General features: G+C 68.3%; 57 protein-coding genes, 3 tRNA genes and 1 pseudogene (2 of these 61 only partly in view). 28 read left to right on the top strand and 33 right to left on the bottom strand.

Features of this window, described 5'->3' with window-relative positions; all coding sequences use genetic code 11:
* The 3 genes in view from ABD255_RS35610 to ABD255_RS35600 are tightly spaced (each overlapping or abutting the next) and all read right to left on the bottom strand, a layout consistent with a single transcriptional unit that may run on beyond the window.
* Window positions 1-247, bottom strand: the beginning of a protein-coding gene (locus tag ABD255_RS35610; RefSeq protein ID WP_344221198.1) for a UDP-N-acetylmuramate dehydrogenase. Its footprint begins 803 nt before the window's first position; 247 of the gene's 1050 nt are visible here — the first part of the coding sequence; its start codon is at window positions 245-247; its stop codon lies beyond the left edge, outside the window.
* Window positions 244-651, bottom strand: coding sequence for a MaoC family dehydratase (locus ABD255_RS35605; RefSeq protein WP_344221197.1), 408 nt, complete (start codon window positions 649-651; stop codon window positions 244-246). Before ABD255_RS35605 ends, ABD255_RS35610 begins: the two co-directional genes overlap by 4 nt.
* A complete protein-coding gene (locus tag ABD255_RS35600) occupies window positions 648-1070 on the bottom strand; it encodes an FAS1-like dehydratase domain-containing protein (RefSeq protein WP_344221196.1) in 423 nt (140 codons plus the stop codon). The genes ABD255_RS35605 and ABD255_RS35600 overlap by 4 nt, the downstream gene beginning before the upstream one ends.
* Before the next feature lie 113 nt (window positions 1071-1183).
* Between ABD255_RS35600 and ABD255_RS35595 the strand changes: the two genes are divergently transcribed.
* Window positions 1184-1921 carry a hypothetical protein gene (locus ABD255_RS35595; RefSeq protein WP_344221195.1) on the top strand — a complete coding sequence of 246 codons (738 nt, stop codon included), beginning with the start codon at window positions 1184-1186 and terminating at the stop codon, window positions 1919-1921.
* A 5-nt stretch (window positions 1922-1926) separates the two neighbouring features.
* Here the strand turns inward: ABD255_RS35595 and ABD255_RS35590 are convergent, their stop codons facing one another.
* The 4 genes from ABD255_RS35590 to ABD255_RS35575 all read right to left on the bottom strand — a co-directional run bounded on the left by ABD255_RS35590 (window position 1927) and on the right by ABD255_RS35575 (window position 3380).
* Window positions 1927-2781 (bottom strand): phytanoyl-CoA dioxygenase family protein, encoded by an 855-nt coding sequence (locus ABD255_RS35590; RefSeq protein WP_344221194.1) that lies wholly within the window; start codon window positions 2779-2781, stop codon window positions 1927-1929.
* A 167-nt stretch (window positions 2782-2948) separates the two neighbouring features.
* Window positions 2949-3116 (bottom strand): 50S ribosomal protein L33, encoded by a 168-nt coding sequence (gene rpmG / locus ABD255_RS35585; RefSeq protein WP_344221193.1) that lies wholly within the window; start codon window positions 3114-3116, stop codon window positions 2949-2951.
* Window positions 3117-3183: 67 nt separating this feature from the next.
* A tRNA-Met gene (locus ABD255_RS35580) sits at window positions 3184-3257 on the bottom strand.
* Window positions 3258-3307: 50 nt separating this feature from the next.
* Window positions 3308-3380: transfer RNA gene (locus ABD255_RS35575), tRNA-Thr, on the bottom strand.
* Window positions 3381-3869: 489 nt separating this feature from the next.
* Between ABD255_RS35575 and ABD255_RS35570 the strand changes: the two genes are divergently transcribed.
* Window positions 3870-4727 (top strand): M23 family metallopeptidase, encoded by an 858-nt coding sequence (locus ABD255_RS35570; protein WP_344221192.1) that lies wholly within the window; start codon window positions 3870-3872, stop codon window positions 4725-4727.
* A 36-nt stretch (window positions 4728-4763) separates the two neighbouring features.
* Here ABD255_RS35570 and ABD255_RS35565 read toward each other — a convergent pair whose 3' ends face one another.
* The 3 genes from ABD255_RS35565 to ABD255_RS35555 are packed head-to-tail and all read right to left on the bottom strand — an operon-like array spanning window position 4764 to window position 7050.
* Window positions 4764-5258 (bottom strand): GNAT family N-acetyltransferase, encoded by a 495-nt coding sequence (locus ABD255_RS35565; protein WP_344221191.1) that lies wholly within the window; start codon window positions 5256-5258, stop codon window positions 4764-4766.
* Window positions 5255-6391: a sensor histidine kinase gene (locus ABD255_RS35560; RefSeq protein WP_344221190.1), complete on the bottom strand. Its 1137-nt coding sequence runs from the start codon at window positions 6389-6391 to the stop codon at window positions 5255-5257. Before ABD255_RS35560 ends, ABD255_RS35565 begins: the two co-directional genes overlap by 4 nt.
* The gene (locus tag ABD255_RS35555; RefSeq protein WP_344221189.1) at window positions 6388-7050 is read right to left on the bottom strand and encodes a response regulator transcription factor; all 663 of its coding nucleotides are present in this window, start codon (window positions 7048-7050) and stop codon (window positions 6388-6390) included. Before ABD255_RS35555 ends, ABD255_RS35560 begins: the two co-directional genes overlap by 4 nt.
* An 88-nt stretch (window positions 7051-7138) precedes the next feature.
* Here ABD255_RS35555 and ABD255_RS35550 point away from each other — a divergent pair, with 88 nt between their 5' ends.
* Window positions 7139-7762, top strand: a complete 624-nt coding sequence (locus ABD255_RS35550; RefSeq protein ID WP_344221187.1) for a M15 family metallopeptidase — start codon at window positions 7139-7141, stop codon at window positions 7760-7762.
* 39 nt (window positions 7763-7801) lie between these two features.
* On the opposite strand, the gene ABD255_RS35545 is transcribed toward ABD255_RS35550, so the two are convergent.
* Entirely contained in the window at window positions 7802-8323 is a 522-nt protein-coding gene (locus ABD255_RS35545; protein ID WP_344221185.1) for a GNAT family N-acetyltransferase, read from the bottom strand.
* A gap of 39 nt (window positions 8324-8362) precedes the next feature.
* Here ABD255_RS35545 and ABD255_RS35540 point away from each other — a divergent pair, with 39 nt between their 5' ends.
* Window positions 8363-8923 carry a helix-turn-helix domain-containing protein gene (locus ABD255_RS35540; RefSeq protein ID WP_344221184.1) on the top strand — a complete coding sequence of 187 codons (561 nt, stop codon included), beginning with the start codon at window positions 8363-8365 and terminating at the stop codon, window positions 8921-8923.
* 96 nt (window positions 8924-9019) lie between these two features.
* The gene (locus ABD255_RS35535; protein WP_344221183.1) at window positions 9020-10237 is read left to right on the top strand and encodes a TerC family protein; all 1218 of its coding nucleotides are present in this window, start codon (window positions 9020-9022) and stop codon (window positions 10235-10237) included.
* Here the strand turns inward: ABD255_RS35535 and ABD255_RS35530 are convergent.
* Genes ABD255_RS35530 through ABD255_RS35515 form a run of 4 tightly spaced genes read right to left on the bottom strand, consistent with a single transcriptional unit; the run spans window position 10217 to window position 15256 of the window.
* On the bottom strand, window positions 10217-11047 hold the full coding sequence (locus ABD255_RS35530; RefSeq protein WP_344221182.1) for a carbohydrate ABC transporter permease: 831 nt from the start codon (window positions 11045-11047) through the stop codon (window positions 10217-10219). The genes ABD255_RS35535 and ABD255_RS35530 overlap by 21 nt on opposite strands.
* A 2-nt stretch (window positions 11048-11049) precedes the next feature.
* Window positions 11050-12012 (bottom strand): carbohydrate ABC transporter permease, encoded by a 963-nt coding sequence (locus ABD255_RS35525; protein WP_344221181.1) that lies wholly within the window; start codon window positions 12010-12012, stop codon window positions 11050-11052.
* Window positions 12009-13352, bottom strand: coding sequence for an extracellular solute-binding protein (locus ABD255_RS35520; RefSeq protein WP_344221180.1), 1344 nt, complete (start codon window positions 13350-13352; stop codon window positions 12009-12011). The genes ABD255_RS35525 and ABD255_RS35520 overlap by 4 nt, the downstream gene beginning before the upstream one ends.
* A 2-nt stretch (window positions 13353-13354) precedes the next feature.
* On the bottom strand, window positions 13355-15256 hold the full coding sequence (locus ABD255_RS35515; protein WP_344221179.1) for a glycoside hydrolase family 127 protein: 1902 nt from the start codon (window positions 15254-15256) through the stop codon (window positions 13355-13357).
* 170 nt (window positions 15257-15426) lie between these two features.
* On the opposite strand from ABD255_RS35515, the gene ABD255_RS35510 reads away from it, so the two are divergent.
* Window positions 15427-16425, top strand: coding sequence for a LacI family DNA-binding transcriptional regulator (locus ABD255_RS35510; RefSeq protein WP_344221178.1), 999 nt, complete (start codon window positions 15427-15429; stop codon window positions 16423-16425).
* Here the strand turns inward: ABD255_RS35510 and ABD255_RS35505 are convergent.
* Window positions 16408-18687: a glycoside hydrolase family 3 C-terminal domain-containing protein gene (locus ABD255_RS35505; protein ID WP_344221177.1), complete on the bottom strand. Its 2280-nt coding sequence runs from the start codon at window positions 18685-18687 to the stop codon at window positions 16408-16410. The genes ABD255_RS35510 and ABD255_RS35505 overlap by 18 nt on opposite strands.
* A gap of 129 nt (window positions 18688-18816) precedes the next feature.
* On the opposite strand from ABD255_RS35505, the gene ABD255_RS35500 reads away from it, so the two are divergent.
* From ABD255_RS35500 to ABD255_RS35475, 6 genes are all read left to right on the top strand, one after another.
* Complete coding sequence (locus tag ABD255_RS35500) at window positions 18817-19932, top strand: LacI family DNA-binding transcriptional regulator (RefSeq protein WP_344221176.1); 1116 nt, start codon at window positions 18817-18819, stop codon at window positions 19930-19932.
* 80 nt (window positions 19933-20012) lie between these two features.
* On the top strand, window positions 20013-21392 hold the full coding sequence (locus ABD255_RS35495) for an ABC transporter substrate-binding protein (protein WP_344221175.1): 1380 nt from the start codon (window positions 20013-20015) through the stop codon (window positions 21390-21392).
* On the top strand, window positions 21389-22294 hold the full coding sequence (locus tag ABD255_RS35490) for a carbohydrate ABC transporter permease (RefSeq protein WP_344221174.1): 906 nt from the start codon (window positions 21389-21391) through the stop codon (window positions 22292-22294). The genes ABD255_RS35495 and ABD255_RS35490 overlap by 4 nt, the downstream gene beginning before the upstream one ends.
* Window positions 22291-23208: a carbohydrate ABC transporter permease gene (locus tag ABD255_RS35485; RefSeq protein ID WP_344221173.1), complete on the top strand. Its 918-nt coding sequence runs from the start codon at window positions 22291-22293 to the stop codon at window positions 23206-23208. Before ABD255_RS35490 ends, ABD255_RS35485 begins: the two co-directional genes overlap by 4 nt.
* Before the next feature lie 26 nt (window positions 23209-23234).
* Window positions 23235-25301: a beta-galactosidase gene (locus tag ABD255_RS35480; protein ID WP_344221172.1), complete on the top strand. Its 2067-nt coding sequence runs from the start codon at window positions 23235-23237 to the stop codon at window positions 25299-25301.
* 141 nt (window positions 25302-25442) lie between these two features.
* Window positions 25443-25784, top strand: coding sequence for a VOC family protein (locus ABD255_RS35475; protein WP_344221171.1), 342 nt, complete (start codon window positions 25443-25445; stop codon window positions 25782-25784).
* Window positions 25785-25816: 32 nt separating this feature from the next.
* Here the strand turns inward: ABD255_RS35475 and ABD255_RS35470 are convergent, their stop codons facing one another.
* Window positions 25817-27082 (bottom strand): vanadium-dependent haloperoxidase, encoded by a 1266-nt coding sequence (locus tag ABD255_RS35470; RefSeq protein ID WP_344221170.1) that lies wholly within the window; start codon window positions 27080-27082, stop codon window positions 25817-25819.
* Window positions 27083-27234: 152 nt separating this feature from the next.
* Here ABD255_RS35470 and ABD255_RS35465 point away from each other — a divergent pair, with 152 nt between their 5' ends.
* The 3 genes from ABD255_RS35465 (at window position 27235) to ABD255_RS35455 (ending at window position 29775) form a co-directional block, all read left to right on the top strand.
* Window positions 27235-28068 (top strand): helix-turn-helix transcriptional regulator, encoded by an 834-nt coding sequence (locus ABD255_RS35465; protein ID WP_344221169.1) that lies wholly within the window; start codon window positions 27235-27237, stop codon window positions 28066-28068.
* A 70-nt stretch (window positions 28069-28138) separates the two neighbouring features.
* A complete protein-coding gene (locus tag ABD255_RS35460; RefSeq protein ID WP_344221168.1) occupies window positions 28139-28597 on the top strand; it encodes a hypothetical protein in 459 nt (152 codons plus the stop codon).
* A 344-nt stretch (window positions 28598-28941) separates the two neighbouring features.
* Window positions 28942-29775 carry an RNA methyltransferase gene (locus ABD255_RS35455; RefSeq protein WP_344221167.1) on the top strand — a complete coding sequence of 278 codons (834 nt, stop codon included), beginning with the start codon at window positions 28942-28944 and terminating at the stop codon, window positions 29773-29775.
* Window position 29776: 1 nt separating this feature from the next.
* Here the strand turns inward: ABD255_RS35455 and ABD255_RS35450 are convergent, their stop codons facing one another.
* The gene (locus ABD255_RS35450) at window positions 29777-30571 is read right to left on the bottom strand and encodes a class I SAM-dependent methyltransferase (protein WP_344221166.1); all 795 of its coding nucleotides are present in this window, start codon (window positions 30569-30571) and stop codon (window positions 29777-29779) included.
* A 212-nt stretch (window positions 30572-30783) separates the two neighbouring features.
* On the opposite strand from ABD255_RS35450, the gene ABD255_RS35445 reads away from it, so the two are divergent.
* Window positions 30784-31329: a P-loop nucleotide/nucleoside kinase family protein gene (locus tag ABD255_RS35445; protein WP_344221165.1), complete on the top strand. Its 546-nt coding sequence runs from the start codon at window positions 30784-30786 to the stop codon at window positions 31327-31329.
* A gap of 41 nt (window positions 31330-31370) precedes the next feature.
* On the top strand, window positions 31371-32063 hold the full coding sequence (locus ABD255_RS35440; protein WP_344221164.1) for an RraA family protein: 693 nt from the start codon (window positions 31371-31373) through the stop codon (window positions 32061-32063).
* 67 nt (window positions 32064-32130) lie between these two features.
* On the opposite strand, the gene ABD255_RS35435 is transcribed toward ABD255_RS35440, so the two are convergent.
* Entirely contained in the window at window positions 32131-33015 is an 885-nt protein-coding gene (locus tag ABD255_RS35435) for an LLM class flavin-dependent oxidoreductase (protein ID WP_344221163.1), read from the bottom strand.
* A 96-nt stretch (window positions 33016-33111) separates the two neighbouring features.
* On the opposite strand from ABD255_RS35435, the gene ABD255_RS35430 reads away from it, so the two are divergent.
* Both ABD255_RS35430 and ABD255_RS35425 read left to right on the top strand, forming a co-directional pair.
* Complete coding sequence (locus ABD255_RS35430; protein WP_344221162.1) at window positions 33112-33534, top strand: MarR family winged helix-turn-helix transcriptional regulator; 423 nt, start codon at window positions 33112-33114, stop codon at window positions 33532-33534.
* A gap of 206 nt (window positions 33535-33740) precedes the next feature.
* A complete protein-coding gene (locus ABD255_RS35425) occupies window positions 33741-34634 on the top strand; it encodes a hypothetical protein (RefSeq protein ID WP_344221161.1) in 894 nt (297 codons plus the stop codon).
* Window positions 34635-34776: 142 nt separating this feature from the next.
* On the opposite strand, the gene ABD255_RS35420 is transcribed toward ABD255_RS35425, so the two are convergent.
* Window positions 34777-36426 (bottom strand): AfsR/SARP family transcriptional regulator, encoded by a 1650-nt coding sequence (locus tag ABD255_RS35420; RefSeq protein ID WP_344221160.1) that lies wholly within the window; start codon window positions 36424-36426, stop codon window positions 34777-34779.
* Between the two features lie 63 nt (window positions 36427-36489).
* Between ABD255_RS35420 and ABD255_RS35415 the strand changes: the two genes are divergently transcribed.
* Window positions 36490-37479: an NADP-dependent oxidoreductase gene (locus ABD255_RS35415; protein WP_344221159.1), complete on the top strand. Its 990-nt coding sequence runs from the start codon at window positions 36490-36492 to the stop codon at window positions 37477-37479.
* 10 nt (window positions 37480-37489) lie between these two features.
* On the opposite strand, the gene ABD255_RS35410 is transcribed toward ABD255_RS35415, so the two are convergent.
* The gene (locus ABD255_RS35410) at window positions 37490-38635 is read right to left on the bottom strand and encodes a hypothetical protein (protein ID WP_344221158.1); all 1146 of its coding nucleotides are present in this window, start codon (window positions 38633-38635) and stop codon (window positions 37490-37492) included.
* 277 nt (window positions 38636-38912) lie between these two features.
* Between ABD255_RS35410 and ABD255_RS35405 the strand changes: the two genes are divergently transcribed.
* Window positions 38913-39329: a tetratricopeptide repeat protein gene (locus tag ABD255_RS35405; protein WP_344221157.1), complete on the top strand. Its 417-nt coding sequence runs from the start codon at window positions 38913-38915 to the stop codon at window positions 39327-39329.
* A 14-nt stretch (window positions 39330-39343) separates the two neighbouring features.
* Window positions 39344-39469: a hypothetical protein gene (locus tag ABD255_RS35400; RefSeq protein ID WP_344221155.1), complete on the top strand. Its 126-nt coding sequence runs from the start codon at window positions 39344-39346 to the stop codon at window positions 39467-39469.
* Between the two features lie 78 nt (window positions 39470-39547).
* Here the strand turns inward: ABD255_RS35400 and ABD255_RS35395 are convergent.
* Window positions 39548-39630, bottom strand: a tRNA-Tyr gene (locus ABD255_RS35395).
* 82 nt (window positions 39631-39712) lie between these two features.
* Between ABD255_RS35395 and ABD255_RS35390 the strand changes: the two genes are divergently transcribed.
* Both ABD255_RS35390 and ABD255_RS35385 read left to right on the top strand, forming a co-directional pair.
* Window positions 39713-40204 (top strand): YajQ family cyclic di-GMP-binding protein, encoded by a 492-nt coding sequence (locus ABD255_RS35390; RefSeq protein WP_344221154.1) that lies wholly within the window; start codon window positions 39713-39715, stop codon window positions 40202-40204.
* An 80-nt stretch (window positions 40205-40284) separates the two neighbouring features.
* Entirely contained in the window at window positions 40285-41235 is a 951-nt protein-coding gene (locus ABD255_RS35385; RefSeq protein WP_344221153.1) for a phosphotransferase enzyme family protein, read from the top strand.
* 85 nt (window positions 41236-41320) lie between these two features.
* Here the strand turns inward: ABD255_RS35385 and ABD255_RS35380 are convergent, their stop codons facing one another.
* Window positions 41321-41704 carry a hypothetical protein gene (locus tag ABD255_RS35380; protein WP_344221152.1) on the bottom strand — a complete coding sequence of 128 codons (384 nt, stop codon included), beginning with the start codon at window positions 41702-41704 and terminating at the stop codon, window positions 41321-41323.
* A 220-nt stretch (window positions 41705-41924) separates the two neighbouring features.
* Window positions 41925-42719: an AraC family transcriptional regulator gene (locus ABD255_RS35375; protein ID WP_344221151.1), complete on the bottom strand. Its 795-nt coding sequence runs from the start codon at window positions 42717-42719 to the stop codon at window positions 41925-41927.
* 113 nt (window positions 42720-42832) lie between these two features.
* On the opposite strand from ABD255_RS35375, the gene ABD255_RS35370 reads away from it, so the two are divergent.
* Together ABD255_RS35370 and ABD255_RS35365 are read left to right on the top strand one after the other, a co-directional pair.
* Entirely contained in the window at window positions 42833-43696 is an 864-nt protein-coding gene (locus ABD255_RS35370; protein WP_344221150.1) for a phytanoyl-CoA dioxygenase family protein, read from the top strand.
* Complete coding sequence (locus ABD255_RS35365; protein ID WP_344221149.1) at window positions 43693-44001, top strand: hypothetical protein; 309 nt, start codon at window positions 43693-43695, stop codon at window positions 43999-44001. Before ABD255_RS35370 ends, ABD255_RS35365 begins: the two co-directional genes overlap by 4 nt.
* 4 nt (window positions 44002-44005) lie before the next feature.
* Here the strand turns inward: ABD255_RS35365 and ABD255_RS35360 are convergent, their stop codons facing one another.
* Complete coding sequence (locus ABD255_RS35360; protein ID WP_344221148.1) at window positions 44006-45529, bottom strand: HD domain-containing phosphohydrolase; 1524 nt, start codon at window positions 45527-45529, stop codon at window positions 44006-44008.
* 98 nt (window positions 45530-45627) lie between these two features.
* Between ABD255_RS35360 and ABD255_RS35355 the strand changes: the two genes are divergently transcribed.
* The gene (locus tag ABD255_RS35355; RefSeq protein ID WP_344221147.1) at window positions 45628-46791 is read left to right on the top strand and encodes an MFS transporter; all 1164 of its coding nucleotides are present in this window, start codon (window positions 45628-45630) and stop codon (window positions 46789-46791) included.
* On the opposite strand, the gene ABD255_RS35350 is transcribed toward ABD255_RS35355, so the two are convergent.
* Window positions 46788-47807 carry a lactonase family protein gene (locus ABD255_RS35350; RefSeq protein ID WP_344221146.1) on the bottom strand — a complete coding sequence of 340 codons (1020 nt, stop codon included), beginning with the start codon at window positions 47805-47807 and terminating at the stop codon, window positions 46788-46790. The two genes, ABD255_RS35355 and ABD255_RS35350, sit on opposite strands and share 4 nt — an antisense overlap.
* A 33-nt stretch (window positions 47808-47840) precedes the next feature.
* Here ABD255_RS35350 and ABD255_RS35345 point away from each other — a divergent pair, with 33 nt between their 5' ends.
* On the top strand, window positions 47841-48677 hold the full coding sequence (locus tag ABD255_RS35345) for an arylamine N-acetyltransferase family protein (RefSeq protein WP_344221145.1): 837 nt from the start codon (window positions 47841-47843) through the stop codon (window positions 48675-48677).
* On the opposite strand, the gene ABD255_RS35340 is transcribed toward ABD255_RS35345, so the two are convergent.
* From ABD255_RS35340 to ABD255_RS35310, 7 genes and pseudogenes are all read right to left on the bottom strand, one after another.
* The gene (locus ABD255_RS35340; protein WP_344221144.1) at window positions 48670-50124 is read right to left on the bottom strand and encodes an NADH-quinone oxidoreductase subunit N; all 1455 of its coding nucleotides are present in this window, start codon (window positions 50122-50124) and stop codon (window positions 48670-48672) included. The two genes, ABD255_RS35345 and ABD255_RS35340, sit on opposite strands and share 8 nt — an antisense overlap.
* 109 nt (window positions 50125-50233) lie before the next feature.
* Window positions 50234-51748 (bottom strand): complex I subunit 4 family protein, encoded by a 1515-nt coding sequence (locus tag ABD255_RS35335; protein ID WP_344221143.1) that lies wholly within the window; start codon window positions 51746-51748, stop codon window positions 50234-50236.
* Window positions 51745-53508: an NADH-quinone oxidoreductase subunit 5 family protein gene (locus tag ABD255_RS35330; RefSeq protein ID WP_344221142.1), complete on the bottom strand. Its 1764-nt coding sequence runs from the start codon at window positions 53506-53508 to the stop codon at window positions 51745-51747. The genes ABD255_RS35335 and ABD255_RS35330 overlap by 4 nt, the downstream gene beginning before the upstream one ends.
* Window positions 53505-53849, bottom strand: coding sequence for an NADH-quinone oxidoreductase subunit NuoK (gene nuoK / locus ABD255_RS35325; RefSeq protein ID WP_344221141.1), 345 nt, complete (start codon window positions 53847-53849; stop codon window positions 53505-53507). Before nuoK ends, ABD255_RS35330 begins: the two co-directional genes overlap by 4 nt.
* The gene (locus tag ABD255_RS35320; protein ID WP_344221140.1) at window positions 53849-54349 is read right to left on the bottom strand and encodes an NADH-quinone oxidoreductase subunit J family protein; all 501 of its coding nucleotides are present in this window, start codon (window positions 54347-54349) and stop codon (window positions 53849-53851) included. The genes nuoK and ABD255_RS35320 overlap by 1 nt, the downstream gene beginning before the upstream one ends.
* Window positions 54350-54486: 137 nt before the next feature.
* Window positions 54487-54702, bottom strand: a pseudogene (locus ABD255_RS35315) (4Fe-4S binding protein); the annotation flags it as partial.
* Between the two features lie 208 nt (window positions 54703-54910).
* Window positions 54911-54952, bottom strand: the final stretch of a protein-coding gene (locus tag ABD255_RS35310) for a methylenetetrahydrofolate reductase (RefSeq protein WP_344221139.1). 711 nt of this gene lie beyond the right edge of the window; 42 of the gene's 753 nt are visible here — the last part of the coding sequence; the start codon falls outside the window, past its right edge; it ends in the stop codon at window positions 54911-54913.

Here is a 54952-nt window from a genome sequence, read left to right as displayed (position 1 = left end):
CCCGGATCCCGCGGGTGGCGATCTTGATCACCGTGCCGCGGAAGCCCTCGTCGCCGATCACCACGTTGCTCCCGCCGGACAGCAGCAGCACCGGCTGACTGGCGGCGTCGGCCTCCCGGATCGCGTCGACCAGATCCGCCTCGGTGGTCACCTCGATCAGATGATCGGCCGGCCCACCGATCCGCAGCGTGGTCAACTCAGCCAGCCGAACGTCGGTGGTCTCGGTCGTCGTCTGCGGAGTACTCACGAGATGCGCACGACCGCCCGGGCTCGGCCGAGGACCTTTTCCTCGCCGGCGAGCGCGGTGATGTCGATCTCGGCGAGCCCGTCGGTGACCTTGTCCACCGTGGCCGAGAAGGTGACCGTCGCGCCCTTGTCGTCGTCCGGAACCACGACGGGCTTGGTGAACCGTACGCCGTACTCGACCAGGTCGGCCGGGTCGTCCAGCCAGTCGGTGACGACACGAGCCGCGCTGGCCATCGTGAGCATGCCGTGCGCGATCACACCGGGCAGCCCAAGCGCCGCGGCCATCCGGTCGCTCCAGTGGATCGGGTTGAAGTCGCCGCCGGCGCCGGCGTAGCGGACCAGGTCCTCACGGCGCACCGTGACAGTCAGCGGCGGCAGTTCGGTGCCGACCTCGACGGGTTTCATGCGTCCGCCCGGTTGTGCGTGACGGTGGCGGTCGAGGTGGCGAGTTGTTCGCCTTCGGCGGTCGTCAGCACGGTCTCGTACATGATCACCTCGACGTCCCCCGCTTTGCGGACTGTGGTGATGGTCGCCGTGGCGGCCACCTCGTCGCCGGCCTTGATCGGGCGGACGTAGTTGAACTTCTGGGCCCCGTGCACGATCCGGTCCAGCCGGAGGCCGAGGTCCGGGTCTGCCAGCAGCAGGTCGAGAGCGCCGGCGCTGAGCACGAACGCGAAAGTGGGCGGTGCGACGGCGTCATCACCCCGGTACGCCGGGTTGGGGTCGCCGATCGCTTCGGCGAACTCGCGGATCTTCTCCCGGCCGACCTGGTAGGACTCGGCGGCCGAGTAGCTCCGGCCGACCATCGTGGCGTCGATCGTCATATCCAGTAACCCTACTGGCAGACTGGTCACCGAGTGCCGCCACCCACTCCTCCGGACGACTGGTGGAAGGCAGACGCGTGACGGCAGGCTCTGTAAAGAGAGGACGGGCTGGAGTGGCTGCTCTGGCCCGCTACGCCCCTCGGTACGGTCTGGAGATCGGCGAACCAGTTGGCCCCGAGTGGCTGAGGGTGGACCGGATCCTCGAACCCGACGGTCCGGAGCTCACCGAACTGCTCAAGCGCGACCACGACGCGAGCGGGCACGTCAGCGCCCACGCGAACGCGCTCAGCTTGATGTCGTTCTACGCCGGCCGCGCGCCCGCCACCGCACTTCTGCTCTGGGCCCTCGAGGGCCGCGTCCTCGACATCCGCCCGCACAATATCTGGGTCCGCCCGCACGACGGCCACGGGATCGCCTCAGTCGCCATCCGCTCGGCCCGCTTCCTCCCCGGCGGCCTGCAGACCCTGTACGACGTAGTACTGGCGTCGCATCTTCTTCCCCTGGCCGCGGAACTCCACCGCCGTACGCGAGCAGGTCTGCGCCAACTCCACGGCGGAGTAGCCGCCGGCTGCGCCATGGCCTTCTGCGCCGCCACCCGCGAGGAGGAGACGATCGCACCTTCGCTCCTGCTGGAACGCTGGGAGACCTTCATCACCAAGGCCCCAGCCGGCCTGGCCCGCCTAGGCGAGGTCACCGAAGCCGCCGGCAAACTCGTCTACCTCCGCAACACCTGCTGTCTGTACTACACCAGCGACCAGGGCTGCGGCACCGTCTGCGGCTCCTGCTGCCTCACCCCCCGCCCCGACCGCCTCGCCGCCTACGAAGGCGGCCGCCCGATCCTGACCGTGTAGCAGCTTCACCCCTCGGCCTCGCCCATCACCAGACCCTCGATGGTGTGCTTCTGGTTGATCGGGGTGAGCTCGTCCACGATCGGACAGTGCAGATGGTCTCGGATCCCCTGCGGCAGACGGTCCCAGTAGCCGGTGGTGACGGCGAGGTCGTGCCGTTCGGCGTTGCCCGCGCCGGGAGCATCCAGTCCGAGGACGAGCACCGGCCGGGACGACTGTGACCGGTTCTCGGTGCCGCGATGGATCGTGAGCGCCGAACGGATCGAGATGTCACCCATCTGCGGATACTTGCGAACTGCCAGGTCGCGGTACCGGTCGTAGTGCTCCTTGGGCGGGAACATGCCGTGCTCGAACTCGTCGCTGTCGTCCCACTGGGTGCCCGGCGCGATCTCGAACGGCCCCATCTCGTCGGTGGTGTCCACCGTGGTGACGTTGATCGCCAGCGAGGTGAGCCGGCGCTCCGACCGGGTCTCCACCGGCATCGGGAAGTCCCGGTGCCATGGCTGGTACTCCGCGCCGGGCCCCGGCACATCGAACCCGACCTCGACGATCTCGTACTCCGGGCCGAGCACCGCCTCGGCGACCGCCGTGATCCACGGATGCCCGGCGAGATCGGCGAAACCGCGTAGCTGCTCGGGGTGGATCTCGACGTAGTACCGCTGCGGGCCTCGTCCCACCGCACCGCCTGGTCGTGCGCGAGCCTCGTCGAACGCGATGTCGACATCCTCGCCCAGGCGCCGCACCCAGTCCCGGCTGAACGCCCCCTTGAACCCGACGATGCCGTCGGCGTAGATCTGCTCCTTCGCCGCGATCAGTTCGTCATCCGTCAACGGCGCCACCGCCGTCTCACCCCTGCCGGCCATCGTGTGCCTCCCACAACGTTGCGCGAAGCCTCAGTCTGACCACCGCTTCTACAACGATGCAACGATTCGGGGCGAGCGGGCCGGTCTTCAGCGGGGTCGCCGGTTCCCGGACACAGCGAAAGGGCCGCTTCGGGATCGAAGCGGCCCTGACGTGAAGACTGCTGAGGTCAGCGGGTCTCGCGGTGGTCGGTGTGGTCGTTGCAACGCGCGCAGAACTTCTTCAGCTCAAGACGGTCCGGGTCGTTGCGCCGGTTCTTCTTGGTGATGTAGTTGCGCTCTTTGCACACCGTGCACGCCATCGTGATCTTCGGACGGACGTCGCTTGCCTTGGCCACTGGTGCCTCTTCTTGTCAGGAGCGCGCAACTGGAGTGATCGCGCTCTCGAAATACAGCGTTGGTGGGTAGCGGGGGCGGGAGTCGAACCCGCGACACCACGATTATGAGCCGTGTGCTCTAACCACCTGAGCTACCCCGCCAGAGAGTCCGTCGCCCCACCCGGCGGACCGGGTGGCGCAGCGTTTCTCAGAGCCCCTTTACGGAATCGAACCGTAGACCTTCTCCTTACCATGGAGACGCTCTGCCGACTGAGCTAAAGGGGCGGGCCGAGGAGAGAGATTACACGGTCTCCCGCCCCGATGTGAAATCGAGGAAGAATCGCCCTGCGGGACCCCTCGTCCGACCCGAGAAGTGTACCGGTTCCCAGAGGTCCCGCTGACCATTTTCCGAGCTCGCCGGACCTCGATCCGCAACGCGCCTGCCGGGCGATGGCCGACGCTTATAGCCGCACTTGGGGGCTTCTAATCAGCGTGACCCGCGTGATCCCCATCACGCTGACATTCAACTACTCTGCGGTCACTTTCACGCTCGCGAAAGCACCAGTCGCAGTACCGGCGTCACTGTACGTAGCAGAAATCCGCGATCTGATCGCAATCCGCGTTTGAGCGGTTCGTGATCTCGTCGTTATGGTCGATTGGCCGCTGGGGAGCACCCCGGCGGCATCTCGACTCTGGAAGGCTCTCGTGTCCCCTCACCATGACGTGCCGGAAGCAGGACGTGCGGCCCCCCGCCGTCCAGCCGGCGCCCGTCCGGTGGCGAAGCACCGCCAGGCCCGTCGCACCGTCCGTGGCGTGCAACTGGTCGGCCTGACCGCCGCCCTCGCCGCTGCCGCCGGTACCGGCTCTATCGTCCTCACCTCGTCCTCCCCCACTCCGGCCACCGCCGGAACCAGCGCCACCGCGCAGCAGATCGAAGCTCTGACGACCGCGCGGATCGAGCGTCGCCAGCTCGCCTCGCGGGACTTCACCCGTACCCAGCTGACGATCGAGGCCAACCGTGCCGCCCGGGCCAAGGCCGCCGCGGCCGCAGCCGCCAAGTCGGCCGCCAAGGCGCGTGCGACGAAGCTGGCCGCGGCCCAGGCGCTCACCAAGCGCCGCGCCCTCGCCCTGTCCGCCGCCAAGGCTCTGGCTGCCCGCAAGGCGGTGGCCGCCGCCAAGGCCGCTGCTGCCTCGAAGGCCGCCGCGATCGCCAAGGCCAAGGCCGACGCGGCCCCCAAGGTCGTCCTCCCGACCACCGGCTATCGCCTGACCGCTCACTTCGGTCAGGGCGGCAGCCGCTGGGCCAACAACCACACCGGCCTGGACTTCGCCGCACCCCTGGGTACGACGGTCCGCTCCGTGCTCGCCGGTGAGGTCATTCAGGCCTCCTACGCAGGCGCGTACGGCCGCCAGGTCAAGGTCCGCCACGCCAACGGCACGGTCACCTCGTACAGCCACATGTCCGAGTTCAGCGTGTCCGTCGGTGACGACGTCAGCGCCGGCACCAAGGTCGGCTCGATCGGCGTCACCGGCAACACCACCGGACCCCACCTCCACTTCGAGGTCCTCCCCGGTGGCGGCAGTGCGATCAACCCGGAGCCCTGGCTCCGCGATCGCGGCGTCAACCCGTAGCAGTACCGGCCCCGCCTGGCGAAGGCGTACGCAGTACTAGATGTACTTCGCCAGGTCGAGGCTGTCCACGTAGGCACCCTCGATGAGGAACTCTCGGGGGTGGGTGCCTTCGACGACGTAGCCGTGCCGTTCGTAGAGGCGGCGGGCTGCGGCGTTGGTGGCGTGGACGTGCAGGCTGATCTTGTGGGCGCCCCGGCGGCCGGCCTCGTCCGTGACGGCGGTGAGCAGGATCGAGCCAATACCTCGGCCGCGCGCCTTCTCGGCGACTGCCAGGCCGTTGACCGAGAGGACGCCCGAGCCCTCGGGGAAGGTGTACTTGTCCTGCAGGCGGATGTAGCCGAGTACGACGCCGTCCTCCTCAGCGACCAGATGCGCCTCGGGACCGCTGCGTTCGGTGAAGAAGCTGGTCCGATCCGCCGGCGTCAGCGACGGAAAGCCCGACGAGGCGTCCCACGCCGTCAGTTCGATCCCGAGCAGAGCCGCTTCGTCAGCCTCGACAGCCCGCCGTACCGTCACCTGATCCTCACTCACCCCGCGATCCTCTCCCGGGCCGAGGTCACCTCGCCATCGGATTCCGGCGGAAGGGTGACCGTGACGATCAGGCCGCCGGCCGGGTTCGCGGTGAGGTCGAGGGTGCCGTGGTGAGCCTCGACGATGGCGGAGACGAGGGCCAGTCCCAGGCCGTGGCCGGCGGCGCGCCCCGGTTGCCGGTTCGCCAGCCGCGCGGACCGGGTGAACGGTTCGGTGAAGGTGCTGAGCTTGGCGGGATCGAGGATCGGGCCCGGGTTCGAAACGGTCAGCACGCCGCGCGGCGTGAGTGCCACCGTCACCGAGCCACTGCCGTGGCGGATCGCGTTCTGCAGCAGGTTGGTGGCCAGTTGCCGCAGCAGGACCTCATTGCCCTGGACAACCGAGTCCGCGAGGGCTGCGCTGACAGTGACCCCGGTCTCGTCCGCCTCCGGCTGCACATCCTTGGCGGCCCAGCGGACGACGGCGGCGAGATCGACCGGCGTGAGCTCGACCGTCCGGTTGTTGAGCGCGGCCAGCGAGAGCAAGGCCTCGACGATGTCGATTCCCCGCTGGTTCGTCTCGTGCAGCCGCCGCGCCAACTCGCGAACGTCCTGGTGATCCGGATCCGCGATCGCCACCTCGAGCATCGTCTTCATCACCGCGTGGGGGGTGCGCAGTTCGTGCGACGCGTTGGCGGCGAAGCGCCGGTACTGGTCGAAGGACCGCTGCAGCCGCTCCAGCATGTCGTCGAAGGTGTCGGACAGATCGGTGAACTCGTCCTTGACCCCACCCAGGCCGATCCGGTGATCCAGCGAACCGCTCGCCGCCAGCCGGGCCGCCGCGGTGATCTCCTGCAGCGGACGGAGCATCCGGCCGGCGATGATCCAGCCCGCGGCCATGCCGACCACGGCCAGCAGCGCCAGCGCGTACGCCGACAGCTCCACGATCGTGCCCAGGATCTCGCCCCGGGTGGCGACCGGGCCCTCGTCGCGCGGGTTGGCCGCGGTGAGCGGGTAGTTCGGCACGAACCGCATCACCGCGTAGATGACGACCGCGATCACCGCACCAGCGATCACCAGCAGCGCCGCGTAGCTGAGGGTGAGGCGCAGCCGGACCGTCAGTCGCGGCCGCCAGGTGACCAGCGGCTCGCTCACGATTCGCCGATCCGGTACCCGACGCCGGGCACGGTGTGGATCACCCAGGGATCGCCGAGCCGCTTGCGGAGCGTGGAGATCGTGATCCGGACGGCGTTGCTGAACGGATCGGCGTTCTCGTCCCAGGCGCGTTCCAGCAGGGTCTCGGCGCTGATCACTCCCCCTTGCGCGGCCATCAACACCTCCAGGACAGAGAACTGTTTGCGGGTCAGTTTCACGTAGTGCCCGAACCGGTAGACCTCCCGGCGGAACGGGTCCAGCCGTACCCCGGCGTACTCGATCACGGTCGGTGTCGACTCGGCCGGCCGCCGGGCCAGCGCCCGCAGCCGTACTACGAGCTCCCGCAGCTCGAAAGGCTTCGTCAGGTAGTCGTCGGCGCCTGCCTCGAACCCGCTGACCTTGGCGTCGAGATCACCGGCCGCCGTGAGCATCAGCACCCGGCAAGGCAGTCCCTGGGCGACGATGCGGCGGCAGACCTCGTCACCGGACGGGCCAGGGATGTCCCGGTCGAGCACGACCACGTCGTACTCGTTGATGCCGACCGATTCCAGCGCGGTGTCGCCGTCGAACGCCAGGTCCGCGGCGATCGCCTCCAACCGCAGGCCGGCCCGGATCGCCTCGGCGAGATAGACCTCGTCCTCCACGACCAGAACCCGCATGTGCTCCATTGAAGCAGTTCGGGGATATCGAAAACGTATCCGGAAACGGCGACGCTCCGGCAACATCGCGAACGGTTGGCTGGGCAGCATGACACCGGACGATCAACTCGTTGCCACTCGCAAGCAAGAACGCCGGCTGACCGCGCTGATCGCGCTCGCGATCGTCGCCGCCGTCACCAGCTTCGCCTTCGCCGCCTTCACCTCGGTCGATGCCGGTCGCTCCGCAGGCGACAGCTCACCCAGCGCGATCGATCAGCCGACCGGGAAGAAGCGCGGTGCGCCGGGCGCGGAGGACGGCGTACTGCCGGACAACGCGTCGCCGTTCGACACCTCGTTGCCGGGAGTGGCGAAGCTGAATCCCAAGCTGCTGAAGGCGATTCAGCAGGCAGCGACCGCGATGGAGGCGGACGGGATCACGATGCATCTCACCACCGGGTGGCGAAGCAAGGAGTATCAGGAAGAGCTGCTGCAGAAGGCGATCCGGAAGTACGGGAGCGAGGAGAAGGCGCGGGAGTTCGTGTCGAGTCCGGAGGATTCGCACCATGTGACCGGGAACGCGGTGGATGTGGGGCCGACGGACGCGGATGACTGGATCAACCGGAAGGGCGCTCGCTTCGGCCTCTGCCAGACGCTCTCCAACGAGATGTGGCACTTCGAGTTGGCGACGACGCCTGGTGGGACCTGCCCGCCGATGCAAGGCAGTGCGCGGTGAGGTGGCTGGGGACGTGAGCCCGCAGTTGTGGTTGAGGGGTCAGCGGGGTTCGGTTGGTGGGTTGCCGGTTGTTGCCAGCGGGCGTTGGGACCAGGCGACGTCGTGCCAGTTGTCGAGTTTCCAGCCGATCTGGCGGTAGGTGCCGATGGGTTCGAAGCCCAGCGCCAGGTGCAGGCCTTCGCTGGCGTCGTTGGGGAGCGTCATTCCGGCGATGGCGGTGCGGTAGCCGCGGGCTGTCAGGCGGTCGAAGAGGGCTTCGTAGAGCACGCGCCCCCCGCCCGTACGGCGTCGGCCGAGCTCCAGGTAGATGCTCACCTCGCAGGACCACCGGTACGCCGCCCGCGGTTTCATCGGTCCGCCGTACGCGTACCCGACGACCCGTCCGTCATCGTCCTCGAGCACCAGCCAGGCGTGGGTCTCGACCGCCTTGCTGATCCGCTCCGCCATCTCGGCCACGCTCGGCGGCTCGAGTTCGAAGCTGATCGCCGTCTCCCGCACATAGGGCGCGTAGATCGCCGCACAGGCCTCGGCGTCCAGGGCCGACGCGTCTCGAATCTTCATGACACGATAGTAGCCATAACTGTCGCTATAGTGGCAAGCATGGAAGATCAGCTGTCCGCCTCGCTCGCGGCCACCGTGCAGTCGGCCCGGATCGCCCGCGACCTGTCGGTGAACGGGCTGGCCGAGCAGTCCGGGGTCTCCCGGGCGATGATCGGCAAGATCGAGCGCGGCGAGGCCCAGCCGACCGCCGTACTGCTCGGGCGGTTGTCCGGAGCGCTCGGGATGACGCTGTCCGAGCTGGTCGCGCGGGCCGAAGGCGCCGGTGAACTGCTCCGCCGGGCCGCGGACCAGCCGACCTGGACGGACCCGGCGACCGGCTACCGGCGCCGCGCGGTCTCCCCCGCCACCGAAGGACCGCTCGAACTCGTCGAGGTCGAGCTCCCGCCCGGCGCCTCGGTGTCGTATCCGGCCGACGCCTACATCTTCAAGTACCAGCAGATCTGGGTGCTCGAAGGCGACCTGCACTTCCGCGAGGGCGACGTACTCCACCGGCTCGGCACCGGCGACTGCCTCCAACTCGGGCCGCCCGCACCCTGCACGTTCATCAACCCGTCGGCCGCGCCCTGCCGCTACCTCGTCGCCCTGGTCAAAGGCCGCTGATCTTCGAGTCGTCCGGCGACAGGGCGGGGTTCGCCGTGATTGGCTGGGCCCCAGTACTCCCCGCGCCTTGCCGGGCCCTCGTGAACGGAAGCCGAGATGACCGTGTCCCCGCTGGTCTGGACCCTCACTTTGGTGGCGATTCTGGCCCTGCTCGCGTTCGACTACTTCTTCCACGTCCGGGCCGCGCACGTGCCGACCCTGCGGGAGGCGGCCATCTGGTCCAGCCTGTACGTCGGGATCGCGCTGCTCTTCGGCGTCGGCACGCTGATCTTCGGCGGCGTCACGATGGGTTCGGAGTACTTCGCCGGCTACATCACCGAGAAGGCGCTCTCGGTCGACAACCTGTTCGTCTTCCTGATCATCATGACCAGCTTCCGGGTGCCGCGGGAGGACCAGCAGAAGGTGCTGCTGTTCGGCATCGTGTTCTCCCTGATCGCCCGGACCGGGTTCATCTTCCTGGGCTCGGCGCTGATCAACACCTTCGCCTGGGTGTTCTACCTGTTCGGGCTGATCCTGCTGATCACGGCGGGCAACATGCTCAAACCGGAGACCGAGGAGTCGCACTCGGCGCAGAACATCATGGTCCGGCTCAGCCGCAGGCTGTTCCACACCACCGACTACTACGACGGCGACAAGCTGTTCACCATCCAGGACGGGCGCCGGGCGATGACCCCGATGCTGCTGGTGATGGTCGCCATCGGCGGCACCGACATCCTGTTCGCGCTGGACTCGATCCCGGCGATCTTCGGCCTCACCCAGAACGTCTTCGTCGTCTTCACCGCGACCGCGTTCAGCCTGCTCGGCCTGCGCCAATTGTACTTCCTGCTCGACGGGTTGCTCGACCGGCTGATCTACCTGTCCTTCGGGCTGGCGGCGATCCTGGCGTTCATCGGCACGAAGCTGATCCTGCACGCCCTGCACGAGAACAACCTGCCGTTCATCAACGACGGCGAGCACGTCGAGGTCGCGGAGATCAGCACCGGCCTGTCGCTGACGGTGATCCTCGGCGTCCTGCTGGTCACCGTCCTCGCCTCACTGTTCAGCACCCGCGGCCGGACCCAGACCGCGATGGCCAACGTCCGCCGGGACGCGATCGCCTACCTCGACTCCGAGTACACCGAGGACGAGGCGGAGCGGGAGCGGATCTTCCGCCGGCTGGAGGAGTCCCGCGACCACATCATCTCGCTGGGCCCGAAGGCCAAGCAGATCGTCAAGAACGAGCCCGAGCTGATGGAGTTGTGCGCTCGGGTCGTCGAGAGCCGTTCGGCCTCCACCTCATCCTCGGCCAAGGGCTCATCCCTTGACGGCTCCTGACGCGAGACCGGTGACGTAGAACCGCTGGAGACCGACGTAGAGCACGATGCAGGGGATCATCGCGATCACCGAACCCGCCACGAGTGAGCCGAAGTTCACCTCGCCGTAGGCGCCGGCCTGCACGTTCACCAGGGCGACCGGCAGCGTGTACAGCTCGTCCTTGGTGAGGAACGTCAGCGCGCCGAGGAACTCGGTCCAGGCGGCCAGGAACGCGTAGAGCGCCACCGTGGCCGCGCCCGGGGCCACCAGCGGCCGCAGTACGGAACCGATCATCCGCAAGGTGCCGCAGCCGTCCACGTGGGCGGAGTCCTCCAGCTCGGCCGGGACGGAGGCAAAGGAGTTCCGCATCACGAACACTCCGAAGGGGAGGTTGACCGTGGTGTAGAAGAGCACCAGGCCGAGCAGGCTGTCGGTCAGCCGCATCACGTTCAGCTGCAGGTAGAGCGGCGTCAGGATCGCCTGGAACGGGATCATCATCGAGACCACCACCAGGGCGAACAGCAACGGGCCGGTCCGGAACCGGAACCGGGCGAATCCGTAGCCCGCCAGCGTCGCCAGTACCGCGGTCAGCGCGGCCGTGCTCAAGGCGACGACCAAACTGTTGCCGACGGCCCGCATCAGGTTGCCCGGTCCCTCGATCAGGGTGCGGAAGTTGTCCCAGGTCAGCTGGAAGAAGGTCTGCGAGTCCGGCGCCGCGACGATCACGTCGTTCGGCTGGACCGACCGGAACAACGCCCAGAGCAACGGTACGGCGAAGACCAGGAAGGCGCCGCCACCGCCGACGACGTACAGCACGTTCTTGAGCCTCATCGTCAGTCCCTCTCCCGGAGCAGCCAGAACTGGGCCGCGGTGACGAGCCCCACCACGACCACGAGCACGATCGACAGCGCGGTCGCGGCGCCGAGTTGGAGCTGCACGAAGGCGCGGTTGTAGATGTACTGGACCACTGTGGTGGTGTCGGTTCCCGGTCCACCGCGGGTCAGGATGTAGAACTGCGTGAACGCGAGCAGCGAGCCGACCACCGAGATGATGACGGCCATCGCGATCGTCCGGCGCAGCACCGGGATGGTGATCTCGCGCTCCTGCTGCCACCAGGTGGCGCCGTCGAGCTCGGAGGACTCGTAGAACTCGCGCGGGATGGCCTGCATGCCGGCCATCAGCAGCATCATGGTCAGGCCGGAGACGCCCCAGATCACCAGCACGCAGATCAGCCCGGTCGCGAGCGGCCCGTCCACCAGCCAGGCCGTCGTACCGTCGGTGATGCCGAGCTCGCGCAGGATGATGTTGATCGCGCCGCTGGCGGGTTGGGCCTCCAGGACGGTGACGAAGCTGAGCGTCGACAGGCCGACCACGAACGGCAGGAAGAAGATCGTGCGCAGAAGGGTCGAGCCGCGCCGCTTGCGCCGGACCAGGACGGCCAGCGCGTAGCCGAGCACCAGGATCGGGCCGGTCACGATCACCGTGTAGAGCAAGGTGTAGAGCACGGACTTGACGAACGCCGCGTCCGAGACGATCGCGGTGTAGTTGTCGACGCCGCTGAACCGCACGTCGCCGATCAGCGGCCAGTTGGTGAACGAGATCACCAGAGCGAACGCCAACGGGATCAGCACGAAGACAGCGACGAACAGGACCGCCGGGGCGACCAGCAGGAAACCGGTCCTCGGTGGGTGGGTGAGGGATCGCGCCACCGGCGGCCGGCGCTGGACGGAGGCCGGCGGCCGGCGGCGCCGGGCGCCGCGGCGCTCGGCGACCCGGGAGTCCGGCGGCGCGGTCATGCTTGCCCCTGGGACAGGATGCGGTCGAAGGACTTCTGGGCTTCTTGCATGGCGGGCTCCAGTTCGCCGTCGAACACGGCGCGGCGGAACATCTGCAGCCACGGGCCGTCCGGCTGGTTGTAGAGCAGGTTGTAGGACAGCGTCGTCGGTGCGTAGCCTTCCTCGATCCGCTCCAACGGCAGCGTCGCGAGCGGGAACTTCTTCGCGAAGTCCGGGGTCGCGGCATCCGATCGCACCGGGGTGTAGCCGCCCGCGGGCAGGTCGATCTGCTGCGGGAGGTCGAGCGCGAACCGGACGAACTCCCAGGCACCGGAGGCGTTCCGGGCTCCACGCGGGATGCACATGTTGTCGCCGCCGTCGAAGAACGCCGAGCCTCCGTCCGGCCCGGACAACAGCCGCGGGGTGACCTGGCTGTGGAACTTCTCGTCCGACGCCGACACGACCACGCTGTAGTTGGACGGGAAGATCCCGATCTTGCCGGCCCGGAAGTCGCTGCCCCAGCGGGACGCGTCGTCGGAGAAGTTCGCCCGCGGCACCAGTCCGTCGACCCACAACTGCCGATGCAGCTCGAGCATCCGGCGGACCGCGTCGTTGCCGACGATGTCGCCGGACTGCTGCCCGATCCCGCCTTTGATCAGGTCGGTGTCGGCCGCCCAGATCATCGGCTGGACGACGAAGCCGAGTGCGCCCGGGCTGTTCGCCGGGAAGCTCCACGCGTAGATGTCGTCGCCCAGCCTGCGGATCTTCCGCGCGGCCTCGAGCAGCGCGTCGAACGAGGTGACCGCCTGGTCGGGGTCGACGTCCGCCTTGTCGCACAGGTCGGTGTTGAACCAGAACATCGAGTTGTCGGCCAGATACGGTACGCCGTACACGCGGTCGGCCTTGGTGGCCAGCCGCAGGTGGCCCGGGCTGAGCTTGTCCCGGAAGTCCAGCGCCTGCAGCGGATCGGTGAGGTCGGTGAAGGCGTCGCGGTAGATGAACAGCATCGAGTTGATGTCGTCGATGTCCACCAGGTCCGGCACGCTCCGGCCGCGGATCGCGGTCGCCAGCTTGGTCACGTACTGCGCGTCCAGGACCGGCGTCAGCTCGACGGTGAGCCGGTCCTGGGACGCGTTGAACTTCTCCACCAGCGCGGTCAACCCGCTCTGCGTCGCGGCCCGGCACCAGACCCGCACCGTGCCGGTCGCCTCCTCGCCGAACCCGGCCGCGTTGATATCCGGCTCGGGCAGCACCGAACTGCAGCCCGAAAGCACCACAGCCGCCGCGGCACCGAGGAACCCGCGCCGACTCAGCGCTGGAGCCTTTGCTCTTGCCGCCGGGAACTCCGCCTTGGCCGGCATGATCAGCCGCGCGGGAGCCAGACGCGCAGGGCACCGATCTCACGGTTCGCCCAGGCGTAGTACGGGATGGCGGTGACGTCGACCTCGGCGCCGACTCGGTCTTCAGCATCGGGCTCGAACGGCCAGCCTGCTCGGTGTCCGGTACCGACGCGACCCTTGGCCGTCAGCTTGGTGACACCCTCCAGAAGACCCGGATCGTGGCTCTCGGCAACCGCTGCGTCGGGCAACAGGTGCAGATCATCGACATCAGCCTGCTGATCGACCTGCTCGACCGCGTAGACCAGCGGTCCCCGCTCGAGAGCGACACATCCGCGAGTTGCGTCGACCCGAGGATCCGAACCCACCACCCTCGTTGCCAGTGGCAACTGCAGCTCGACGACGTCGCCCGCGGTCCAGCTCCGCTCGATCCGGTGATAGCCGGCCGTCGCCTCGTCGCCGTTGACCGTCGCGCCCTCGGCCCACCCCGGGATGCGCAGTTCCAGCGCCCACGGCCCATCCGTCGTCTGCTCCACCGTGATCCGGACCGCGCCTGCCCACGGATAGTTCGTCTCCACCTTCAGCGCGACCTCGCCTGCTGCCACCGTGCCCTCGGCGTACTGGTGGAGCTGGACGCCGTCGGCACTGGTGCTGGCGAGATACCCGTCGAGGCTCGAGAGGGTGCGCATGATGTTGGGCGGGCAGCACGCGCAGTCGAACCAGCCGCGCCTGCCGTGCGCCGGGCTGCGGTTGTTGTCGGGATGCGCGGCGCCTCGGAGCTGGAGCGGGTTCACGTAGAAGTACTCGCTGCCGCTGAGCGAAACGCCCGCGAGGAACCCGTTGTAGAGCATCCGCTCGATGGCATCCCCGTACTGCGGATCGCCCGTCGCCAGGAGCATCCGCCAGGCCCACTGGATGCCGCCGATCGCCGCGCACGTCTCGGCGTACGCGCGGTCCGGCGGCAGCTCGTACTCGTCCCCGAACGCCTCGCCTTCCCAGCGCGCGCCGAGTCCGCCGGTCACGTAGGTCTTGGTCGACCACATGTGCTCGAACTGCTTCTTCAACGCGGCAAGGAGTTCCTCGTCGCCGGTCTCGACCGCCACATCTGTCGCACCGGCCGCCAGATACACCGCCCGTACCGCGTGCCCTTCCACGGTGCCGGCCTCTCGGACGGGAAGCCGGTCGGAGAAGTACGCCGGCTCGTGGCCGTGGTTCGCGATGATGCCGTGACCACGGGCTTCCACGAACCACTTCGCCAGGTCGAGGTAGTCCTGCTTTCCGGTCTCGCGGTAGAGCTCGACCAGGGCCATCTCGATCACCGGGTGCCCGTCCACATCCACGGTTTGCCCGTCGCCGTCGCCGAAGGTCGCCACCAGGTGGTCCGCCAGCTTCATCGCGACCTCGAGCAGTTCGCGATCCCCCGTGCACCGGACCTGCGCGACCGCCGCCTGGATCAGGTGGCCCGCGCAGTAGTGCTCGTGGCTCCAGACGAGCTGCTGGTAGCGCCCTTCGTCGCCGTACCGAAGCTGCACCACCGAGTCGAGGTAGCCGTCCTCCCGCTGCGCCGCCGCTACCACCGCGGTCAGTTCGCGCTGCCGCTTGAGCATCTCGTCCGAGGGATTCCGGCCGTATTCCCAGGCCACGGCCTCCAGCCACTTGTAGACATCGGAGTCCGCGAAGACCGGTCCGATCGCCTCGCCTTCCCCGATCCCGGCGGCCAGCCGGAGGTTCTGCAGGTTCCCCGCGGCCTCCAGTTGGTCCTGCCCGGCCGGAATCGCCCGCTCCCCGTTCCTGCTCTGCCTGGTCGCCCAGAACCCGCCGGCGATCGTCGCTTGGCCGACCCCCACCGCCTGCCACCTGCCGGTCCGGCCGGCTGCCGGGCTCTTTCCGGTGGTAGCTGGGTGGGTTGCCTGCGAGGTGGTGTTCATCAGCGGCTCCTGGGCTGTGACGGAAAATCCGGAACACGTTTTCCTGACTGAACGTAGAGAGGTTCTGTCGCCCGGTCAACCCCTCAGAGCTGGCGAAATCCGCCGAATCCGGCGGCCGGGTGGGGTACCGTACGACCTAGCCGCAGAAATCTCGGAAAGGGAGTTGCCGGATGGTGTCACGGGGACCGTCGTTGCCACGGATCACCGACGTGGCCGCGCTGGCCGGGGTTTCCACCAGCACGGCGTCGAAGGCGCTGAACGACACCGGCCAACTCCGCGAGGAGACCCGCGAACGGGTCCGGCGGGCCGCCGAGCAACTCGGCTTCACACCCGACAGCCGTGGCCGGGCGCTCTCCTCCGGGCGCAGCTACACGGTGGGCCTGATCACCACCGACAGCTCCGGCCGGTTCAGCATCCCGATCATGCTCGGCGCCGAGGACGCGCTCAGCGCCGGCGAGATGGCGCTCGTGCTCTGCGACACCCGCGACGATCCGCTCCGCGAGCAGCACTACCTCCGCTCCCTGGTGTCGCGCCGGGTCGACGGGATCATCGTGACCGGCCGGCGGACCGAGCCACGCGAGCCGATCGACGTACCGATTCCGGTCGTCTATGCGTTCAGCGCGTCGACCGATCCGGACGACATGTCGGTGATCGCCGACGACCACGGCGGCGCCGCGTCGACGGTGCGGCATCTGCTCAGCCTCGGGCGGCGGCGGATCGCGCACGTGACCGGGCCCGCGAGCCACCGCAGTGCGCAGACTCGCGCGGCGGCGACGGTCGAGACCGCCGCGGACGCGCTGGTCGGTGAGCCGATGCACGGCGAGTGGAGTGAGCGCTGGGGCCGGCACGCGGTCGACCTGCTGCTCCGCTCCGAGAGCGAGGTCGACGCCATCTCCTGCGGCAGCGACCAGATCGCCCGCGGGGTCTGCGACCGGCTCCGCGAACTCGGCCGCTCGGTCCCCGACGACATCGCCGTCACCGGCTGCGACAACTGGAGCGTGATGGCGCTGGCGAGCCGCCCGCCCCTCACCACCGTCGACCTGGAACTGGAAGAACTCGGCCGCCGTACCGCGCAACTGCTGCTGAGCGCGATCGCCGGTACGCCGAGCCCTGGTCTGCTCGAACTGCCGACGCGGCTGATCACCCGGGAGTCAACGCTGGGCACCTAGCCGGCCGAGCAGCGAGTCGAGTGTCGCGTGGTCGAGCGCCATGCCCGGGAAGGCGCACAACGACCTGAGCGGGAAGTTGCCGATCACCCGAAGCATCTCCGCATCGGCCAGCACCCCGCCCGTCGCCCCGCCTTCGGCGATCCCGGCACCCGCCTCCTCCCCTGCGTGGATGGTTGCCAGTAGCAAGGGTCCGCCGACCGGATCGGCCAGCCATTCCTCCAAGGTCGACATCTCATTGAGCGGAGCAGCCACCGGCGGCGCGTCGACCTCGAGGGACGCGGTGAGCCGCAGATCCCTGGACGAAGCCCCGACGCTGAAGTCGAACCGGCCCGCCTCGAGCGCCCACCCGTGCGTCAACTCAGACCAGAAGGACAGCTCGCGGCCGCCCAGCGTGAAGCCGACCTCAACGGACTCCCCCGGCTCGAGTTCGACCTTGGCGAACCCCTTCAACTCCCGCTCCGGCCGCGGCACCGACGCCTCGGGATCACCCACGTACAACTGGACGACCTCCTTGCCCTTGCGCCGGCCGGTGTTCGTCACCGTGCACTTGACGGTGATGGCCAGGTCGCCGTCGGCGTGACTCCCGGACTGCTCCACCACGAGGTCGCTGTAGTCGAAGGTCGTGTAGGAGAGCCCGTGCCCGAACGGGTAGCTCACCTCGCGCTTCAGCGCGTCGTACCCGCGATAGCCGACGAACACGCCCTCGCCGTACCGCACGCGACCGGAGTGGCCGGGGAAGTTCAGGTACGACGGGTTGTCCTCCAGGCGAAGTGGCAACGTCTCGGCCAGCCGTCCGGACGGGTTCGCAGTACCGAGCAGGATGTCGGCGATCGCGCCGCCCGCGGCCTGGCCGGTAAGCCACGTCTCGACCACTGCCTTGGCGTGATGCTCCCAGCCGTCGAGCCGGATCGCCGACCCGTTGGCCAGGACCACCACCAGGCGAGGATTCGCCGCCGCCAACCGCGCCACCAGGGCGGTCTGCGACTCCGGAAGATGCATGTGGTCGCGATCGAACCCCTCGGACTCGTGACTGGCCGGAAGCCCCAGGAAGGCGACGACACTGTCGGCCCGCCCAGCCAACTCAACCGCCTCCTCAGCCAGTCGCTCGTCGTCGGCGGTCGTCTCGAGCCCGAATCCGGCAGCGAACTCCACGCTCTCGAGAGCACTGGTGAGATTGTCGACAGCAGTCTCGATCCGCGTCGGATTCACCTGCGAACTGCCGGCACCCTGGTAGCGCGGCGTCCGGGCGAACTCCCCGATGACAGCGACGGTGCTCCCTGGCGGAGGCGCCAACGGCAGGATGTGGTCATCGTTGCGCAACAACACGACGCACTCCGCGGCCGCTGCCCGGGCCAGCGCGTGATGAGCCTCGTGATCGACATCGCTGCCGTCACCCGCGTCGGTCGCCTTCGCGACCAGGTCGAGGACTCGGGCAACCGCGGCGTCGAGTTGGCTCTCGTCGAGGGTTCCGTCTTCCACCGCGCCGACGATCTGGGCGTCGCTGCGCTGAAGGTCCGGCGGCATCTCCAGGTCGAGCCCGGCCGCCAACGCGGGCACCCGGTCCTGCACGGCACCCCAGTCCGAAACGACCAGCCCATCGAAGCCCCACTCGTCACGGAGCACCTCGGTGAGGAGCCACCGGTTCTGGGAGGCGTAGGTGCCGTTGACCTTGTTGTAGGCACACATGACGGTCCACGGCCGCGCCTCGGTGACCACTCGTTCGAACGCCGGCAGGTAGATCTCCCGCAGCGTCCGCTCGTCGACCTCGGCACTGACCCGCAGCCGGTCGGTCTCCTGGTTGTTGGCCGCGAAGTGCTTGAGCGACGTACCGACTCCTTGGCTCTGTACCCCGCGAACCATCGCCGTCGCCAAGACCCCGGCGACCAGCGGATCCTCGGAGAAGTACTCGAAGTTCCGGCCGCACAACGGCGACCGCTTGATGTTCACGCCAGGCCCGAGCAGTACTCCGACCTGCTCCGCCCGGCACTCACGCCCCAACGCCTCGCCCACCCGGTAGAGCAGGTCGACGTCGAAGGACGAAGCCAGCGCCGCGGCGGTCGGGAAGCAGGTCGCGGGGACGCTGTCGGACAACCCCACATGGTCCGCGTCGTTGGCCTTGCGCAGCCCGTGCGGCCCATCGGTCACCATCACCCGCGGGACCCCGAGCCGCTCGATCCCCTGCGTGTGCCAGAAGCCCGATCCCCTGACCAGAGACGCCTTCTCCGCCAGCGTCAGGTCACCGAGCAGCGACTGAATCTTCATGCGCGACCGTAACATTCGGGTAACGCCCGGCGATCTCCGACGACTCGCTCTTGATCTCTGACTACGTAGACAACATTCTTCTGACTACGCAGTCAGAAGCCCGCTCCCGCCACCTCCGAGGACCGACCCATGGCCGACGCGACACCCCCGCAGCCCACCGGCGCCGCTCGCACGCGCCGGCCCGGGAGCACGGATGTCGCCCGGTTGGCGGGCGTCTCCCAGAAGACCGTTTCCCGGGTGCTGAACGGCGAGCCGTATGTGAAGGACGAGGTCCGCGACCGCGTCCTGCGCGCGGTGGAGGAACTCGGCTACCGGCGGAACAACGTCGCCCGCGCGCTGAACTCCGGCCGCACTCGGCGGATCGGGCTGGTCTCCCTCGGTACGGCGCTGTACGGGCCGTCGACGTTGCTGGTCGCGCTCGAGCGGGCCACCAGGAGCACGGGCTACTCGCTGAGCGTCGTGAACACGATCGAGGACGACCCCGGTGGCGTCGCGGGCGCCGTGGATCATCTGATCGAGCAAGGAGTCGACGGCATCGTGCTGTCCGAGCCGATCGACGAGGGCGACGACACTCCGCTGAAGATCGACCTTCCGGTGCTCAGCTTCGGGCGGTTCCCCGGCCTGCAGGCGGAGCCGATCCTGACCACCGGCGGCGACGGCGTCGCCGCCGGCCGGACCGCGACCGAGCATCTGCTCTCGCTGGGGCACCGAACGGTCTGGCACATCGCGGGACCGCAACGATGGTGGGCCGCCCGCGATCGGCTCGACGGCTGGCGGCAGGCCCTGGCCGCCGCCGGAGCGGCGGAACCCCCTGTTCTCGAAGGTGACTGGACGCCGGCGTCCGGTTATCAGGCCGGCCGGAAGCTGGCGGCCGACCCGGACGTGACGGCGGTCTTCGTCGCCAACGACGACATGTCCATCGGCCTGATGCGGGCGCTGACCGAGGCCGGTCGCTCCGTCCCGGACGAGATCAGCATCGTCGGCTTCGACGACATCCCGTCCGCCGAGTACCTGTCCCCTCCGCTGACCACGATCCCGCAGGATTTCGACGCCTTCGCCGCCGACGGACTCGCCAGACTCGTCCAGGAGATCGAGGCGCCCACCGGCGCCCACTCACCAGAGCCGGATCCACTCTCGTTCCGGCTCGTCGTCCGCCAGTCCACCGCGATCCCACCGAGCACCCGCCGTCGCTCCGGCGCTCCCCGATCGCCACGTACGCCGAAGAAAAGCACGCCGACGAGGTAACGGTCACCCCGGTGACCCCCACCGCCGTCCGGCCTTCCGGCCCGACGGTGTACCGGCCATGCCACCGAAGGAGTTCCGCCGTGATCCGCTTCCAGCGTTCGACCGGCCGTTCCCGTGCTCTGCACACCACGGCCCTGTTCCTTGCCGCCACCCTTGCCCTGGCCGCCTGCGGCGGAGGCGGCGATGCCGCGGACACGCCCCAGTCCGCCCCGGCCACCAGCCAGGCCGACATCGACAAAGCCATGACCACCCCGACCGAGCTGACCTTCTGGACCTGGGTGCCCAACATCCAGAAGGAGGTCGACCTGTTCCAGAAGAAGTACCCGGCGATCAAGGTGAAGGTGGTCAACGCCGGGCAGGGCGAACCGCAGTACACCAAGCTCCGGACGGCGTTGAAGGCCGGCACCGGCGCGCCCGACGCGGTACAGATCGAGTTCCAGTACATCCCGACCTTCTCCATCACCGACAGCCTGCTGGACCTGCGCCCGTATCTGTCGGCCGGCCTGAAGGACAAGTTCGTCGACTGGACCTGGAAGCAGGTCAGTGGCACCGGCGGGCAGGTCTGGGGCATTCCCCAGGACACCGGACCGATGGGAATGCTGTACCGCAAGGACATCTTCGACAAGCACGGGATCACCCCGCCGAAGACCTGGGACGAGTTCGCGGCCTCGGCCAGGAAGCTGCACGCGGCCGACCCCAAGGTCTCGATGACGAACCTCGCCTCGAACCAGGCCGGCGTGTGGATGGGCCTGCTCTGGCAGGCGGGCGGCAAGCCGTTCATGACGACCGCCGCCGACTCCGTGAAGGTGAATCTCAACGACGACACGGCGAAGAAGCTCGGCACCTACTGGGGCGACCTGCTCAAGGACGGCTCGGTCTCGGCCGATCCCGACTTCACCGATCAGTGGTACCAGGCGCTGAACCGCGGGCAGTACGCCACCTGGCTGACCGCTGCCTGGGGGCCGGTCTTCCTGTCCGGCAGTGCCAAGTCGACCAGTGGCAAGTGGCGCGCGGCTCCGCTCCCGCAGTGGGACGCGAGCAAGCAGGTTTCGGGCAACTGGGGTGGCTCGACCACCGCGGTGGTCAAGGGCAGCAAGAACGCGATCGCGGCGGCGAAGCTGGCCGAGTTCCTCAACACCGACCCCGAGTCCACCAAGATGTTCGCCACCGAGCAGTTCCTGTTCCCGGCGACCAAGGCCCTGCTCGCGGATCCCGAGTTCGTCCAGCAGAAGCCGGCCTTCTTCGGCGGCCAGACGGTGAACCAGGTGTTCTCCGGGATCAGCGACACCGTCGACACCGAGTTCCAGTGGCCGCCGTTCCTGGACCAGGCGGTGAACGACTGGGACGAGACCGTCGGCAAGTCCTTCGCGAACAAGTCCGACCCGAACGCGGCCCTCGACCAGTGGCAGTCGCGTACCACCGACTACGCCAAGAACCAGGGCTTCAAGGTCAACCAATGAGCACGGCGACCACGTCCGGCAGGCGGCGGGGCGGCACCACGCCCGCCGCCAGCGGCTACCTGTTCGTCGCGCCGTTCATGGTGGTGTTCCTCGCCATGCTGGTGGTGCCGCTGGCGTACGCGGCGTACCTGAGCCTGTTCCAGGACCGGCTGATCGGCGGCACGGTCTTCGCCGGCCTGGACAACTACACGCGGGCGCTCGGCGACGACCGGCTGCTGGAGGGTGTGCTGCGGGTCGCCCGCTTCTTCCTCTTCCAGGTGCCGATCATGCTCGTCGTCTCGTTGCTCGCGGCCCTTGCCATCGACAGCGGGCTGCTGCGCCTGTCCAAGGTGTTCCGGCTCGGCATCTTCCTGCCGTACGCCGTGCCGAGCGTGGTCGCCGCGCTGATGTGGGGCTACCTGTACGGGCCGGACTTCGGCCCGTTCGCGCAGCTCGCCGAGAAGGTGGGCGCGGCCGTGCCGCCGTTCCTCAGCGACTCCTGGATGCTCGGCTCGATGGCGAACATCGTCACCTGGGAGTTCACCGGCTACAACATGATCATCCTGTACGCCGCGCTGCGAGCGATCCCCGGCGAGCTCTACGAAGCGGCGGCGGTGGACGGTGCCGGGCCCTGGCGGACGGCGTGGAGCATCAAGATCCCGGCGGTCCGGCCGGCCCTGCTGCTCTGCCTGATCTTCTCGGTGATCGGCAGCTTCCAGTTGTTCGCTGAGCCGAACCTGCTCCAGCGGCTCGCGCCGAGCGTCATCGACAGTGCCTACACGCCCAACCTGTACGCGTACACGCTGGCCTTCACCGGCCAGGAGGTCAACTACGCCGCGGCGGTCTCGTTCCTGCTCGGCCTGGTGATCATCGTCGCGTCGTACGCCGTCCTGTTCGTCGCCGGCCGGAGGAGCAGGTCATGACCACGATCGCCACGCGCACCGCGCGTCCGGCCGACGTCACGGCCGGGCACAGACACAAGCCGTTGAGCGACCGGCGCAGCACCGTGCTCACGCTCGGCATGCTCGCGTTGCTGATCTACTTCGTGCTGCCGCTCTTCTGGCTGTTCGTCGCCTCGACCAAGACCACCGGGGACCTGTTCGCCAGCTTCGGGTTGTGGTTCAGCGACGACTTCTCGCTGCTGTCCAACATCCGCCAGACCGTCACCTACGACGGCGGGGTCTACGCCCGCTGGATGGGCAACACCATCTTCTACTCGGTCGTCAGCGCCGGTGGCGCGGCCTTCCTGTGCGCGCTCGGCGGCTACGGCTTCGCCAAGTACCGCTTCCGCGGCAACGGGGCGATGTTCGCGCTGGTGCTGGGCTCGATCATGGTGCCGACCACGGCGCTCGCCATCCCGACGTATCTGCTGTTCAGCAAGGTCGGGCTGGTGAACACTCCCTGGGCCATCATCCTGCCCTCGCTGGTCAGCCCGTTCGGCCTGTACCTGATGCGGATCTACGCCCAGGACGCGATCCCGGACGGGATCATCGAGGCGGCCCGCATCGACGGCGCGAGCGAGTTCCGGATCTTCTTCCAGGTCGCGCTGCGGATGCTGGCACCGGGTTTCGTGACGGTCCTGCTGTTCACGCTGGTGGCGACCTGGAACAACTACTTCCTGCCGCTCATCATGCTCAACAATCCCAAGCTCTACCCGGTCACGGTCGGCCTGGCCGCCTGGTCGTCGCAGTCCGTCGGCGGCGGCGGATCGACCGGCGAGCTGCTGTCGTCGGTGGTCACCGGGTCCCTGCTGTCGGTGATCCCGTTGATCGCGGCGTTCCTGCTGCTGCAGCGCTACTGGCAGTCCGGGCTGTCCGCCGGCAGCGTCAAGGACTGAAACCCCTTATCCCATTGGAGATCGCCGTGCATCATCGTGTCCTCTTCGGCGCCGCCTATTACCATGAGTACCAGCCTCGCGAGCGGCTGGACGAAGATCTCGACCTGATGGCCGAGGCCCACTTCTCGGTCATCCGGGTGGGCGAATCCGTCTGGTCGACCTGGGAGCCGGAGAACGGGCGGTTCGACCTCGACTGGCTGCAGCCGGTGCTCGACGGCGCCCACGCTCGCGGCATCGCGGTGCTGCTCGGTACGCCGACGTACGCCGTACCGCCGTGGCTCGTCCGCCTCTACCCGGAGATCGCCGGCGAGCGGCGTACCGGTCAGCGGATCCCGTGGGGAGCCCGCCAGGAGGTCGACTTCACCCATCCGGGATTCCGCTTCCACGCCGAGCGGGTGATCCGCGCGATCGTCGCCCGGTACGCCGGCCATCCGGCGGTGATCGGCTTCCAGGTCGACAACGAGCCGGGCAACGAACTGTTCCACAACCACGGCGTGTTCCAGCGCTTCGTCGACCACCTGCGCCACAGCTACGGCGACGTGGAGACGCTGAACCGCGAATGGGGACTGGTCTACTGGTCCCACCGGCTGTCCGACTGGGCGGATCTGTGGACCCCGGACGGCAACGTGCAGCCGCAGTACGACCTGGCCTGGCGCCGGTTCCAGGCGGCCCAGACGACCGAGTTCATCGGCTGGCAGGCCGACATCGTCCGCGAGTACGCGCGGGACGACCAGTTCGTCACCACCTGTATCTCCTATGAGCGGCCGGCGATCGAGGACGACGCTCTGACCAGCCGGCTCGACGTCACCGCCGGAAATCCGTACTACGCGATGCAGGACGGGTTGATGCTCCCGTCCAACGGGGATGGCCGACAGCACTGGACGACGAACGGCACCTGGGCGCTCTACCTCAGCGCCGACCGGATGTTCTCGTCCCGGCAGGAACCGTTCCTGGTCACCGAGACGAACGCGCAGTCGATCGGCTATCCGTGGGACAACCGGCCGGGGTACGACGGGCAGTGGCGGCAGGCCGCCTGGGCGCTGATCTCGCGCGGCGCGAGCATGATCGAGTACTGGCACTGGCACACGCTGCACTTCGGTGCCGAGACCTACTGGGGCGGGGTGATCCCGCACAGCGGACGGCCGGGACGGACTTATGCCGAACTCGCGCGGCTGGGGGCCGAACTGGAGGCGGCGGGTGAGCTCGTCGCGGGGGTGATCCCGGACGCCGACATCACCATGCTGTACTCCTTGCCGACCAAGTGGTTGATGCAGAAGTATCCGGCGCTCTCCCACGACGACGGCAGCCCGGACGACCGGTCGTACCAGGGGCTCTTCGATCCCTTCTACCGTGGTGCTTTCGATGCCGGACTACAGGTGCGCCTCCTGCACACCGGGCAGTTCACCGGCTCTGCCCACGAACTGGTCGCACAGCACCCGGTGCTGGTCGTGCCCGGGCTCTACATCGCCGATGACGCGGTACTGGATCTGCTGGTCGACTACGCCGCTGCAGGCGGCCACCTCGTCGTCGGTCCGCGCACGGCGTACGGCGACGAGTTGGCTCGCGCGCGCACGGCGGTGATGCCGGCGAGGCTCTCCGAGGCCGCGGGGGTCTGGTACGACGAGTACAGCAACCTCAGTACCGACCTGCCGGTCCGGGCTGTCGACTCACCGCTCGAGCTCCCGGCTGCCGCGGCCGGCACGCGCTGGGCTGATGGGCTTCAGGTGACGGATGCCGAGGTGCTCGCCAGGTATGAGCATCCACACTTCGGCCGGTGGGCGGCGGTGACCACGCGGGTCCATCGCAAGGGACGGATCACCTACGTCGGCACAGTGCCCGATCCGGAGCTCGCCACCGCGCTGTTCCGGTGGATCGCTCCCCGGAACAGACAGGAGGTCCCGGCCGGCGTGACCGTGACCAGTGGAACCGCCAGAGACGGGCGCCGGCTGCGCTTCGTGCACAACTGGTCCTGGGAACCTGCCGACCTCGATCTGCCCGGCGCCCACCGCGATGTCCTCGACGGGACGGCTGTCGGCGCCGGCGAGAAGCTGAGTCTCGGCGCCTGGGACGTCCGGGTTCTGCTCGAGAGCTGACCTGACCTGATCCGGTCCTCGGGTCAGGTGCCCGCCGACTTCCTCGGCCGAGTCGTGCGCTGACCGGCCGAGGCATGCAACGAACAGGTTCGGGGCACCGACCTTGGAGGTAACCGCCCGAAAGGTGATGAGGAAGTGACGATGAAGGCAGTACTCGCAGTGATTCCCGTCGCGGATTTCGACCCGGCCTGTGACTGGTACGAGTCGTTCTTCGGCCGCCCCGCCGACACCCGGCCGATGGACTGCCTGGCCGAGTGGCACCTGAGCGACCTCGGCATCGTGCAGGTATTCCACGCCCCGGAGCGGGCCGGCCGGACCGCGGTCAACTTCACCGTCGACGACCTCGACGCCGCGCGCACCGAACTCACCGCGAAGGGCATCCGCACCGCCGATCCTCAGGTGGTCGCCGGTGGTCGCCAGCGGCTGACCACCACGACGGACAAGGACGGCAACTCGCTCGGCCTGCTCCAGACCGTCGACTGATCCAGAGCAGGCTGTCGCCGAGCGGCCGGCCGTCAGCGGGCGGCGCGCAGGTGATCGGCGACCCAGTGGCTGACGCCGCGGCCCAGTACCTCGCCGTCGAGCATGGCGTGCCGGAAGTGCAGCCCGGACAGGATCCGCGCTTCCCGTACGTCGGCGCCAACATCCGACAGCCGGTCATAGCTCCGGGTGGTCCCCGTGACCGTGCTGCTGATGACGAGCCGCACCCGATCGGTGTGGAAGTACGACTGGAGCGCCGTCGTGACCGCGTTGGTGAAGCAGGAGTGGCCCGACGGATACTCCGGGTGGTTCGCCGCGAGCAGCGGGCTCCACGTCGGGTCCGTGCCGGTCCGCGGATTGCCGTCGGTGTCGCCGCGCTGGATCGCGTGCACCGGCCGCCAACTGGTGAAGTGGAACTTGGCCGCCCAGCACGTGATCAGTGAGTCGGCGGCCGAGACATGCACCCGGAGCAACATCCGGGCGGCTGCGCCGATCGACAATTGCCTGGTCTCCGCGAGCGCAGTCAGCGCCCGGGTCCACTGGGCGGCGTTGTCCGTCCAGAAGCGGACAGTCTCCGTCTGCTTCTCAGTCCGTACCGCACTGTCGACCCGCCCCACCGCGGCGACCTCGGCGACGTCGCGGGCATACCGCCTGCTGGTCAACGGGTCCGGACCAGCAGGCCGGAACTGCGTGCTCGACCGCAGGACCAACGGCTTGACCTGGGTCAGAACAATGTCGACCGGCGGTGTCACCGCGGTCGGCTCCCAGACTCCAGGCCCGGCCGGCGGCTGCACGTAGGGCACCTGATTCGCCATGCCGTCGTTCGCACGCCAAGCCAGTACTGCGGCCGCCACCTTCTGCCCCAACCGCACCCCGCGCGTCTTCGCGTCACCGTCCCGCACTGCGGCCAGGTACTCGCCGTACGTCGCATCGAGGAACGTCTGCTGCCCCGGCACCCGCGCCCGCAGTACGTCGTACGCCGCTGTCGCCACGGCGGCACGAGCCGAGGCCAAGCGGTCGTCCCGGACGTCCACCAGGAACGGCCGGCCGTGGCCGAGGCCCGCGACGGTGTCCGCGATCGCCACGTGGACGATGCCGATCAGCACCTCGGACGACGCCGGTGGACGACCGACGACGATGGCCTGGGCCGCCCAACGGCTCCAGTCCAGCACCGGCGCGGCCGATACCGGTTCTGGTTTCGTCGCGACTGCCGAGCCCGCCGACAACAGACCACCTGCCGTCAGCAGACCAATACAGGCAGCCAGCGCCGCGAGCTTTCTCCGGCCTGTAGAACAAGACATTTCCGTTCCTCCCCTGGACGGCCGGTATCGCTGGTCGATCACCGGCCTGCCAGCCAGCGTGCTCGCGCTGGGGCCGCCGGACGATACGACGTTCTGCGTATGGCCCGGCCGCGGATTCGGGACTACCTTGGCGGTCGGGGGAAGGTGATGACATGGCCGGTACGCCGATCGCGCTGAGCGAGGACGACCTGCAGACGATGGTGGACATCGTCGCGACTGCTGGAAGCACGATCGCGGAGGAAGGCGGGCCCGACCCGGCCGACTCCGGTCCTTCGGTCGGGCTTCCGTGGTGGGTGCTGCACCGGATCCGTGCACTGGTCCGGTGCGACGAGTTGTCCTGGCACGATCTCGAATCCGCTCAGCAGCGGACCACCTTCCTGATGGACGCGCGGGACGACGGTGACGAACTCACCCTCGCCGACGGTTTCGACGATCCCGCCGACGATCCCTTCTGGCAGCACTACTGGCAAAGCCCGTGCAGCTATCCGGAACGGTCGGGCGATCTGCGCGGCGTGACGATGCGGTCGGACTTCTACTCGGCCCGCGAGTGGCGGGCGACCCCGTTCTACCTCGACGATGCCGACCGGCTGCAGCACAGCATGCTGCTCACTCTGCCGGGCGGCCCCGGCCGGACGCTCCGGCTCGTTGCCTTCCGGCAGAGCGGCCCCACCTTCTCCGAGCGGGACCGGTCGATCTTCCTGCTGCTCCGGCCGCACCTCTACGCCATCCACCTCCGGGTCGAGCGGCAGCGCCGCGGCATCCCCGACCTGACCGAGCGCCAGTGGCAACTGCTGCAACTGGTCGCGCTCGGCCACACCAACGGGCAGATCGCTCGCCGGCTGGGTGTCGCCGAGGGCACGGTCCGCAAACACATGGAGAACATCCACAGCCGGCTCGGCGTGACGAGCCGGGCGGCCGCCTTGGCCCGCGCCTTCCCCGACCGCTTCGCAACCGCCCTGCACCCGGCACACCTCGTGCCGGCCTGACCGGTTCCGTGGTCTGACCTTCGCGACGTTCTACGGTTCCAGCAGCAGAACCGACGTCCGGGAGTACAGCATGCTGCGCAAGTTGCTGGTGGGCGTCGCCGTCCTTGCCACCTTGGATTCACTCGTCGCGACCGCGCGCTTGGTCCTCCCCCGGGCCGACCCGGAGGACAGCGCGGTGAAGCAGTTGCGCTTCCTCCGCGGAGCGATCGAAGGAGGGGCCGATCACGACGCCCAGCGGCTGTTCCCCGAGGGCTACTTCTTCCTCAACGTGCTCTACGGCCTCACCTGGGTCCAGGTCGGCCTCGCCGAACCAGCCCGTACTGAGGACGCCCTGCGCGAGGCCCGCTGGTCCCTGGACCGAGTGCAATCACCAGCCGGTACTGCGCCCTTCGACCCCGCCCTGACACCCCGGTACGGCGTATTCCACGCCGGCTGGACCAACTGGCTCCGCGGCGCAGTACTGGCTCTGCAGCCGGCCGACTCCCGCGACACCACGGAGTTCACCCGAGGGGGTCGACGGGAGTGGTGACGTCGACTCGGGGCCGCTGGTGTTCGGGGTCAGCTTGTCGGCGACGGCTGTTACGCTGGGCGCCGCGAGAGTTCAGAACGACTCGCTGGCGACCGTGCTCGGCCGCGAAGGTGAACTGCTCGGTGGGCCGATCACCGGCCTGAACACCAAGCGGTATGCGCTGGGACTGGTACCTATCGGAGACGCCTTTCTGGCCTGGTCGGCGACTGCTCGGCCCTTCGTGGCCGTCGAGCAACCGAAGCTCTCGTCCGGGAACTCCTGGTGGTGGCTGCCGTGGCTCCTGCTGGTCTGGCTGCCGAGCCTCGTACTGTGGGGAGTCGTTCGGGCGAGTTCACGGAGGGTTGATGGCCGCGGTACAGCGGATCGGTAGCCGCAACGCGCGGTTCCAGGTATGGCACGCGCTGCTCTCGAACCGGAACAAGCGGCTGCGAGCCGGCGAGTTCCTGGTCCAGGGGGTGCGGCCGATCAGCCTGGCCGTGGAGCACGGGTGGACGCTGCGCGCACTGATCCACGACTCGGATCGGCCGCTGTCGCGGTGGGCCCAGGATCTGCTGCAGACCCAGCGGGAAACCGAGCGGGTCAGCATGGCACCTGAACTCCTGGCCGAGCTCGGCGAGAAGGACGAGCCCGAAGTCGTCGCGGTGGTGGAGATGCCCGCGGACGACCTCGACCGGATCGAGGTCGGACCGGACTTCCTCGGCGTCGTCTTCGACCGGCCGACGGGACCCGGCAACATCGGCTCGATCATCCGGTCCGCCGACGCCTTCGGTGCCCACGGGTTGATCGTCACCGGTCACGCCGCCGACGTCTACGACCCGAAGTCGGTGCGGGCGAGCACGGGATCGCTGTTCGCGCTGCCCGCGGTCCGGGTCCCGTCCCAGCGCGAGGTGATGACCTGGGTCGAGACGCAGCGGGCGCTCGGGACCCCGATCGTCATCGTCGGCACGGACGAGCACGGCGAGGCCGACATCTTCGACTTCGACCTCACCGGGCCGACCTTGCTGCTGATCGGCAACGAGACCTCAGGACTGAGCACCGCCTGGAAGGAACTGGCCGATCACCTGGTCCGGATCCCGATGACCGGCTCGGCCAGTTCCCTCAACGCAGCCAACGCCGCGACCGCGGTTCTGTACGAGGTCTCCCGGCAGCGGGCCGGGTCTGCTCGTCGTTCCGGCTGATTCAGGCCGTGGCGAGGATCTCGCCGTGGAGCAGGGAGATGAAGCCGTCCGGAGTGTCCGCCCAGGCACGCCAGGCGGCGGAGATGCGTCGCAGATCCTCCTCCGGTACTCCGCCGGCCAGCGCCTGGCGGGCGAGGTCGGACTCGAGGATGCGGTCGGCCCACATGCCACCCCACCAAGCGCGATCTTCCGGGTTGGCGAACGTCCAGTTGCTCGCGGTTGCCTCGACGTGCTCGAAGCCGGCCGCCAGGGCCCAGGACAGTAGGCGCCGACCGGCATCCGGCTCGCCGCTGTTCGCGCGCGCCATCCGCTGGTAGAGCGTCATCCACTCGTCCAGTTCGGGCATCGCCGGGAACCAGGTGAACGCGTCGTAGTCCGAATCCCTGGCCGCGACGATGCCACCCGGCTTGCAGACCCGCCGCATCTCGCGGAGCGCCTGGACGGGATCCGCCACGTGCTGCAGGACCTGGTGCGCGTGGACGACGTCGTACGAGTCGTCGGGGAGGTCCAGCCGGTGCACGTCGCCGACGACGAAGTCGACCTCGACGTCCAGGCTGGCGAAGGTGGACCGGGTGATGTCGAGGGCGGTCTCGCTGGCTTCCAGGGCGGTGGTTCGACCCGGTTCGACGAGGCGGGCGAGGTCGGCGGTGATGGTGCCGGGGCCTGCGCCGATGTCGAGCAGGGACTGGCCCGGGCGAAGGTGGGGAATCAGGTAGCCGGCTGAGTTCTCGGCGGTGCGCCAACTGTGCGAGCGCAGTACGGATTCGTGGTGGCCGTGGGTGTACACGTTGTTCATTTCGGGACTCCTTCGTCCTCGCCGACTTGGACTCAGGCTAATGGGTGATCTTGACTTATGAGACATATCGTCTTAGATAGCGATACCCACGGAGTGGGCCGAATACCACCAGACCCTTACAGATACCTAGGTGGCCTTGGGTGCGGCCGGCCGGGACGGCAGTAGATGCCGGTGCTCCGGACGGCGGAGTACGGTGCACTAAGGTGCCGTGGGTGTCTTCGAAGCCCATGCTCATCGTGATCAGTGGTCCCCCGGGCTCCGGCAAGACCACGCTCGCCCATCGCATCGCCGCCGCGATCGGCTGTCCGGCGATCTGCCGCGACGAGATCAAGGAGGGGATGGCGCACGCGACGCCCGGTTTCGTCCCCGGGCCGTCGGATCCGCTCACCATGCGCACGCTGGCGACATTCTTCGACGTCGTCGGCCTGTTGATCGGACGCGGCTGCACCGTGGTCGCCGAGGCCGCCTTCCAGGATCGCGTCTGGGGGCCAGGTCTCAGCCCGTTCCTCGGGTTGGCCGACGTGCGCATCGTCCACTGCACGGTCCCGGCCGAGGTGGCCCACGCCCGGATCGCCGCCCGCGCCACCGACAACCCGCTACGCAAGGCTCACGAGGACGGTCACCGGTCGGCCGACGCCTGGCGTCGCGGGCACGACGCGTTCGAGCCGGTGACTCTCGACGTGCCCAGCCTGACGGTGGACACCACTGACGGTTATCGGCCGGGCCTGCCGGAGATCGCCGGATTCCTTCAGCGGTGAATTCCCTGGTGGCGTGGCGGTTCTCTGACTAAGGTCAGGGAATGGCTGACCTTCAGAAGCGGTTCGAGAACCTCAGCACTGCTCATGTCGCCGACGCCTGCCTGCGGGCGGGGCTTCCGGTCCGGACCGTCTCGCTGCGGCCGGTCACCCCCGGCAAGGTCGCCGGCCGGGTGCTGCCCGCGCGGCATGTCGGCAGCGTCGACCTCTTCTTGGAGGCGTTCGAGTCAGCCGAGGAAGGCAACGTGCTCGTGGTCGACAATGGCGGCCGGCTGGACGAGGCGTGCGTCGGCGATCTGGTGGCACTCGAAGCCAAGGCAGCGGGGGTAGCCGGGCTGGTGGTGTGGGGACTGCACCGCGACACCGTCGACATCCAGGCGATCGGCCTGCCGGTCTTCAGCCTCGGGGCGATGCCGACCGGTCCGCTGCGGCTGGATCCGCTGCCGGAGGACGCGCTGCAGGCCGCGACCGTCGGGGAGTTCACGGTCACCCGGGAGGACGTAGTACTGGGTGATGAGGACGGGGTCGTCTTCATTCCGGCGGACCGTGCTGATGAACTCCTGGATCTTGCGGAGACGATTCACGCGACTGAACGACGTCAGGCCGAGCTGATCCACTCCGGTACTTCGCTGCGGGAACAGGTGCGGTTCGACCTGTACCTGGCCGAGCGGAAGAAGCGGCCATCACTGACGTTCCGCGAGCATCTGCGCAACGTCGGTGGGGCGATCGAGGAGTAAGTGAGCTCGCGAGGTGCCCTCAGACCTCACCGCGGCGACGAACTGGCGGACCTGAACGGCTGAGCACTCAGCCGATCGCGGCCCGGACAGCGGGGACGATCTCCTGGGACCAGCGGCTCAGGGTGACGTCGATGGGGTCGGGGCCGGTCGGGAAGAGGATGAAGCCGGCGGCGTCGTGGTCGAGGACGGCTGAAGTGAGTTCTTCGATCCACTGGGCGGGGGAACCGCCCAGCCAGCGGCCCTCGTCATCGCGGACTTTCGCCAGCGGTTGCTGGGTGATCCGGCCGGGGAAGTTGTAGACGGTGGCGACATCGGCCGGTTTGCGGCCGACCGCCAGGGCCGCCTCGTCGATGATCGCGCGGGAGGTCCGATAAGGCTCGCTCAGCCAGTCGGCGGCGTGGCCTGGGATCCAGCCGTCAGCCTGGCGGCCCGTCGCGGCCAGCGACTTCGGGCCGACGGAGCCGGTCCAGATCTGCGCAGCCTCGATCGGCGACGGCGCGAGCGCGGTCGCCCCGGAGTACGGGTCGGTGACGGCCGGGCCGCCGCCGGAGAGTCGGCGGACCAGGATCATCGCCTGCTCGAAGGATTCGACCGCCTCCGCCGGGCGCTTGGTCGTCACCCCCATCGTCGCGATCCGGTCCGGCGCGCCGCCCGCGCCCAGGCCGAGCACGAACCTGCCGTTGGAGATCGCGGTCAGGGCGGACGCGGTACGGGCGAGCATCGGTGCGGGGCGGAGCGGGAGGTTGGTGACGTTCGCCAGCGCGGAGATCCGGGTGGTCCGGCCGAGCAGGAAGGCGAGTGTCGCGTAGGCATCCAGCAGGTTGGGGAGATAGGGGTGGTCCGAGAGCGAGAAGAGGTCGAGCCCGTCGCGATCGGCCTGTTCGGCCAGCCGGACGACGTCCGCCGCCGCGCGTACGTCCGCGGGCGATCCATAGCCGAACCGCACGTTCATCAGTTGCCTCCTGGGGAGATACTTAGTAGACCTAAATACTAGCTCTACTAAATATCAGAAGTCCTAACAGTCCACACGTCGGACTACAGTGGAGGGGTGGCCACCAAGACAGCGAGTGACACGGAACTGGTCGGCTCCCTCGTCACCCTGATGCACGCTCTGCAGGACCTGTACGCCGAGACCAGCCGCCCGCTCGGGTTGACTCCGCAGCAGGCGCACCTGCTCTGCGTACTGCTCGGCGGGCAGCTCGGCATGACGGAGCTCAGCCGCATCCTCAGCATTGAGCGCTCCAGCCTGACCAGCATGGTCGACCGGCTGGAACGACGCTCCCTGGTCGCCCGTACTCCGCACGCCACCGACCGCCGCGCCTGCGAGATCACCCTCACCGACGAGGGCCTCGCGCTGGCCCACGAGGCCCACAACGCTTTCACCGACCGCATCGACGCCCGCACCGCCGACCTGCCCGCCGCGACCCGCAAGACCCTGATCGCGGCGATCGGTCAGATCACCGGCAGCTGATCGCCGCGCGATAGCACAGCAGGGCCACACTCGAAGCCGCAACGGAGCAACTCGCAGTTGACGACGACAGCTCGAGCTAGCTTTTGCGATTCACCGATAACGATTTGGAGTGCATTACAACAATGAGGTCGATGAGAAGCGGACTAACTTATCCAGAGACGAGATGGCTTGTCAGAGATCCAGGGTTGAAGTACCCAACTATTGCGATGAAGCATGGAGATTTCTTCTCGCCTGTCGGTCAGTGGGCCCTAGAATCAGGTCTGAATATCGAGGTCACGGCTGGGAGTTTCCTCGGCTTCGACTTCACTAACTGGCCTGAGGCTTTGCTTCCAACAGAAGAAGACGACCACTTTAACGATGATTTTCTCCACATTGCGATTTCAGCCATGCGAGAACGAGTTCAGGTGATCAACGCATTCGCCTTATGCCTGCATTCAGCGACAGTCGAACTCGACAAGATCAGCTACGGCGGATTTCGGGTGACCCACGAAGACCTGGTGCACTTCGACGACCCGTTGAAGGGCTACGGAGGTCCAGGGTTGGCGCACCTTCCCTCAATACCGGGGCAAGGCATCCTGCTTCCGTTCCCCGAAAGGCACGGCACGTGCCCTGCAGCGACCATTGAGCACGCGTGTAAGCAACTGGACGCGGTGCTTCAAAGTCCGCATCCTAAGTCTCTCGCGCTTGTCGCTCTCACCAACCATGCCCTGAACGCCTGCAAAGGCCACGACTTCGAACTGGCGGTCGCCACAGCGTGGACGGCTTGCGAATCCCTCCTGGAGTCTCTGTGGGACGAGTACACCCGCACTCAAGCGGCTCTTCATAGTTTGAGCGTCACGAGGAAACGTCGTGCCCAATGGGCTGGGCGCGATTTCACCGCATCCATCATCGTCGAGGTCATGACATTGGCTGGAACGATCTCCCCGGAACTCAGCACGGCGATCGGCGACGTCCGCAGTAAGAGAAACAAGTGGATTCACGGGATCGCCGCGGCGAGCTACCAAGACGCCATTGACGCGGTCAACCTCGCTCGCGACCTCTTGGACGAGGTGATGGATCTCAAGTTCAAGGTCGCCCCAGCTGTCGGCGTTTCCTTCTAGCTCACGACCGAGCCACCACGGCACTTGGCCGGAAATCGCCGGACTGCTTCTTGGAATGGGAGCGCCCATGACTCGGAACTTCCCTGGCCGCCGAAGCCCGCCACGTGTGCGACCTCCCGCCCGCGCGCCATTGCAGCCGCGACTACTTCTTGTGGCCGGAACTCTCCGCGTTCTGGACGCGTGCGCAGTAAGCCCGCATGGACTCGAGTAGGCAGTACTGCGGACCATCGGAGGTGTCGGTCATAATGACTAGCGAGCGGTCGACCAGACGGGTCATAACGTCGTCCGGCGGAAACCCGTTCGGGTAAGTGGCCAGGAGGCGTAGTACGGACTGTTCTTCTGGGGTGAGCAGGTTCCAGGTGCGGTCGTAGGTGGCGCGGAGGGTCTGCTGGCGAGGTGGTCCGCCGCGGCGACCTGCAGCCAGTACTGCGAAGCGGTCGTCGAGGCGGTCTCGCAGCTTGGCCAGGCCTAGGGTGCGGACTCGGGCGGCGGCTAGTTCGATGGCTAGCGGGAGGTTGTCCAGGCGGCGGCAGATCTCGGTGATGGTGGCGGCGTTCTCGTGTGTCAGCTCTAGGTCTGCTCTGGTGAGGAAGAGATCTACAGCCTCTTCCAGCGGTGGAACTGTCAGCAGGCGCTCGCCCGGGAGGCCCAAGGGCTCCTGGCTGGTGGCGAGGATCTGCAGACCAGGTGTCGCCTTGAGCAGCGCCTCGGCTGCAAGTGCTGCCTCGTCGATGACGTGCTCGCAGGTGTCGAGCACGAGCAGCATCCGCTTGGACGGTGTGACCTGTGCTTGGGCGATGAGGTTGTCGACTGATTCCGGGCTAGCGAGATCCACCAACCAGATGCCATCCGAGTACTGCGCTGGGTCGGTGGTGCGAGCCGCTTCCAGAGCCAGAGCGGTCTTGCCGATCCCACCAGGGCCGGTCACGGTGATCAGGCGTTCTGAGGCCAGCAGGTTGTGCAGTTGGGTGAGCTGCTGGGTGCGGCCGATCAGCGGAGTCAGAGTGGCCGGGAGGTTGGTCGACGGGGTGGCGGGGGCGGGGCGTAGTACGGGGTCTTGGGTGAGGATGGCCTGGTGGAGTGCGCTCAATTCCGGGCTGGGGTCCACGCCTAGCTCCTCGGCCAGGTGTGCTCGGAGGTCCTCGTAGGCGGTGAGAGCCTCGCGCTGCCGGCCTGACCTGTAGAGGGCCTGGAGGTGCACGGCGCGGAGGCGCTCGCAGTACGGGTGCTGGGCGGTGAGGTCGGCCAGTTCGCTCGCCAGGGCTTGGTGTTCGCCGAGGTCGAGGCGGGCTTGGGCATGATCGCCGAGCGCCGTCACCTGCTCCTCGTCGAGGCGGACGGCCATGGGCCTGGCGAACTCCTGGTCGGCGAAGTCGGCGTACGCCCGGCCTCTCCAGAGTTTCAGCGCGTCGGTTAGGAGCGCAGTACGGGTTGATGCTGCGGCGGTGTCGCGGCCTTGGGTTGTGAGGGTGCGGAACTGGCTCGAGTCCAGGCTCTCCGGCGGGAGCGCGAGGCTGTAACCGGCCGGCTGCCAGACCACGAGGTCGCGTGCTCCGGGCTCGGCCGCCTCCAGGGCACGGCGGAGCTGGGAGACCCGAGTCTGCAGCGTGGCCCCCGGGTTGCGCGGGAGGCGGTCGGCCCAGAGGTCCTCGATCAGGCGGTCGGGCGGTACGGGGCGACCCTCGTGGGTGAGCAGGTCGGCCAGCAGCGCGCGGACCTTCACCTCGGGGATCGGAACCGGACGGCCGTCATCGGTCCAGACGGCCAGCGGGCCGAGCACTCCGAATCGCACACAGCCACGGTACCTACAGCGGATCGGGAGTAGAGCTAAAGCGCTCTCCGGCACCGTGCTGGGGTGACGACGAACCGTGAGATCCGGCTGGCCTCCCGCCCGACCGGCGAGCCAACCCCGGACAACTTCGAGCTGACGACTGTCGACCTGCCCGAACCTGCGGAGGGACAGGTTCTGGTCAGAAACACCTGGATGTCGGTTGATCCGTACATGCGTGGCCGGATGGATGCCGGCGACTCCTACATCGAGCCGTTCTCTCTTGGCAGGGTGCTCGAAGGTCATGCCGTGGGTGAGGTGGTTGCCTCGCGCAACGCAGATCTCCCGGTCGGCGCGACCGTGCTGCACTTCGCGGGGTGGCGTGAGTACGCAGTACTGGATGATGCGACCGTCGTGGATGTCTCCATCGCCCGCCCGCAGGACTATCTGAACGGCCTCGGCCAGACCTCCTTCACCGCATTCTTGGCCGTCACCGAGGTCGCGCGCGTGCGCCCTGGCGACATTGTCTTCGTCTCCGGCGCCGCGGGCGCGGTCGGCAGCGCCGCCGGCCAGTTGGCCCGTTTGTACGGCGCCACCCACGTCATCGGCTCAGCCGGCGGCCCTTCGAAGGCCCGTCTGCTGACCGAGGAGTTCGGCTTCGACACCGCCATCGACTACCGCGCCGGCTCCCTCACCGAGCAACTGTCGGCGGCGGCCCCTGACGGCATCGACGTCTACATCGACAACGTAGGTGGCTCCCACCTGGAAGCCGCCATCACCGCCCTCAACCCGCGCGGCCGCATCGCCGCGATCGGCATGATCAGCACCTACAACGCGCCCGTCCCCGGCCCGACCAACCTCTACGACATAGTCCTCAAACAACTAATTCTGCAAGGCTTCCTGGTCACCGACCACCTGGACCGCCTCGCGGCTTACATCCCCCAAGCCGCCCGCTGGCTAGCCGACGGCACCTTACGCACCCAAGAAACAGTCGTGGAGGGCCTGGACAAGGCCCCCCACGCTTTCCTGGGCCTCCTCCAAGGCACCAACACCGGCAAAATGCTCGTCCGGTTGTGAACCCTGCCGACTAGGACTTCGCGGCGAGGTGGAGGCGGAGGATGGTGTCGTAGTCGATGATCTCGACGGAGGTTGTTTGCGCCGCTTGGTCGACGTCGGTGGGGTCGACGGTTTCGTGGCTGCCGATCACCAGGAGTTTGCGCGGCTCGTTGACCTCGATGCCGTACTTCGTCTTGACGAACGCGCGGTTCTCGGGGCTTCCGAAGTACTCGTCGTACTGCGTGAGCCGGCTCAGGCCCTCGGGGACGGTCAAGGAGCGGCGGCGCTTCTTGCCGCCCGGCTCGGTCTGAAGCAGGGGCAGCTTCAGGTCGCCGATGATGTGGCTGCCGTCGGCGCGCTCGAGGATGAAGTCCGGGGTGATCGCGGCGGCGCCCGCGTCGTCCTGCCGCTCGAGGATGGGCTCGCGGATCAACTGAGTCGCGTCGAACGCCGACAGCAGGATGTCCTCGTGCTGCTGCAGGAAGTCGCCGACCGTGTTCTTCTGGAGGTCGTGCAGCAGGTACGTGCTGGCGAACGGGTCACGCTTGAGGGTCTGCTCCGCCTCGCCGCGCGGCACGCTGAGGGTGCCGACGGGATCGAGGTGATCCGAGGCGTTGACCAGCCGCTGCAGGTAGTCGCGGTACTTGTCGGCCGGCTCGGACCGGTGCACCGCGATCGCGAGGAACGTCCAGTGAACGCGCACCGACGAGTCGTCACCGGAGACGAGAAGGACCCGCTCGAACGCCGAGTAGTTCCCCGGCGCGAACTGCAGGAGTTTGTCGCCGGTACCGATGAGTTCGTTGCCGAGGATGCTCTCGGCGCCCGGGAACCTGGTCCCCAGCGCGCCGCGCCCACCCTGGGTGGCGATCGTCGCGTCCTTGATGACGTTCTCGTCCAGCACCCGCACGACCGGCGCGGACGCGGCCGCGGCGCCGCCGAAGTACTGGTCGATGCTCTGGGCCTTCTGCCGCCTCACCTCGAGCGAGCGGTACTCCCGGCTCACCCCGACCAACTCCAGGATGTTCCAGTCCGGCGTCTCGGTCAGCACCAGCATCCGCGGATAGAGCAGCGGCCCGGCCAACTCCCGGGAGTGACTCGCGGGCAGATGCTCACTCACGCTCCGCAGGTGATCCCCCCAGAACTGACTGTTCACCTTGACGAACTCGGTGGGTTTCATCGCCCGCTCTCTCCTCGCTCACACTCATCCAAACCAGACCTAGACAGCAACCCCGGCCTGCCCCGAGGCTATTCCCAGGCTTGCGAACCGGTCAGACACGAGAGCTGACAGAGCCGGCAAAGCCCTTGGGGCAGGCGGTCTTGGCAGTCCGGGAATCCGATCTGCGTTGGTGTCGCTTGATTGGTTGGTTGTCGTGACCGGTACAGGTCACGAGCCAGTCTCATAGAAAGCCAACTGTAGGGTGCCAGTTCAGTGATACTCCTCAAGGAGGTAGCTCGTGCTCTGGCCGCTCCGCTGGCGAACTGCCCGTTCGGCAATCAAGGTAGGTGATCGTCTCTACCTGGACGGCAAGGTCGATACGGCTCTGCGGGCGTTCCGCCGAGCCGCGGACTCAGGCTCCTACCATGGGGCACCCGCCGGTGCTTGGTGGACGGCCACGGTGTTGCGGGAACAACAAGACCGGGAAGGTGCCCGGTCGTACTACGAGCGAGCCATCGCTTCCGGACATGAGGCCTGGGCACCGCGCGCCGCAACTGACCTGGCCGGCATGTTCGAAGAACAAGGGCAGGTGGCGAAGGCAGCCGGCTACTACCGGCAAGCGATCGCCTACGGCGATCGCTCCAATCCCAGCGCCCTGTGGGCCCGCCGCGCGCAGGAGAAGCTCGACGCGCTGCTGCGCAGGTCGACCGACTGATCGGCTGGTTCCACGTGGCCGACGACGGCTACGTACGGGCCGGATTCCGCCGCCGTGATGGCTCCGACGCCTTGGGATCGTACGGCCTGCGGCACATCACCGAGGCCCTGAAGGCGGTCCGGAAGAACCCGGCCGCCTGAAACGCCGGCACATAGACAGTGGCCCCTGACTCGCGTTTCCGCAGATCAAGGGCCACTCTCAGCACTACGAACTCCCTGTGGCAGGTGCAGGGTTCGAACCTGCGTAGGCATAAGCCGACAGATTTACAGTCTGCTCCCTTTGGCCACTCGGGCAACCTGCCAGGGTGCTGCCGGTTCGTGAACCAGCGTGAGAGACGATACAACAGACAGTGCCCCTGACAGCAAATCGGAAAGGAACTGCCCATGGCTTCGGAGTCCTCCTTCGACATCGTGAACAAGGTCGATCACCAGGAGGTGGACAACGCCGTCAACCAGGCGGCGAAGGAGATCAGCCAGCGGTTCGACTTCAAGAACGTAGACGCGGGCATCAAGCTGTCCGGCGAGACGATCGACATGCAGGCGAACACCGAGGAGCGGGTCAACGCCGTCCTCGACGTGCTCAAGGACAAGTTGGTCAAGCGGCAGATCTCGCTGAAGGGCCTGGAGGCCGGCGAGCCGAAGTTGTCCGGCAAGATCTACAAGATCGACGCCTCGATCAGCGCCGGGATCACCCAGGAGAACGCGAAGAAGATCTCCAAGCTGATCCGCGACGAGGGTCCGAAGGGCGTCAAGGCGCAGATCCAGGGCGACGAACTGCGGGTCTCCAGCAAGAGCCGCGACGACCTGCAGACGGTCCAGGCGCTGATCAAGGGCCAGGACCTCGACTTCGCGGTCCAGTTCGTCAACTACCGCTGACCCGCACTCCGCGGCGCCCGCCCGCGCCGCGCCGGATAACCGGTCGCCTGGGGGGCTTTCGGCCGGGCATTGTGGGCCGGGTGGAGGACAGACTGCGTCGGTGGATCAGGGACGATTTCGGTCTGGACGTGATCGAACTCACCCGGATCGACCACGGCGCCGACGCCGCCGCCACCGTCTGGCAGGCCCGTACTGCGACAGAGCCCCGGCAGTACGCGGTGAAGTGGAGCGGCGGTGGTACGGGCGCGGCCCTGCAGACCACCGCGTACCTAGCGGCCAACAACATCCCCGGCGTCCCGAGCCCGGTAACAACCACCACCGGTGAACTCTGGAGCGAACACGAAGGCAAGCGGCTCTCACTCACCCCCTGGATCCCCGGAACCCGTGCAGCCGCGTCCGGACTCACCACCGATCAGTGGACCTCGTACGGCGCTCTCCTGGGCCGGGTGCATGCCCTGGAGCCACCACCGGCCCTAGTAGCCGCACTCCCCCCGTTGAACCCCATCAACGCCCGCATGCCGTCACTCGCCCGCAGCATCGAGCATCGTCTCCGTACCGAGCCCCCAGCCGACTCGCTGGAGGCAGACCTGGCCAGGATCTGGGAAGCGAACCAGAAGACCATCACCGCGCTCCTGGACCTGGCAGCCGACCTCGAGCCACCAAACGGACCACGCGTGATCTGCCACGCGGACCCGCACCTGGGCAACGTGCTCGTCGACCCGTCAACAATCCACCTGATCGACTGGGACGACGCAGTACTGGCTCCGCGTGAGCAGGATCTGCTGTTCATGCTCGGCGGCATGGGCTCACTTGGCCCGACCACCCACGAGCAACGCCGAGCCTTCTTCCAGGGCTACGGCGAAGTCACCATCGACCGGACCCGCCTGACCTACTACCGCTGCGCCCGAGCTCTCGAGGACGTCGCACTGTGGTCCGAGCAGGCCCTCCAAGGCCCCGATCGAGAAGACTGCCTCGAGATCCTCCGCGACGCCCTCGGCCCCGACGGCCTGGCGGTACGAACGCTGTCCTGAACGCAGGACCGAACGCAGGACTGAACCCAGGACTGAACGGAACGCAGAGCCCCGGCCCGCCGAAGCGAACCGGGGCCGCAGTACGTCAGCCGGCGCAGAGCGCGAACGCGTCCGGCACCGCCGCGTCGAGCGCCTCGAAGTCGAGGTGCGAGATCGACTTGGTGCCGCTGTCCGCACCCTTCTTCAACGTCCCGCCGGCCATCGTGCCGTGGGTGTTGATCAGTGTGGACGGTGTCGCCCCGGCCGCGGTGGCGAGATGCTCGATGCCCGCCGGACAGAGGCCCGGCAGGAACTCGGCGGCGAGCTCCCCGAACGGCACCCAGTTGGCCGAACCAGCCTGGCCCTGTGCCGCCTTGGCGTTCAGGTTGGTCTTGAAGCAGAAGTGCGCGTTGGCCGGCCCGACGGCGAGTCCGAGGACCGCGACCGCGCCGGCGCCCGTCATCAGGGCACGGCGAAGCAGTTTGTTCATGGATCTTTCCCCTCCCCCTCGCGAGCACAGTTGCTCGCGACTTTCAGCACTGTGACATGGGGATCGAGGTCGGTTCAAGACCACCAGAGTGCTGGTCCGAGCACGCACCGCTGCCACCTCGAAGCCCAACCCCACTAGGTGTGCTGCGGCCAGATGTTCGGTTCGTGGCACGTGCCGTGATCGGCAACTAAAACACCGTGGCAGCGAAGAGAACGCTGTATCAGCGGTGCCGCACCACGTTTCCGGCGCGGACCGCACGGGGTGAACCGCCCAGCTCCCGGCGGCACGCCTTGTTGAAGGCCTGGAGATCGGGGATGCCTACCGAGGCCGCGACCGCCGGGATCGAGAGCGTCGACGACACCAGCAGGTGCCGGGCGTGGGCGAGCCGCCGCTGCCGGATGTAGGCGACCACCGTCATCCCGGTCTCGGCGCGGAACAGCCTGGTCAGGTGGTTGTGCGAGACGTCCGCGGCCCGAGCCAGGCCGGGCACCGTCAGTGTCCGGGACAGGTTCGCCTCGATGTGCGCGATCGCCGCCGAGACCGCTGGATGACCGGCGGCACCGCCACCTTCGGACAGCGAGGCGCTGAGCTGGGAGATGCGCCACAACGCGGTCCACACCTCGGCAGTCACCCGGGCCGACCCCGACGGTGAGGCCTCGATGGCCCGGCGCAGGAGGTCGGACAGGACCGGCGCCGCGGTACCGGCGTCCTGGACAACCGGTACTGCGGTCGGCCGGCCAACCAGGCGCGGACGGAAGTGTGCGTAGAGGTGCTCGGATCGACCTCGGTAGGCGAACTCCACCTGGACCCCGGCCGGCGTCAGGCTGACCCAGCCAGGCGAAACCGGGTACGTCGTGCCGTTGACGATGAGGTCCGCGGAGTAGCCGTACAGGTGGAGCTGCCACAGGTCCGGCAACCGGAAGACGTCCCGCAGATTGCGGATCCCGTGCAACCCGACGCTCACCGCCAGCACCTCGGGCGGCTCCGTCAGGTGCAACCCGACCAGTTCCGTCATGGTGAGAAATTACCACCAGTGGTGAACTCAACCCACGCGAAACAAGAACGGGCGACCCTAACCTGGACGAGTAGTGACCACCACGGACCCCCGTCGCCCCGAGAGGGAGAGACATGCCCGATCCGCATCGCAAGAACCTGTTGACCTCCGTCCAGATGGCCCACTTCGTCGCCACCGGCGCGTTCCGGATGGACGCCGTCGTGCCGGACGAGATGAACCAGGAGGCCCTCGGCGTCCTGCAGGCCGGCATCCCCGGCGTCCCCTACGGCACGCCGCTGTCGGAGGCGTTCGTGGACAGCGAGTTCGTCCAGCGGCTGGTGCGGCTGCCGGAGGTCGCCGGCGCCATCCACAGCCTGGTCGGCCCCGAGCCGACGGTGGACCACCATGCGGTCCACATCCGCAAGGCGAACGAGGGCGAGGCGCAGAACCTGCACGGCGACGCGATCATCGACGTCCGCGAGGACGCCTTCGACGTGCAACTCATGTACTACCCGCAGGAGGTGACGCTCGAGATGGGCGGCACCCTGAGCGTGCCTGGCAGCCACCTGCGCCGGACCAACGAGTCGGACACCGGCCGCTACCAGAACCTGCTCGGCCAGATTCGTCTCACCTGCCCGCCCGGCACGGTGGTGTTCCTGCACCACGGCATCTGGCATGGTGGCCGCAAGAACGACAGTGACATCGACCGCTACATGTTCAAGATCCGCTTCAACCCGACCGTCCGCCAGGTCCGGCTGTGGAACACCGACGACCTGTACGACGACGGGGTGGCCGCGGAGCTCGGCCAGTCCTTCCCCTGGTACGAGAACGCCACCGGCCGGCTGGAGATCTACAACCGGGTCAAGCTGTGGCAGGCCCTGACCGGCGACGACACGTACGACCCGGACTATTGGGTGACGCGGGTATCCAACCGTCCGCGCCGCGTCGTGGCCCAGCGCAGCCTCAACCCGCACGCCGCGAAGAAGGAGATGGCATGACCGCCACCACCAACGCCGTCCAGCAGCAGACCGTCCGCCAGCAGGTCCTGGTGCTCTACCTTGCCTCCTCCGCGCTGGACTCGCGGGTGGTGGGCTGGTCGACGTACGACGGCACCGGCGAGACCTCACCGACGACGGGTGACTCCGACGTGCCGCCGTACGCGAGCGGTCTCGAAGCGCTCAAGGACGGCTGGCGCCTCTTCCAGGCCGCGCAACTGCTCCCGCCCCAGCCCGGTCACGAGTACGACGTCTCGTTCCTCAAGCACGAGTTCTTCTTCGAGAAGTTGGTCCCTGTCACGGTATGAGCCGTCACGGCGTGAACAGGCCGTGCTGCATCGCGAACAGTGCGGCGGCAGCCCGGGTGGAGACCCCGATCTTGCCGTAGATGTGCTGTACGTGATGCTCCGCGGTACGGGGTGAGACCACCAACTCGCGGGCGATCTCGGCGTTGGACCGGCCGCGGGCGAGCAAGCGCAGTACTTCGACCTCACGCTCGCTGAGGCCGGCAGGACGACTCGTCAGGCGGCCGGGCGCTTGTTGCCCGGCCGCTTCGAGTACTGCGCGCGCACAGTCCCCATCCAGCCGGCCAGCACCAACCTCACCCAGTACTACGTCCGCCGCCGCCTCGGGTGACAGCGCAGCCCGGTGCGGGCGTTCCTGAGTCAGTGCCTGGAACACATCGGCGACGGCCAGCAACCGCGCCGCGACTGGCAACTCAGGCGCCTTCGACTGCCGGGGATAGCCACTCCCGTCGAGCCGCTCGTGGTGGAGCGCGACCAGCGCGGCGACAGGCTCCAGCGCTGTCGAACGGGCCAGGATCCGCTCAGACTGGTACGGGTGCAGGCGGACCTGCTCCCAGTCGCCTCGGCGGAGCCCGCTCGACCTCTCCCAGACCCCGGTAGGCACGGCAACGCGGCCTAGGTCATGGAGATACCCGGCCTGCCGCGCGGTAGCCCGCTCGCCGTCGTCCAACCGGAGGCGGTGCGCCGCCTGATCGACCAGCGCCGCGACACCTGTCGAGTGCCCGAAGAGGTACGGGGACTTGAGGTCTACGAAGTGGGCGAAGGCCTCGGCGACCTCCTCCAGTCGATCGGCTTTGCCATGTGGCAGCGGCTCCGCGTCGAGGGTCTCCTGCCACACGTCGATACCTTCGAGGTCCGACACCAACTCCTGGTCATAGGCCTCGACCACTGACGGGTCCAGCCACCTCCCCTGCCGCCTGCGGAAGGCTGCCTCGACCGCGGCCGGACCACCCAGGCTGGTGAAGATGACGGCCTGGGTAGCCACCTCGGCGATACGGGTCGCCTCGGCGATCTCCTCGCCTGCCAGGCCGTCCGGAGTACCGGCGCCGTCCCAGCGCTCCATGCTCTGGTAGATCGCGGCCGCTACTTCGGGACCGAGGCGGAGTCGCTCGGCGAGCATGCTGCCGACCTCGCAGATGGCCAGCAGTACCGGCGCCTCGTTAGTGGTCAGGGTGCGCGCGAGGTACTGCAGGCGCCGTACTCCGGTGCCCTTGCCCACCTGTCGCAGGACGTTCAGTGACTCACGTTTGCTGGCCGGGTCGGTCCGTTCCATCAGAGGACGCAGGTAGGCCACGCCTGGGCCCATCAGGTCGGCCTCCTCGTGGGTGGTGGCCGTGCAGCCCAGGTGGCGGAGCAGCGTGGCGTAGTACACGGTCCGCTGGTCGACGGCGGACAGGCCCAGGCGGCGGGACAACCGGATCGCGACCAGGCAACTGCGGATCGACTTCTCGAGTGGCTGGGCCATGGCCAGGTCCAGGCTGACCGACAACGCGCAGAGGAGATCTGCGAGCCGCAGTTCGTCGTCCGCCATCGAACCCCCTGGGGAATGGGCAGAACTACCGATGCCCCGCCCGGCGCCGTACGGCCATTGTGAGCCTCGAGAGCCCGATTCGTACCGGAGGAAGCGCCATGAGCCAGACAGCCGTCGCCAGACCTCGCCTCGTCACGCCGCAGTTCGTACTGCTCGGCCTCGCAGCGCTCGCGTACTTCTTCGCCGACGGGGTGCTGGTGCCGTCCGTGCCGCTCTACGTGACCGGGCCGCTGGCCGGAGACGACGTGGGCGTGGGAATCGCGGTCGGGTCGTTCAGCGTGTCGGCGCTGCTGTTGCGCCCCTGGGCCGGCCGGTGGGCGGACAGGCGCGGCAGGTCGGTGGTGATGCTCGTGGGTGGCCTGGTCTTCGCCGCGTCCGTCGCGGGCTACAGCTTCGCGGACAGCATCGCCCTGCTCGTCGTACTGCGGCTGCTCACTGGCGTTGGGGAGGCGTTCTTCTTCGTTGGCGCGGTGACCGCGATGAGCGACCTGGCTCCCGCCGAGCGACGGGGAGAAGCCATCAGCCTGTTCTCGCTGTCCCTGTACGCCGGGCTCGCGGTCGGGCCGCCCGTCGGTGAAGCGGTGGTCGGCGCGATCGGCTTCGGCACCGTCTGGGCGATCTCCAGCGGCGCCGCGCTGCTGGCCGTAGTACTGGCTGTCCGGGTGGGCGACACGCGGGAGCCGGGTCCAGTCCAGAGCACGCGCCTCATCCACCCGGCAGCCGTCGTACCGGCGCTGCTCCTGCTCGCGCTGGTCTGGGGAATGGCCGGTTTCCTGGCCTTCGTCCCGCTTTACGCCCTGGATCTCGGCCTGTCGGGCGCGGGCTTCCTGCTGTTCGGCTTCGCCGCCATCGTGATCGTCATCCGCAGCGTGGGCGCGCGGATCCCCGATCGACTGGGCGCGCTGCGAAGCGTTCGCCTCTCGCTGCTCTGCGCGGCCGCGGGACTCGTCATCATCGGCAGCTACCGCGCGGTGCCGGGTCTGATCGCCGGCACGATGGTCCTCGGTGTCGGCGTCGCCCTCGGCACCCCGGCGATCATGATGCTCGCGCTGCACGACGTACCGGCCGGCGAGCGCGGCGCCGTGATGGGCACCGTCAGCATGAGTCTCGACCTCGCCCTGGGCCTGGGCCCGGCAACCTTCGGGCTCGTCGCGGCCAGTCTGGATCGCGGCTCAGGCTTCCTCGCCGCCGCGGTGGTCGCCGCGAGCGGTCTCGCCCTCGCCGCTCGCGGCATGCCGAGAGCGAGACCGGTACTCGGTTAGAGCGGCAGGACGAAGATTGCCTTGGGCCAGGTCAGCGGCGTCCCCGTTGCGGTGAGGGCGCCGCTGCTCTGGTCGACGGTGAACGACGCGACGGTGCCGGAGTGCTCGTTCGCGGCGTACAGGTGGGTTCCATCTTTGCTGAAGGCGAGGTGCCGGGGCCAGGTCCCGCCGGAACCGATCGTCTGGATGAGCTCGGCCTCGAGGCCCTCGGCGCCGGTCTCGAACACGGCGATCGTGTCGTCGCCGCGGTTGGAGCCGTAGACGAACCGGCCGTCGGCGGAGACCAGGACCTCGGCCGGGAAGTTGTCACCCTCGGCACCGTCCGGACGCGTCGACACCGTCTGTACCTCGGTCAGCTCGCCGTCCGCGTAGCTGCAGACGGTCAGGGTGGAGTCCAGCTCGTTGATCACGTACGCCGCCGCGCCGCCCGGGTGGAACACCACGTGCCGAGGCCCGGCACCGGGATGAACCTCCAGCAGGCTGACGGCCTCCAGTTGACCGTCGTCGCTGAGCCGCGAGGTGTAGACGGTGTCGGAGCCGAGGTCGATGTCGAACGCGAAGGCGCCGGCCGGGTCGAAGGTCACCTGATGGGCGTGCGGCCCTTCCTGGCGCTTCTCGTTCGGGCCGGACCCGGACCGCTGCAGGTACTGCGTTGCCTCGCCGAGCGAACCGTCTCCGGCGATCGGGTGCACCGCGATCGAGCCGGAACTGTAGTTCGCCGACAGCAGGAATCGGCCGGCCGGGTCGATCGCCAGGTGGCACGGGTGCGCGCCACCGGTCGGCTGGTCGTTGAGGAAGGTGAGCGAACCGTCCTCGGCGATCGCGAAGGCCGAGACGCGTCCGGCCTCCAACTCGTTCACGGAGTAGAGGAAACGCCCGTCCGCGGACCGAGCCAGGAACGACGGATCGTCGGTGGTCGCGGCGACCTCCATCGCCTCCAGCGTCCCGAACCCGATCCCGGTACCGCCGCCTGCCTGACTGGTGTAGCTACCGACGTAGATCCGCTCAGAGGTCATGGTCCTAGCCTTTCACGCCCGTAAGCTCGCCGCATGGACTCCACCGCCCTGCTGCGCCGGATCGGCATCGACCAGCATCGCGGACCGAGCGTCGAAGCACTCTTCGAACTGCACGCGGCCTTCGCCGACACCGTGCCGTACGAGACCATCCAGTACCAGTTCGGGCAGGGCGGCTCGATGGATCCGCAGGTCGTCGCGCCCCGGATCATCGCGCGGGAGACCGGCGGCTACTGCTTCCAGCTGAACGGCACCTTCGCGCAACTGCTGACCGAGCTCGGCTACCAGGTCGAACTGCACCGCGGCGGAGTCCAGACCGCGACCCGGCCGGCGGTGGTGGACGCCAGCCACATGGTCATCACCGTCAGCGGCCTCCCCGACGCTCCCGACGAAGAGTGGCTCGTCGACGTCGGCCTCGGCGACGGGCTGTTCACGCCGCTCCCCCTCAAGCCCGGCACGACCCGGCAGGAGCCCTTCGACCTCACGCTCCGACCCTCCGAGATCGTCGACGGCTGGCGCCTCGACCACGACCCTCGGAGCAGCCTCACCGGGATGGACTTCGAGTCGGCCACCGTCTCCATCGACGCCTTCGCCGCCCAGCACGCCCACCTGTCGGTGTCGCCGGAGTCGCCCTTCGTCCGGACGTCCTCGGCCTACCGCCGCAAACCCGACAGCATGGTCATGCTGCGCTCACTGGGCCTGATGGAGACCTTCGCCGACCGCGTCGACAACCGAATCGTGGAGACCTCGTCGGAGTACTTCACCGTGCTGGCCGACGTCTTCCATCTCCCGCTGGACCACCTGACCGCAGCCCAACACGACGAACTCTGGAAGCGCGCAGTCGCGCAGTACGAGGCTTGGCTGGCTAGGTAGCCAGGGCGAAGAGGGCGCTGGGGAGGATCGAGACTACTGCGGCGGCGGCGACGCAGGTGGAGATGACGGCGACGGCCGGGGACTCGATGTCGACGGAGAACGGGTCGTCGGCCGGGAGGCGGAAGAGTTCGGCGACCCAGCGCAGGTAGACGGCCAGGCCGATCATCACGTTGACCGCCATCACCAGGGCGAGCCAGCCGTAGTGGGCGTCGATGACGGCCTGGAAGGCGGCGAACTTGGTGAAGAGTCCGGCCAGGCCCGGCGGCAGGCCGGCGAGGACGACCAGGAAGAAGATCAGCGCGATCGCCAGGCCGGGCTCGGAGCGGACCATGCCGCGGTAGTCCTTCAGCAGCAGGCCGAAGGGGCGGTGCCGCTGGACCACGGCGACTGCTCCGAAGGCGCCGAGCGTGACCACGACGTACGCGGCGAGGTAGCCGACGACTGCCTGGGCGTCACCGACCGCGAGTGGGGCGAGCAGGAAGCCGACCTGGCCGATCGACGACCAGGCGAGCAGCCGGACCGCCTCGACCTGCCGCAGGGCCGCGAGGTTCCCCACGGTCATCGTCACCGCCGCCAGGATCGCGACCACCAGCCGCAGGTCGGAACCACTCGGCGCGACGCCGAAGGTCACCAGCACGAGCAGCCCGGCGACACCGGCCGACTTCGACACCACCGCGAGGAACGCGGTCACCTCGACCGGCGCACCGGAGTACGTGTCGGGCAGCCAGCCGTGGAACGGGACCGCGGCGATCTTGAAGCCGAACCCGACGATGACGAACAACCCGGCCGCGAACGCCACCCGGCGCAGGTCCGGGTCGATCCCGGGCAGCCGGGTCGCGATCGTCTGGAGGTAGAGCGACCCGGTCACGCCGTACAGGTAGGAGATGCCGAACAGCATCACGGCTGTCGACAGCACCGAGACCAGGAAGGCCTTCAGCGCGGCCTCCGAGCCACTGCGATCGCGGCGCAGCGCGACCATCGCGAAGCTCGGCAGCGACACCACCTCGAGCGCGATCACCACCGTCGCCAGGTCGCGCGCGCCGGCCAGCACGGTCGCGCCGACCAGCGCGCTGAGCAGCAGGAAGTGGTACTCCCCGACCGGGATGTCCGCCGAGAGCAACCGGTACGACGACAGCCCGACGACGCCGAGTCCGCCGATCAGGAGCACCGCCCACAACCCGATCGTGAGCGGCTCGACCACCAGGCTGCACTGCGCCGGCCCTTCGACGTCCGGACGGCAGAAGGCCGGCAGGTACGCCTGTCGCCGGGCGATGACGAAGATCAGCCCGAACACGATCACGGCAGCGGTGATCAGGGTGATCACCGTGTGCTTGAGCCGCTTGCTCCCGGTGCTCCAGAACCCGTCGATGAGCAGCACCGCGACAGCACCCAGCGCCAGGATCAGCGGTACGGCGGTCGCCTGCCAGTCGGTCCAGGTGAGGGTCATGGGGCCTCCCGCCCTGGACTGAGGAGTGGAGCGACGAGGGAAGGGCGGGAGGCACAGCCCCATGACCCGCCGCGCGGCAGCGTGGCAATGTGCGTGGCAATGTGCACTGTCACAGGCCCACCCACTGGTCGAGGAGCAGCCCGGGCCAGACGCCGAGCAGCACGGTCAGGGCGACCAGCGGCGCCCAGGTGATCAGTTCGATCCGGCTCAGGTCGACCGCGAACGCCGCGGCCGGGTGCTCGGCGGGATCACCCTGGCAGAGGTTGCGGACCAGCCGGAGGAAGTACGCGGCCGTCAGCACGGTGCCGAGTCCGGCGATCACCATCATCACCAGGAAGCTTGTCCGCGGCAACGAATCGGCCGGCTGGTAGGCGCCCAGCAGGACCAGCATCTCGCCCCAGAACCCGGCCAGCCCGGGCAGCCCGAGGGAGGCCAGGCAGGCGAACGTCAGCAACGCGCCGATCCGCGGCAACCGGGCGTACAGGGCGCGGCCGATGACGCGCAGATCGCTGGTGTCATGCCGGTCCTTGATCGCCCCGGCCAGGAAGAAGAGCAGGCCGGTGATCAGGCCGTGCGCGATGTTGGCGAACAGCGCGCCGCGCAGCCCAGCCGGCGAGAGGGTCGCGATGCCGAGCCCGATGAAGCCCATGTGGCCGACGCTCGAGTACGCGATCAGCCGCTTGATGTCGGTCTGCGCCAGACAGGCCAGCGAGCCGGCCACGATCGCGATCGTCGACAGCCCGGCCAGGTACGGCGCGATGGTGACCATCGCGTCCGGCAGCACCGGCAGCAGGATCCGGATCATGCCGTAACTGCCGAGCTTCAGCAGTACTCCGGCCAGCAGCACGGACCCGACCGTCGGCGCCTTCGCGTGCGCGTCCGGAAGCCAGATGTGCAGCGGCCAGAGCGGCAGTTTCACCGCCAGCCCGAGCGCGATCAGAATCGCGGCGGCCAGTGGGATGCCGTGGAATCCGCGGACCGGGTTGACGCTCAACTGCTCGAGGTCGAAGGTGCCGGCCTCCCGGTAGACGAGCAGGAAGCCCACCAGCATCACGGCCGAGCCGAGCACCGTCATCAGGACGAAGGTGGTCGCCGCCCGCCGCCGGCCGGCCCGGTCGTGCTCGTCGCCCCAGATGTCGATGATCAGCCACATCGGGATCAGCACGATCTCGAAGCAGACGAAGAACAGCACCAGGTCCATCGCGGAGAAGGTGCCGATCACGCCGGCCTCGATCACCAGCAGCAACGCGATCAGCGAGCGGGTCCGGCCGATCTTCGGCGTGATCCGCAGCGAGTACAGGCAGCACAGGAACACCAGCAGCGCGGTCAGCACGATCAGCGGCACCGAGATCCAGTCGAGGCCGACGTGGAACCGCACCCCCAGCGAGGGAATCCAGGCGACGTCCGTCTCCGCCCGCAGTGGCGGCAGCGCTCCGCCCGGTGTCTCCGACGACATCCAGTTGCCCGAGCCCGGCCAGAGCAGCAGCGACCCGACCAGCACCAGCCCCGAGATCACCGAACCGTAGATCGCGGCGACCCGGTCCCCGAGGCCGATGGGCAGCGCCCACAGCGCCAGCGCGGCCAGCAGCGGCAGGACCAACAGGGACAGCAGGATCCCGTTCATGAGCCGATCACCCCAGCCAGTACCGCCAGAGCGACGACTCCGACGACGGCCGCGGTGAGATAGGTCTGCACGTTGCCCGTCTGCAACTTCCGGAAGCCCGCCGAAGCCAGCAGTCCCGCCCGCCCGGTCGCCCGCACGTAGCCGCCGATCACGTCCCGATCCCCGTCGACCGCCAACTTCGCGAACCAGCCGACCGGTACGACGAACAACCGCTGGTACGCCGGGTCCACGCCGAACTCACGCTCCAGCACCACGGGCCGCGGATCCGCCCCGCGTTGCCACAACGAATAGGCCGGCAGCGCTCCGAGCACCGCGAGCAGGGTGGTCACCAACGCGATCACCCAGTTCAGGTGGACGCCGTCGGTGTAGCCGAGCACGACGGCGCCGATCGCGAGCAGCACCAGTGGCCCGAGCATCACCCAGGAGGGTTCGCGCAGCTTGGCGGTGTTCGGCTCCTCGACGTCGGCCATCGGGTCGTCGTCCTCGAAGGCGCCGAGGGCACCGGCCAGCGCGGGCGTCCGGTAGAACACCCACAGCCACAGCCGGACGCAGTAGAAGGCGGTCATCGCGGCGGTCAGGCAGACCGAGACCAGCACGATCCAGCCGATCGTGGAGCCGTCGGACGCGTGGTGCCACGCGGCCTCGACGACCGAGTCCTTGGAGAAGAACCCGGCAAACCCCGGTACTCCGGCCAGCGCCGCGAGGCCGACCGTCATCGTCGCGAAGGTGACGGGCATCTGCTTGCGCAGGGCGCCCTTGCGCGTGTACCTCCGGAGAACGACGAAGGCCGCGCTGCCGACCTGGTGCAGGAGCACTCCCGCACAGAGGAAGAGGAGGCCCTTGAAGGCGGCATGCGTGAGCAGGTGGAACAGAGCCGCGTGGCGTCCGTCGGCGGTGCCGAGCGAGAGGCCCGCGAACATGATCGCGAGTTGGCTCACGGTCGACCAGGCGAGCACCCGCTTCACCTCCACCGCCGCCATCGCGCAGGCCGCGGCGAACAGCATCGTCACCACGGCCACCACCGCGAGCACGGTGAGAGTCACGTCGGCCGCGGCGAACACGTCGTACAGGCGGGCGATCACGAAGACACCGGCGGCGACCATCGTGGCCGCGTGGATCAGCGCGCTGACCGGGCTCGGACCGGGCATCGCGTCCGGGAGCCAGGTCTGCAGCGGGACCTGCGCGGACTTGCCGACGACGCCGACCAGAAGAAGCAGGGTCCCGGCCGTCAGCGCGCCCGAGGAGAGCTGGTCCGGGCGCAGTTCGGAGATCCGGGCCGTGCCTGCGTCCATCGCGAGGACGAAGATGCCGAAGAGGAAACCGACGTCGCCGAGGCGGGTCATCAGGAACGCCTTCACCGCGCCGGACCGGGCGTCGCGCCGCTCCCAGTAGTGACCGATCAGCAGGTATGAGCACGCGCCCATCACCTCCCAGCCGATCAGCAGCAGGAACAGGCTGTCGGCAACGACCACCGTCACCATCGCGGCGGTGAACAGCGTGACCAGGGCCGTGTAGGAGGCGACCCGCTCGTGCAGGTACGAGATCGAGTAGACCTGGACGCAGGCCGCGATCACGCCGACCACCGCGAGCATGAAGACGGTCAGGTCGTCCGTGCGCAGGCCGAACCCGACGACGAGGTCGCCGACATCCGAGCCGACGTACCCGGTCTGCTGCGGGTCGACGCCGGACAGGAGGGCGGCGACCAGGACGACCAGCAATGAGAAGCCGACGCCGACCACCCGCCAGGCGGTGCCGATCACTGCTCGGCCCCCGTCTCCAGCGGCTTGAGGTCAGCCGGCTCGCGCAGGTCGCGCGCGGCGTCGGCATCGACGTGGCCATGCCCGCGGAACAGCAGCAGCACGATCGCCAGGCCGAGGCCGATCTCGGCCGCGGCCAGCGTGATCACGAAGACCGCGAGCGTCTGGCCGGTGGCGAGCCCGTCGACGTGCCAGGCGTCGAAGGCGACCAGGTTCAGGTTCACCGCGTTCAGCATCAGCTCGAACGACATCAGCATCGTGATCGCGTTGCGCCGCGCCAGTACGCCGTACACGCCGAGGCAGAACAGCGCGACGGCCAGCAGCAGCGGGAGGACGAGTGGCATCAGTCCTCCTTCCTGCCGGTGCGCTGGGACAGGACGATCGCGCCGATCAGGGCCGCGAGCAGGAGCACGGACAGTACTTCGAACGGCAGCACCCAGGTGCGGAACACCGCGGTCCCGACGGCCTCGGCGGACCCGGCCGGTACCGGCTCGATCCTTTCATTGCCGAAGGCAAACACCACGCCGGTGCCGAGAAGCAGCGCCAGCACCAGCGCGACGGCCGCCGCGAACGGGCTCCGCCCGGTGGTCAGGGCCGGCAGCGGATTGGTCGGCGCCTTGGTCAGCATCAGCGCGAACAGCACCAGGACGACGATCGCGCCGACGTAGACAAGGATCTGCACCAGCGCGACGAACTCGGCGTGCAGGGCCCCGAAGCAGCCGGCGACGGCGCCGAGGGCGACCACCAGCCAGAGGGCCGCGTGCACGATCCGGCGCGAGGTGACCACCATCAGGCCCGCCAGCAGCGCCACCGCCCCCGCGATGGAGAAGAGTGCAGTGGTCACTCCCCGCTCCCGCCCTCGACGACCGACGGGCCGGGATCGATGGGCTGCGGCGCGGGCACGGTCCACATCCAGTCCCGCAGCCGCTCCTTCTCGTGGGTCAGGTTGCGCAGGTCGGTCTCGGCGTACTCGAACTCCGGCGACCAGAACAACGCGTCGAACGGACACGCCTCGATGCAGATCCCGCAGTACATGCACAGCGAGAAGTCGATCGCGAACCGGTCCAGCACGTTCCGGCTGCGCTCGCGGGCCTGCTCACCGACCGACGGCGCGGTCTCGGTGTGCGAGTCGATGTAGATGCACCAACTCGGGCACTCCCGCGCGCAGAGCATGCAGGAGGTGCAGTTCTCCTCCATCAGGGCGATCACACCCCGCGTCCGCGGCGGCAGTTCCGGCTGGACATCCGGGTACTGCTCGGTGACGGAGCGGCGCCCCAGCGTCTTAGCGGTGACCTTCAGGCCATCGATCAGACCCTTACCAGGTACGGCCACGCCTCCTCCTCCGTCAGTCGTCTTCTGCACGCTGACATTAGTCGCTTTCGCCCGCTCCCGCCGTCAGGAGCCCTCAGAGTCCCCGCTCGAGGCGAGCAGCGACCTCCCGGTAGCG

It is taken from the genome of Kribbella sancticallisti, assembly GCF_039530625.1.
Classification (GTDB): domain Bacteria; phylum Actinomycetota; class Actinomycetes; order Propionibacteriales; family Kribbellaceae; genus Kribbella; species Kribbella sancticallisti.
This window is presented reverse-complemented; position numbering and strand designations above follow the sequence as displayed.

Excerpts from the sequence above, each read along its gene's own strand:
- ABD255_RS35605 (WP_344221197.1), bottom strand. The coding sequence starts at position 651 with ATGAAACCCGTCGAGGTCGGCACCGAACTGCCGCCGCTGACTGTCACG.
- ABD255_RS35600 (WP_344221196.1), bottom strand. The coding sequence starts at position 1,070 with ATGACGATCGACGCCACGATGGTCGGCCGGAGCTACTCGGCCGCCGAG.
- ABD255_RS35590 (WP_344221194.1), bottom strand. The coding sequence starts at position 2,781 with ATGGCCGGCAGGGGTGAGACGGCGGTGGCGCCGTTGACGGATGACGAA.
- ABD255_RS35555 (WP_344221189.1), bottom strand. The coding sequence starts at position 7,050 with ATGCGGGTTCTGGTCGTGGAGGACGAGGTCTATCTCGCCGAGGCGATC.
- ABD255_RS35550 (WP_344221187.1), top strand. The coding sequence starts at position 7,139 with ATGACACCGGACGATCAACTCGTTGCCACTCGCAAGCAAGAACGCCGG.
- ABD255_RS35545 (WP_344221185.1), bottom strand. The coding sequence starts at position 8,323 with ATGAAGATTCGAGACGCGTCGGCCCTGGACGCCGAGGCCTGTGCGGCG.
- ABD255_RS35540 (WP_344221184.1), top strand. The coding sequence starts at position 8,363 with ATGGAAGATCAGCTGTCCGCCTCGCTCGCGGCCACCGTGCAGTCGGCC.
- ABD255_RS35535 (WP_344221183.1), top strand. The coding sequence starts at position 9,020 with ATGACCGTGTCCCCGCTGGTCTGGACCCTCACTTTGGTGGCGATTCTG.
- ABD255_RS35530 (WP_344221182.1), bottom strand. The coding sequence starts at position 11,047 with ATGAGGCTCAAGAACGTGCTGTACGTCGTCGGCGGTGGCGGCGCCTTC.
- ABD255_RS35525 (WP_344221181.1), bottom strand. The coding sequence starts at position 12,012 with ATGACCGCGCCGCCGGACTCCCGGGTCGCCGAGCGCCGCGGCGCCCGG.
- ABD255_RS35520 (WP_344221180.1), bottom strand. The coding sequence starts at position 13,352 with ATGCCGGCCAAGGCGGAGTTCCCGGCGGCAAGAGCAAAGGCTCCAGCG.
- ABD255_RS35515 (WP_344221179.1), bottom strand. The coding sequence starts at position 15,256 with ATGAACACCACCTCGCAGGCAACCCACCCAGCTACCACCGGAAAGAGC.
- ABD255_RS35510 (WP_344221178.1), top strand. The coding sequence starts at position 15,427 with ATGGTGTCACGGGGACCGTCGTTGCCACGGATCACCGACGTGGCCGCG.
- ABD255_RS35505 (WP_344221177.1), bottom strand. The coding sequence starts at position 18,687 with ATGAAGATTCAGTCGCTGCTCGGTGACCTGACGCTGGCGGAGAAGGCG.
- ABD255_RS35500 (WP_344221176.1), top strand. The coding sequence starts at position 18,817 with ATGGCCGACGCGACACCCCCGCAGCCCACCGGCGCCGCTCGCACGCGC.
- ABD255_RS35490 (WP_344221174.1), top strand. The coding sequence starts at position 21,389 with ATGAGCACGGCGACCACGTCCGGCAGGCGGCGGGGCGGCACCACGCCC.
- ABD255_RS35485 (WP_344221173.1), top strand. The coding sequence starts at position 22,291 with ATGACCACGATCGCCACGCGCACCGCGCGTCCGGCCGACGTCACGGCC.
- ABD255_RS35475 (WP_344221171.1), top strand. The coding sequence starts at position 25,443 with ATGAAGGCAGTACTCGCAGTGATTCCCGTCGCGGATTTCGACCCGGCC.
- ABD255_RS35470 (WP_344221170.1), bottom strand. The coding sequence starts at position 27,082 with ATGTCTTGTTCTACAGGCCGGAGAAAGCTCGCGGCGCTGGCTGCCTGT.
- ABD255_RS35465 (WP_344221169.1), top strand. The coding sequence starts at position 27,235 with ATGGCCGGTACGCCGATCGCGCTGAGCGAGGACGACCTGCAGACGATG.
- ABD255_RS35460 (WP_344221168.1), top strand. The coding sequence starts at position 28,139 with ATGCTGCGCAAGTTGCTGGTGGGCGTCGCCGTCCTTGCCACCTTGGAT.
- ABD255_RS35455 (WP_344221167.1), top strand. The coding sequence starts at position 28,942 with ATGGCCGCGGTACAGCGGATCGGTAGCCGCAACGCGCGGTTCCAGGTA.
- ABD255_RS35450 (WP_344221166.1), bottom strand. The coding sequence starts at position 30,571 with ATGAACAACGTGTACACCCACGGCCACCACGAATCCGTACTGCGCTCG.
- ABD255_RS35440 (WP_344221164.1), top strand. The coding sequence starts at position 31,371 with ATGGCTGACCTTCAGAAGCGGTTCGAGAACCTCAGCACTGCTCATGTC.
- ABD255_RS35435 (WP_344221163.1), bottom strand. The coding sequence starts at position 33,015 with ATGAACGTGCGGTTCGGCTATGGATCGCCCGCGGACGTACGCGCGGCG.
- ABD255_RS35425 (WP_344221161.1), top strand. The coding sequence starts at position 33,741 with ATGAAGCATGGAGATTTCTTCTCGCCTGTCGGTCAGTGGGCCCTAGAA.
- ABD255_RS35410 (WP_344221158.1), bottom strand. The coding sequence starts at position 38,635 with ATGAAACCCACCGAGTTCGTCAAGGTGAACAGTCAGTTCTGGGGGGAT.
- ABD255_RS35390 (WP_344221154.1), top strand. The coding sequence starts at position 39,713 with ATGGCTTCGGAGTCCTCCTTCGACATCGTGAACAAGGTCGATCACCAG.
- ABD255_RS35380 (WP_344221152.1), bottom strand. The coding sequence starts at position 41,704 with ATGAACAAACTGCTTCGCCGTGCCCTGATGACGGGCGCCGGCGCGGTC.
- ABD255_RS35375 (WP_344221151.1), bottom strand. The coding sequence starts at position 42,719 with ATGACGGAACTGGTCGGGTTGCACCTGACGGAGCCGCCCGAGGTGCTG.
- ABD255_RS35370 (WP_344221150.1), top strand. The coding sequence starts at position 42,833 with ATGCCCGATCCGCATCGCAAGAACCTGTTGACCTCCGTCCAGATGGCC.
- ABD255_RS35365 (WP_344221149.1), top strand. The coding sequence starts at position 43,693 with ATGACCGCCACCACCAACGCCGTCCAGCAGCAGACCGTCCGCCAGCAG.
- ABD255_RS35360 (WP_344221148.1), bottom strand. The coding sequence starts at position 45,529 with ATGGCGGACGACGAACTGCGGCTCGCAGATCTCCTCTGCGCGTTGTCG.
- ABD255_RS35355 (WP_344221147.1), top strand. The coding sequence starts at position 45,628 with ATGAGCCAGACAGCCGTCGCCAGACCTCGCCTCGTCACGCCGCAGTTC.
- ABD255_RS35350 (WP_344221146.1), bottom strand. The coding sequence starts at position 47,807 with ATGACCTCTGAGCGGATCTACGTCGGTAGCTACACCAGTCAGGCAGGC.
- ABD255_RS35345 (WP_344221145.1), top strand. The coding sequence starts at position 47,841 with ATGGACTCCACCGCCCTGCTGCGCCGGATCGGCATCGACCAGCATCGC.
- ABD255_RS35340 (WP_344221144.1), bottom strand. The coding sequence starts at position 50,124 with ATGACCCTCACCTGGACCGACTGGCAGGCGACCGCCGTACCGCTGATC.
- ABD255_RS35335 (WP_344221143.1), bottom strand. The coding sequence starts at position 51,748 with ATGAACGGGATCCTGCTGTCCCTGTTGGTCCTGCCGCTGCTGGCCGCG.
- nuoK (WP_344221141.1), bottom strand. The coding sequence starts at position 53,849 with ATGCCACTCGTCCTCCCGCTGCTGCTGGCCGTCGCGCTGTTCTGCCTC.